The sequence below is a fragment of the Pseudomonas sp. 91RF genome (genome assembly GCF_003576265.1).
Classification (GTDB): Bacteria; Pseudomonadota; Gammaproteobacteria; order Pseudomonadales; family Pseudomonadaceae; genus Aquipseudomonas; species Aquipseudomonas kribbensis.
Genome location: NZ_QWFC01000013.1, coordinates 111,399 through 169,069 on the forward strand (window position 1 = coordinate 111,399; position 57,671 = coordinate 169,069).

Below are 57,671 nucleotides of genomic sequence, written 5' to 3' on the forward strand. Positions count from 1 at the left end.
CCGGCGTACCTGTTTGCGCTGGTGGCCGGTGACTTGTGGTGCGTTGAAGACTCCTTCACCACCATGACCAACCGCAACGTGGCGCTGCGCATTTATGTCGAGCCGGAAAACATCGACAAGTGCCAGCACGCCATGAACAGCCTGAAAAAGTCGATGCGCTGGGACGAGGAGGTCTACGGTCGCGAGTACGATCTGGACATCTTCATGATCGTCGCGGTGAACGACTTCAACATGGGCGCCATGGAGAACAAAGGCCTCAACATCTTCAACTCCAGTGCCGTGCTGGCCCGCGCCGAAACCGCCACCGACGCTGCGCACCAGCGCGTTGAAGCGATCGTCGCCCATGAATACTTCCACAACTGGTCGGGCAACCGTGTGACCTGCCGCGACTGGTTCCAGTTGTCGCTCAAGGAAGGCTTCACCGTTTTCCGCGATGCCGGTTTCTCTTCCGACATGAACTCGGCCACGGTCAAGCGCATTCAGGACGTGGCGTACCTGCGTACCCACCAGTTCGCCGAAGATGCAGGTCCCATGGCCCACGCCGTGCGCCCGGACAGCTTCATCGAGATTTCCAACTTCTACACCCTGACCGTGTACGAAAAGGGCTCGGAAGTGGTCGGCATGATCCACACCCTGTTGGGCGCCGAAGGCTTCCGCAAGGGCAGCGACCTGTACTTCGAGCGCCACGACGGCCAGGCCGTGACCTGCGACGACTTCATCAAGGCCATGGAAGATGCCAACGGCGTCGACCTGACCCAATTCAAGCGCTGGTACAGCCAGGCCGGTACGCCGCGTCTGGCGGTGAGCGAGTCTTACGACGCGGTCGCAAAAACCTACAGCCTGACCTTCCGCCAGAGCTGCCCGGAAACCCCGGACAAGGTTGAAAAACTGCCGTTCGTGATCCCGGTGGAACTGGGCCTGCTCGACAGCCAGGGCAACGAGATTGCCTTGCGTCTGGCCGGCGAAGCCTCGGCCCAAGGCACGAGCCGGGTGATCTCGGTGACCGAAGCCGAACAGACTTTCACCTTCGTCGACATCGCCGAACAACCGCTGCCGTCCCTGCTGCGTGGTTTCTCGGCACCGGTGAAACTGAGCTTCCCGTACAACCGTGATCAGCTGATGTTCCTGATGCAGCACGACAGCGACGGTTTCAACCGCTGGGATGCCGGCCAGCAACTGTCGGTGCAGGTGTTGCAGGAACTGATTGTTCAGCAGCAGAAGGGCGAAAGCCTGGTGCTCGACCCACGTCTGATTTCCGCTCTGCGCACCGTGCTGGCTGACCAGACGCTGGATCAGGCGATGGTCGCGGAAATGCTCTCGCTGCCGAGCGAAGCGTATCTGACCGAAATCAGCGAAGTCGCCGACGTGGATGCAATCCACACCGCCCGTGAATTTGCCCGCCAGCAACTGGCGGACAACCTGTTCGAGGCGCTGTGGCTGCGTTATCAGGCTAACCGCGACCTGTCGAAGAAAACCCCGTACGTGGCCGAAGCCGAGCATTTCGCCCGTCGCGCGTTGCAGAACATTGCGCTGTCGTACCTGATGCTCAGCGGCAAGCCTGAAGTGCTGGCGGCAACGCTGGAACAGTTCGACGCCTGTGACAACATGACCGAGCGCCTGACTGCGCTGGCGGTGCTGGTCAACTCGCCGTTCGACGCCGAGAAGGCCAAGGCCCTGGCCAGTTTCGCCGAACACTTCAAGGACAATCCGTTGGTCATGGATCAGTGGTTCAGCGTGCAGGCCGGCAGCACCTTGCCGGGCGGTCTGGCGCGTGTGAAAGCCCTGATGCAGCACCCGGCGTTCAACATCAAGAACCCGAACAAGGTGCGTGCGCTGGTCGGCGCTTTTGCCGGGCAGAACCTGATCAACTTCCACGCGGCGGACGGTTCGGGTTATCGCTTCCTCGCGGATCTGGTGATCGAGCTGAACGGCTTCAACCCGCAGATCGCTTCGCGCCAGCTGGCGCCGCTGACTCGCTGGCGTAAATACGACAGCGCTCGTCAGGCGCTGATGAAGGCAGAGCTGGAGCGGATTCTGGCATCCGGTCAGCTGTCCAGTGATGTGTATGAAGTGGTCAGCAAAAGCCTTGCCTGAAGCTGTTTCAGGGCAATAAAAACGCCGCTCAACGAGCGGCGTTTTTGTGGATGGATAAAAATCCCTTACTGGCGCAAATCAAACCGATCCAGATCCATCACCTTCACCCACGCGGCAACGAAGTCGTTGACGAACTGTTCCTTCGCATCGGAGCTGGCATACACCTCGGCCAGCGCCCGCAGTATCGCGTTGGAACCGAACACCAGATCGACCCGTGTGCCTGTCCATTTCACATTGCCGGTCTTGCGGTCGTGACCTTCGAACTCGTCCGCCGCCTTGGACGTCGGTTTCCATTCCACGCCCATGTCCAGCAGGTTGCGGAAGAAGTCGTTGGTCAGTACACCGGGCTTGTCGGTGAACACGCCGTGCTTCGTCTTGCCGACGTTGGTGTCCAGCACGCGCAGGCCACCGACCAGCACGGTCAACTCCGGTGCCGAGAGCGTCAGCAGCTGCGCCTTGTCGATCAGCAACGCTTCGGCCGGCACGCGATAGGTGCTGGCGGCGTAGTTGCGGAAGCCGTCGGTGTGCGGTTCAAGGAAACCGAACGATTCGACGTCGGTCTGCTCCTGAGTCGCATCGGTACGGCCGGGCGAGAAGGGCACGGTGACCGAATGGCCGGCGTTTTTCGCCGCCTGTTCGACCCCGGCATTGCCGGCCAGCACGATCAGGTCCGCCAGCGAGACTTTCTTGCCCGATGCGCCGGCGTTGAACTCGTTCTGAATGCTTTCGAGGGCTTTGAGCACCTTGTCCAGTTGCTCGGGCTGGTTGGCCTGCCAGAACCGTTGTGGTGCCAGACGCAGACGTCCGCCGTTGGCGCCGCCGCGTTTGTCCGAGCCGCGGAAGGTCGAAGCGGCCGCCCAGGCGGTGGAGACCAGTTCCGAAACCGACAGCCCCGACGCCAGTACTTTGCCTTTCAACGCCCTGATATCGCTGTCGTCGATCAGCGGATGGCTGGCCTCGGGAATCGGGTCTTGCCACAACAGTTCTTCCTGCGGCATTTCCGGGCCGAGATAGCGTGACAGCGGGCCCATGTCGCGGTGGATCAGTTTGTACCAGGCGCGGGCGAAGGCGTCGGCCAGTTGATCAGGATTGGCCAGGAAACGCCGCGAAATCTTCTCGTAGGCCGGATCGAAGCGCAGGGCCAGGTCAGAGGTGAGCATGGTCGGGTCGATGCGCTTGTTCGGGTCATGAGCATGGGGAATGGTGCCGGCCCCGGCGCCGTTTTTCGGTTTCCACTGGTGGGCGCCGGCCGGGCTCTTGGTCAGTTCCCACTCGAAGCCGAACAGGTTTTCCAGGTAGTTGTTGCTCCATTTGGTCGGGGTGGTGGTCCAGGTCACTTCCAGGCCGCTGGTGATGGTGTCCGCACCTTTGCCGCTGCCGAAGCTGTTTTTCCAGCCCAAGCCCTGAAGCTCAAGACCGGCGGCTTCCGGTTCCGGGCCGACGTTATCGGCAGGGCCGGCACCGTGGGTCTTGCCGAAGGCGTGGCCGCCAGCGATCAGGGCGACGGTTTCCTCGTCGTTCATGGCCATGCGGCCGAAGGTTTCGCGAATGTCCCGGGCCGAGGCCACCGGATCGGGATTGCCCTCGGGGCCTTCGGGGTTCACGTAGATCAGGCCCATCTGCACGGCGGCCAGCGGGTTTTCCAGATTGCGTTCGCCCTGGTTGGTGCGACTCTGTTCATGGCCGTGCTCGGCAGGTTCGGCCACCAGCGTGCCGTCGCCCGGTTCCTGCATGGCTTCGGGGTGTTTGCCGTAACGGGTGTCGCCACCCAGCCAGGTGTTTTCCGAACCCCAGTACACATCTTCATCCGGCTCCCACACATCCGGCCGGCCGCCGGAGAATCCGAAAGTCTTGAAGCCCATGGACTCCAGCGCGACGTTGCCGGTGAGGACGATCAGATCGGCCCAGGAAATGTTGCGGCCGTATTTCTGTTTGATTGGCCACAGCAGGCGCCGGGCTTTGTCGAGGCTGACGTTGTCCGGCCAGCTGTTGAGCGGGGCGAAGCGTTGCTGGCCGGATCCTGCGCCGCCACGGCCGTCAGCGGTGCGATAAGTGCCGGCGCTGTGCCAGGCCATGCGGATGAAGAGCGGGCCGTAGTGGCCGAAGTCGGCGGGCCACCAGTCCTGGGAGTCAGTCATCAGCGCCGTCAGATCGCGTTTCAGGGCCTGGAAATCCAGGTTTTTGAAAGCCTTGGCGTAGTCGAAGTCCTTGCCCAGCGGATCGGAGGCGGGCGAGTGCTGACTCAGGATTTTCAGGTTCAGTTGATTCGGCCACCAATCGCGGTTCGTCGTGCCACCGCCGGCGGCGTGATTGAACGGGCATTTCGATTCATTTGCCATGTTCGGGTCCTTATCAGGTCTTCTGCGGCCGGCTCGTGCCGACTTCGGATTAGTAAGGCTAGACCCGACTGGGCAGGTCAGCTAATAGGCCGACTATTGGTGGCTGATAGGCAAAGTCTTTTACCGCTGTCTGTTCAGGATTTTTTCGAAGAAACGCAGGACGTCCTTTCGCAAGCGGCGATGCTGCGTGCTGAAAGACCCGTCCTTGAGCGGTTGTTGTAAACATCGGGCAAGAATCATGATGGCCATTAGAAATGTTATTGTATAACATAAAAATGATTTCATCTGATCGATATCGCTGACATGTCCGTGTGGCAGTGGCATCGATCCCTTCCTTTCTGCCTTACGGAATACTAGAAATGTCTGCCCGTTTTCCCTCCTTCCAGCCAAGCCTGCTGGCCTCTGCGCTGCTGATCGCGTCCCCCGCATTCGCTGCCGAACCCCTTGAGCTGCAACCCCAAGTCATCACTGCCAATCCACTGGGCAGCCAGACCCTGGCTTCACCCTCGACCGTATTGAGCGGTGATGACCTGACGCTCCAGCAGAAGGGCAGCTTGGGCGAAACCCTGAACAAGCAGCCGGGTGTGTCGTCCTCCTACTTCGGCCCGGGTGCCAGTCGCCCGATCATTCGCGGGCAGGACGGCGATCGCATCCGCATTCTGCGTAACGGCGTCGGAGCGCTCGATGCCTCGTCGCTGTCCTATGACCACGCGGTGCCGTTGGACCCGATCAACGTTGACCGCATCGAAATCGTCCGTGGCCCGGCCGCGTTGCTCTACGGCGGCAGCGCCATCGGCGGGGTCGTGAATACCTTCGACAACCGCATCCCGACCGAAGCCATCGACGGCATCCATGGCGCCGGCGAGCTGCGCTACGGCGGCGCCGACACCACCCGCAGCAGCGCCGGTAAACTCGAAGCCGGCAACGGTCAGTTCGCCCTGCACCTGGACGCCAGCGCCCGCGAATTCAATGACCTGAAGATCCCCGGCTACGCCAAAAGCAGCCGCAAACGGGCGGGGGATGATGGCGATTCCAGCAAGCATCGCCTGGCCAACAGCGACGGTCGCCAGGACGGCGGCGCGGTGGGTGGTTCGTACACCTGGGATGACGGTTACGCGGGTCTGTCTTACAGCAATTACGACTCCAATTACGGCTCACCAGCCGAAGACGACGTGCGGATTCGCATGCAGCAGGAGCACTACGCGTTCGCCTCGGAAATCCGCAACCTCCAAGGGCCGTTCAGCTCGGTCAAGTTCGACGCCGGTTACACCGATTACCAGCACCGCGAAATCGAGGGCGGCGAGGTCGGCACCACTTTCAAGAACAAGGGTTACGAAGCGCGGGTCGAAGCCCGGCACCAGCCGTTGGGACCGTTCAACGGGGTGATCGGCGCGCAGGTCAGTCGCAATGAATTCTCGGCGCTGGGCGAAGAAGCCTTTGTGCCGCACACCGATACCAATGCCGGCGCACTGTTCATTCTGGAAGAGCTGCAAGCCACGGATCGCCTGCTGTTCACCCTCGGCGGACGCCTGGAACACACCACGGTCGACCCGGACGCCAAAGGCAACGAGCGCTTCGCCAATGCCGACCGCTCCAGCAGTTTCACCGCCGGCAGCCTGTCGTCCGGCGCGGTCTACACGCTGACGCCGGTCTGGTCGGTCGCCGCCACGCTGGGCTACACCGAGCGGGCACCGACGTTCTACGAGCTGTACGCCAACGGCGCCCACGTCGCCACCGGCACTTTCGAAGTCGGGGATGCGGGTCTGTCGAAAGAGAAAGCCGTCTCCAGCGATCTGGCCCTGCGTTTCGACAATGGCACGCACAAGGGCAGCGTCGGCGTGTTCTACAGCCACTTCTCCAATTACATCGGCCTGCTCGGCACCGGTCGCACGCTGAATGACGAAGGGGAAGAGGACGCAGGCGGCATTCCCGAATACGCCTATTCCGGTGTTCGTGCGCGCTTCAGCGGCATCGAAGCCCAGGATCGCTGGCAACTCGGCGAGAGCGCCTACGGCAAGTTCGCGCTGGAACTGTCGGGCGACTACACCCGGGCCAAGAACCTCGACAACGGTCAGGATCTGCCGCGCATTGCGCCGCTGCGCTTGAATACCGGTTTGTTGTGGGAGCTGGATCGCTGGCAGGCGCGGATCGATGTGGAGCACGCCAGTTCGCAGCATCGGGTGCCGGACAATGAAAGCAGCACCGATGGCTACACCACGCTGGGGGCGAATGTGGGGTATCACTTTGACGTCGGCCAGAGCAAATGGCTGGCCTTCGTCAATGCCGAGAACCTGACCAACCAGACCGTGCGCTATGCCAGCTCGATCCTGCGCGACATTGCGCCGGCAGAAGGGCGAAGCATTCAGGTGGGGTTGCGCACTACCTTCTGATCGTCCCTGCGCCAGCGTCACGCGAACCGCGTGACGCTGGCGTCGACATCAACTCGACTGAGCGGTGTCGTCTTCCGGGAGTTCCTCCCGCAGATCCTGTTGCCCCGGCAGCTCGGTGATCACGCTGAAATCCGTGACTTCCACCGCCCCCAGCCCATAACCCAGCAAGTGGAACGAGAAGGCCTTGCGCGGTTGCGGGTTGTCGAAGCTGAAATCCATTTCCAGCGGCTGGTCCGCCGTGGCGACCATTTCCGACGGCAGGCCCAGTTGCACGTCCTGTTCGAACTCCTTGGCCTTGAGCTGGATGTACGCCGCCTGCTGTGGGTCCATCGAGCGCACGGTCAGGCGCACGCGGGTGTGTGAACCCTTGGGCATTTCCAGGTACTGCGCGCCGATCAGGTTGTCGGCCCAGTCATCCTTGATCTGCGCTTGCAGCGGGATGACGTTGTCGCTGCCGAACTGGTAACGCTGATTCAGCGGAGTGCGCAGCAGCGACAGATCCAGAGCATCGGCGCGGGCCGCAATCTGCCGCGCATTCTGGCCGCTGGCATTGCCCTTGAACGTGGCGCTTTCGGCAATGAAACCTTCGCTGGCATAAGCGCGGCAACGTCGCGGCATGTCGCATTCGGTCAGAATGCCGTGGCCGTCGTGGTAGCGCAGTTTGCCGTTGGTGAACGACATGATTTCGCGCCCGGTGTCGTAGTCGCGAAACAGCGAGCGGCCGCTGAGTGCGGCGGGCACCGGCAGGTCAAAGTAATCGAGGATCGACGCGCTCAGATCGACATGCCCGTAGACCCCTGCGTTCAGATGTGGCAACTGTGCCTGCTCCGGTGCGAGGGTCAGGTTGAAACCCCAGGACGAGGCCAGCCGCACGCCATCGATGCCATGGGATTCGTCCGAGGTGATCACCACCAGCGTGTCTTTCAGTACACCCTGACGTTCGAGGCCGCTGAGGAACTGGTCCAATGCGTCGTCCAGATAGCCGACGGCGGCCTGTTTCGGCGTGTCGTAGCGTTGCAGGTAGTCTTCCGGCGCGGAGTAGGGCTGATGGGTGCCGACGGTCAGCAGGGTCAGCATCCAGGGTTTTTTCTGTTTCTTCAGTTGGCCGACATAACCCAGTGCGCCTTCGAAGAAGGCCTTGTCGTCCTTGCCCCACGGGAATTCCAGGTAGTTGGCGTTGGTGAACCACTCCAGGCCGTGGGTCGCATCGAAGCCGATGTGCGGCATGATCTTGTCTTTGGCCATGAAGCGCAGGCCGGCGCCTTGCAGGTAGTGAGTACTGAAACCGTGCTGGCGCAACTGAGCCGGCAGACAGGCCTGGTTGCGTTCGTTCTGGGTCAGCATTTCCACGCCTTTGGGCGTGCCGTTGTTCAACTTGTCGTAATCGCCGCAGAGCATGGCGTACAGGCCGCGAATGGTCTGGTGCGTGTGCAGCACGTAGTCCGGCGTGTTCATGCCGCGCTCGGCCCAGCGGCTGAGCTTGGGCATCAGGTCTTCCTGATAATGGCTGCCGATGGCCTCGCGATTGGCGCGGATGTAGGCGCCGGGAATGCCTTCGACGGCAACGATCAGCACGTTGCGCGCCTGACCTTTAGCGGCCAGTAACGAGTGGCCGTTCAAGTCGAGGTCGGTGAGCCCGGCCATCGATGGCGCGGGTACTTCGCTGCCACCTTCCAGCCATTCTTCGGCCTGCATCTGCGCGTCGGCCACCTGCGCGGCGAGCAACTGATGCGGCAGGTTGTACAGACGCCATGGGTCGGCGTCGCTTGGCGAAATATTCTGTGCGCCCCAATGGGCGGCGAACAGCAACACCGGTGCCGACCACACGGCGCGGGGCAGGGCCGGCGCCGGCGTTCCTCGGTTTGCCCACTGCGTCGCCAGCCACAGCAACAGGCCCAGCAGCAATGCACCGGCCACTCCCGGATGGGCGAAGCCGCCGCCGGTGGAGTTCTCGACGAATTGCGGGTCGATCAGGTAATGCAGGTCCTGAGGGTTGGGCAGGCGCCCGACCGCGCTGACCAGTTCTGCCGTCGCCACTGCCAGCAGACCCCAGAACACCAGCACCGGCAGGCCCAGCCACCACGGCCGGCGATGCAGCAGAACCACCAGCAGGCTGCCGATAGCCAGATCCGACAAATAGCCGAAAAGGCTCGACCAGCCGAGTGCCGCACGCAGGCACACCGGCACGATCAGTACCAGAAAAACCAGAGAAAGAAGACGGGCGTCGGGGTGCCGAAGCCGTTGAAAAAGAGCGCTCACAAAAAGACCTTCCAGCCATCAAACCGTCATAAAAGTGTGGGCGATGATACCAAGGGTGGGACGGAGGATCGTGTTTTTAAACGCTGAGCAAAACCCTCAGTGCATGAAGTGATTTGTGAGTGAAGTACGCCTGGAGCCTTGACCGGCTTCGGTCAGCAGGGATTGGCTGAAGGAGGGTGTTTGAAAAAAATTTTGTTTCCGACTGTTTAGCCGGGCCATGAACAATCGTTTGCTCTGTCGTGGCGTGAGTCCGGCCAGAATGGTTGTCGCGCCGGGTAGCGGAAGCGCTCAGCTACCCGGCAGAAGGATTATGCAATCACCTTTATGAGACCGAAAACGGTACCGGTTCCCATTGCGGTCAATATGCAATCCATACTTTTATTCACCGCATCCGATAGATATGAATGAGGGATGATGGTGTCCAGAGCCTGCGTCGACTGAGACTTGCGCACCATTCGCAGTGACTCCGGATTCACCAGGATATCTACGGTGAGTTCGTTTGTCGGGAGTTTTGCGGCAACTTGCGCCCCCATATTGGGCACTGCGCTCAATTTGATCGTCATGGCTTGAGAGTCGAAACCATCGATGACGAAGTCGTTGAAAGATGCGGTACTCACGCCTTGTCGCTGCTGGGGATTATTCATTCTTGAAACTCCTGCGTGGTAGGGAATAATGAAACGGTCCCGCAGAAGATAGCGAAAGAGTGCCTACTCAGAACCTGTCATTACTGACAGTCTTTCAGGTCAAATCAGTCTTTAAACCTTGCTTTATATAATTCCCTGCAAGCTTTGACCCTCAGACGCAAAAAAGGGCGGCATGATCGTCGATCATGCCGCCCCGTTTGTTTTTTGAAGCCGTAAATCCGTCAGCCGGCGATCAATGCATCTTGCTGTGATCGTGGCCTTCCATATTGGTCAGCGAGCGCACCGGCGCCTGCACTTCAATGGCCTGTTTTTCGCCCTTGGCGTTTTCCACGGTCAGGGTCAGTGGCACGGTTTCGCCTTCCTTCAGTTGACCGTTCAGGCCCATCAACATCACGTGGTAGCCGTTCGGATCGAGCTTCACAGCCTTGCCCGCCGGCAGGTCGACCGAGTTGACCGGACCCATGCTCATCACGTCGTTCTTCATGGTCATTTCGTGAATCTGCACGTTCTTGGCCACGGGCGATGCAACACTGAGCAGCTTGCTGTCGCTGTCGGCGGTGACGGTCATGAACGCGCCGCTGGCCGACTGGTTTGGCACGGTTGCACGGACCCAGGCGTCATCGACCGTGGTCTGCGCCGTAACCTGGAAGGCCAGGCCCAACAGGGACAGGCCCAGTGCGGCACGTTTGATGTTGTTCAGGAAAGGGTTCATCAGCAGACCTCCATGACGGTTTGCAAATCTTCCGTACACTCTTGTGCAGAAAGCGATTGGGACAGACCCACGCGCAGGTTGCCGCGGGTGTCGTAGACATAACTGGTAGACGTGTGCGACAGGGTGTAAGTGTCGCCGGCAGGGACTTTTTCGTAGAAGACGTCGAATTCCTTGGCGGTGGCCTTGGTTTCCTCGAGGGTGCCGTAGAGGGCGACGAAGCTCGGGTCGAAGGTCTTGACGTAGGCGTCGAGGATTTCGGGTGTGTCGCGCTCCGGGTCGAGGGTGATGAACACCACTTGCAGGATGTCGCCATCCTTGCCCATCAGCTTCTTGATTTTCGCCGCGCGGGCCAGGGTCGTCGGGCAGACGGCCGGGCATTGGGTGAAACCGAAGAAAATCATCGGCATCAGGCCGCGAAAGCTCGACAGCGTCACGGTGTTGCCTTCGGTGTCCTTGAGCTTGAAGGTGCGTCCGAGGATCTTGTCGCTCAGATCCTTGCCGTACTTGTACGACAGTTGGCCACGGGTGTCGCAGCCGGCGAGCAGGCCCAGACCGAGCACGCCCATTCCCGCAAGCACCTTGCGGCGAGTCAACAAAGCCGTCATCTAATACCGCCTTTTGCAGCCCGCCGGTCAGCAAGACAGGCGGGGGGTTAACCGTAAAAGCGGCGCATGATACCAAAATGAACCGGCAGGTCGGTTTTTGATCACCGACGGATGTCAGATCTGGCGACAAAAGGTGTAAGAAAACATGACCTGCGGTTATTGCGCCGACGCTTCGACCGGGCTCCAGCTACCGCCCAGTGCGGTGTACAGGTTCACTTGCGCCACCAGTTGCGCCAACCGGTCGGAGATCAGACCTTGCTGCGAACTGAACAGCGAACGCTGGGCATCGAGAAACGTCAGGCTGCTGTCGACACCGGTCCGGTAACGGTGCTGCGCCATGTCGTAATAGTCCTGAGTGGCCTGCACCAGATCGCGCTGGGCCTGTAGCTGTTGCTGATAGGTTTCCCGCGCGGCGAGACCATCGGACACTTCCTGAAATGCTGTCTGAATGGTCTTTTCGTATTCGGCGACCGTGATGTCCTTCTGCAGCTTCGCGTAATCGAGGCTGGCGCTCAGGCTGCCGGCGTTGAAGATCGGCAGGTTGATCTGCGGCTGGAAGGTCCAGGCGCCGGAGCCGCCCTTGAACAGTCCCGACAGGTCCCGACTCGATGTGCCGGCATTGGCCGTCAGGCTGACACTGGGGAAAAACGCCGCCCGGGCAGCGCCGATATTGGCGTTGGCAGCTTTCAGCTTGTATTCGGCCTGGAGAATGTCCGGCCGGCGTTGCAGCAGATCCGACGGCAACCCGGCCGGGACTTGCGCCACCAAATCACTGGCCAGTGGACGTGCCGGCAGAGTCTCCGGAACCGGCGCACCGACCAGCAAGGTCAGGCTGTTCAAGTCTTGGGCCACCTGGCGTTGATAGCGGGCGAGGCTGGCACGGGTGCTGTCGACGCTGGTCTGCGCCTGGATCTGGTCCAGCGCCGAAGATTTGCCGGCCTCGCGGTTGCGGGTGGTCAGGTGCAGGCTTTTCTCGTCAGCGGCCAGGGTTTCCTGGGCCAGGGCCAGCAACTCCTGGTCGGCGCGCCAGGTCAGGTAGGCATTGGCGACGTTCGCCACCAGGCTCAATTGCGCGCTGCGCCGGGCTTCTTCGGTGGCCAGCCAGCTCATCAAGGCCTGCTCGCTGAGGCTGCGGACCCGGCCAAAGAAATCCAGTTCGTAGGCGCTGATACCGAGGTTCACGGAATAGGTCGAAGTAATCGCCGCTTTGGTTTTGGTCACGCTCGCCGGCACCCGTTGGCGCAGCTCATTGGCATTGGCTGAAACTGCCGGCAGCAGATCGGCGCGCTGGATGCGGTACTGGGCCTGGAATGCTTCGACGTTCAGTGCCGCAACGCGCAGGTCGCGGTTATTGACCAGAGCGCTTTCAATCAATTGCTGCAACGCCGGGTCATTGAACAGCCCGCGCCAGTCCTCGACAGCGGTCGTGGTCCGGGTTGGCGCAGGGTAGGCGGGGCCTTTTGGATACTGCGCCGCGCTGGGTGACGCCGGACGCTGGTAATCGGGAATCAGCGAGCAACCGCCCATCAGCAACGCCATGGACAGCAGGGAGATCGGCAACCTGGACATCAAACAGCCTCGTTCACAAATAGGAGTGGGCGCGAAGGCCCGTGATGAGAAAACGCCGGATCAGGCCCCGGCCATCCATTTCGCCAGACCGTGACGCCCGCTGACCCCGAGTTTGGCCGCCGCGCGTTTGAGGTAGGTCTCGATCGAGCTGTTCTTGACCCGCAACCGTTCGGCCATCTGCGGCACGGTGCCGCCGGTCAACAAGCCCAGGCAGACTTCCTTCTCGCGTACTGACAGGGTGATGTCGCCCAGTGCCAGGCGCTCGTCGAACACCTGTTGCAACGGTGTCTGCTCCTGATCGGCCTGAACCGGGCGCGGTTGCCGGGCGATAATTTGCCGACGGATCTGCGCGTGACGCTCGATCAATGGCAACAAGGTGTCGGACAGGCTTTTGAGAAACGACAGCTCCGGCAGGGAAAACACCCGGTGCGTGTGAGGGCGACAGAACGAGATGACACAGCGGCGGTTTGAGGTGCGTGACACCAGATTGCACTGGTGGACGCTGTGGTGCGGGTGTCGTTGCTGCAGCGAGGCCTTGAGTTGAATCAACAGCGAGTCATTCATCTCGATCATCTTCTGCAACAGCGGATGATCGTCCTGACATTGCAGCGGGTCCGGGGGCGGGAAGGTATCCGGCAAACCGGCGCTGCCCAGGGCCTTGATCTCGACCACGCTGGCCTCGCGCTCGTCGAGTGTCCATTCGCTGAGATCCACCCGGTTGACCGGCACCAGGGTGTCGACCAACTGAAACATGTTGGAGGCGAATCGTTCGTTCCCCGTACTGGCGATCAACTCGCCCAGTTGCCAGTAGAAGTGCGGGTTTTCCATGTTGCGAAGACTGCCGGTCAGATTCATATCCTTGTCATCCCTGATTTAAAGCCATTGCCGAATCATCTGCCGTGCATACACCTGCGAAGCCGCCAACCAGCGTTTCTCCTTGAAATCGATCTGGAGCGGGATTTAAGCCTATGCATTTGTCCTACGTCTGTAGGGGAAAACGGGGACACAAAGTGCCACTAATTCCGAAAAAATGGCGTCACGTTTCTGTCAGATCAATGTGTAAGGACTCGTAGTCCGTGACTGTACGGTCTAGTGGGAACCCCGAAAACCGGGGCTCGGACCGCCGCGTCCCACATTTGCGAGGCGCTGGTCGGTAGTAGCGTGTGGCGATTGTCCTACAGGATTTTCAGCCATTTCTTTCCGAACTTTCGGGGGAATAACTGACTTGTCCGGGGCTGGGGACCCTCAGGGCGGGGTGAAGAGGGGGGAGTTGTCCGGGTTTCACGTGTCATGCGGTTTTCGGGGCCGATGCTTGAATACGCGCCAAATCACATGAGACGGATCTTATGAACCAATTTGCTGCCGATGCGGCGGACGGTCTGTCCGCGATTTCCGAAGCCTTCCCGCTGACCGCTGCCCAGCGTGACATCTGGCTCGATCAACTGCGTCAGGGGGATTCGCCGGTGTACAACATCGGTGGTTATGTCGAGATGAGCGGTGCCCTTGATCCTGCGTTGATGCACGCGTCCCTTGAAGGCCTCGTGGCCCGGCATGACGCCCTGCGTACCAGTCTGTTGCTGGGTGCCGGTGAGCACGGTCTGCCGTTGCAGCGTTTTGCGCCCTCGATGCCGGTGCCGATGCCGTTCCATGACTTCAGTGCCCATCCCGAGCCCGAGGCTGCGGCGCGCCGCTTGACTCAGGAGCGCATCGAGCAGCCATTCACACTGGACGGCGGGCCGCTGTTCCGTTTCTGCCTCATTCGCCTCGATGACCGCTGCCATTGGTTTTCGCTCCAGGCCCATCACCTGATTGTCGATGGCTGGGGCTTTGGCGAAATGCTCAAATCCCTCGACGAAATCTACAACGCCCTGGCGCTCGGGCAACAGCCGCCGGATTCGGCGCCGTCCTATGTCGACTTCATTCATGACGACGCGCGCTATTACGAGTCTGCCCGCTACGCGCGTGACCGTGCGTACTGGCTGGAAAAATACCGGCATCTTCCCGAACCGCTGTTGTTGCCGCGCTATCAGGAACGCTTTGCCGGCGCGACGGCACCGACGCGGATTTTTTCGCAGGTCTTTCCGGCACGCCTTCACGACCGTATGAAGCAGGTGGCCGCAGAATACGGGGCTTCGGCGCTGCACTTCCTGCTGGCGGCGATGCATGTGTACTTCAGCCGCATTGGCCAGCGTGATGAGTGGGTAGTGGGCTTGCCGTTGCTCAATCGATCCGGCGCCCGTTTCAAGTCGACCCTGGGGCTGTTCACCCAGGTCAGCGCCGTGCGCATGGGGTTCGGGCGCGAGCTGGCGTTCGGTGCGCTGGTCAAGGCCGTTCGCGATGAGCTGAAACAGGATTTCCGCCATCAGCGTTTTCCTCTGAGTGAGATGAACCGTGCACTGGGTCTGCTGCGCGAGGATCGTTCACAGCTGTTCGAAGTGACCGTCTCCTACGAGCGGGACGCCCATGAATACCGGTACGGAGAGGCCCGGGGGCGGGTGGTCAAAGTATCGAACCACGAAGAGGGCACGCCGCTGTCCGTGCACCTGTTGAGCAGCCGAGGCGACGAAGAGGACAGTTTGTACCTGGTGTACAACGAGGCCTACTTTGACGCGGATGAAATCGCGGCACTGTGCGGTCGATTGCTGTGGGTGCTGGAGCAGGGGCTTGAAGACACCTCGCTGGCGGTGGGGGATTTCAGTCTGAACCTGCCGGCCGAGTCGATCTTGCTGCAAGAGTGGAATGACACCCGCGCTGATTACCCCGACGGGCTGACCCTCCATCAGCGAATCGAAGCGCAGGCGGCGATGCGGCCGGATGCAGTGGCGGCAGAGTTCCAGGGGCAACGGTTGACCTATGCCGAGCTGAACCGAAAAGCCAACGCCCTGGCCCATCATTTGATCGGGCTGGGTGTGCAACCCGATGACCGCGTGGCGCTGGTCGCCCGCCGAGGGCTGGACACCCTGGTCGCGTTGCTGGCAATCCTCAAGTCCGGCGCCGGTTATGTGCCGGTCGATCCGGCCCATCCTGCGGAACGTTTGAGCTATTTATTGAGCGACAGCGCGCCGGTCGTGGTCCTGACCCAGAGCAATCTGCGCGAACGTCTGCCGGTGCTGAATGTGCCGGTGATCGACATCGACTCGCGCATCTGGCCGGTCAACGATCTCAACCCCGAAGTCGCGGGCCTGACCACCGCACATCTGGCCTACGTGATCTACACCTCCGGTTCCACCGGCCAGCCCAAAGGCGTGATGGTCGAACACCACACGTTGTCGAACCTGGTGGACTGGCACTGTGAGGCTTTTGACCTGAGTGCTGGAGGTCACACGTCAAGCCTGGCCGGCTTCGGTTTCGACGCCATGGCCTGGGAAGTCTGGCCCGCACTGTGTGCCGGCGCGACCCTGCACCTGGCGCCGTCCCGTGACGGTGGCGAAGACATCGACGCGCTGCTCGACTGGTGGCGTGCACAACCGCTGGACGTGAGTTTCCTGCCGACGCCGATTGCCGAGTATGCCTTCAGCCGCCACCTCGAACATCCGACGTTGCGCACGCTGCTGATCGGCGGTGATCGCCTGCGTCAGTTCAATCGCGAGCAGACGTTCGAGGTGATCAACAACTACGGCCCGACCGAGGCCACCGTGGTCGCCACCTCAGGGCTGATCGAACCGGGCCGGACGCTGCATATCGGCAAGCCCGTGAGCAATGCCACGACCTATCTGCTGGATGACCGACAGCGACCGGTGCCGATTGGTGTGGCCGGTGAGCTCTACGTCGGTGGTGCCGGAGTGGCGCGGGGTTACTTCAACCGCCCGGAACTGACCGCCGAACGCTTTCTCGACGACCCGTTCAGCTCCCGCCCCAACGCGCGCATGTACCGTACCGGCGACCTCGCACGCTGGCGCCCGGACGGCACCATCGAATATCTGGGCCGCAACGACGATCAGGTGAAAATCCGTGGTGTGCGCATCGAGCCCGGCGAAATCGAAGCGGCGTTGAGCAGTCATGAATCCGTGCGTGATGCGGTGGTGCAGGTACGCGACGGGCAGTTGCTGGCCTGGTTCACCGAACGCCAGCCGCTGGACATCACGCAATTGCATGCCCATCTGCAAACCCGTCTGCCGAGCGCAATGCTGCCGTCGGCTTACGTGCGCTTGACGGCGTTGCCCCTGACCGCCAACGGCAAACTGGATCGCCAGGCGTTGCCGGCGCCGGGGCCGGAAGCGTTGATCCGCCGCGAATATGAAGCCCCGCAAGGCGACGTTGAAATTCTCCTGGCGCAGATCTGGGCCGAGGTGCTGCAAGTCGAAAAGGTCGGGCGTCACGATCACTTCTTCGAGCTGGGCGGGCATTCGTTGCTGGCGGTCAACCTGATCGAGCGCATGCGCCAGCTCGGCATGAGCAGCGACGTGCGCGTGCTGTTCGGCCAGCCGACCCTGGCGGCACTGGCCGCGTCTGTGGGCAGTGGCCGCGAAGTCGAAGTGCCGGCCAACCGCATCCCGCCAGGTTGCACGCAGATCACCCCGGACTTGTTGCCATTGGTAGAACTGGATCAGGCCACCCTCGACCGGATCATCGCTTCGGTACCGGGTGGGGCAGCCAACGTGCAGGACATTTATCCGCTGGCGCCATTGCAGGAAGGCATCCTTTATCACCACATCACCGCCGCCCAGGGCGATCCGTACCTGCTGCAATCGCAACTGGCGTTCGACAGCGTCGAGCGGGTCGAGGCTTATGCGACCGCGTTGCGTCAGGTGATGGCGCGTCACGATATTCTGCGCACTGCGGTGGTCTGGGAGGGCCGGACCACGCCGGTGCAGGTGGTCTTGCGCCAGGCTGAATTGCCGGTGCAGGAAATCATGCTCGATCCGGCCGAGGGCGATGTCCTCGCGCAGCTGCACGAGCGCTTCGATGCCCGGCGTTATCGCATCGACGTCAGTCAGGCGCCGCTGATCCGGCTGATGTATGCCCGCGATCCGGCCCACGGGCGGATCGTGGCGATTCTGTTGTTCCATCACCTGGCGCTGGATCACATCGCCCTGGAAGTCTTGCGTCATGAAATGCGCGCCAACCTGTTGGGGCAGGGTGAGCCGTTGCCGCCAGCGGTGCCGTATCGCAATTACGTAGCCCAGACCCGGCTCGGTGTCAGCGAGCAGGAACATGAAGCGTTTTTCCGCGAAATGCTCGCCGACATCGACGAACCGACCCTGCCGTTCGGTTTGCAGGACGTGCAGGGCGACGGTCGCGGCATCGACGAAGCCGTGCGCACGCTTGCGCCTGAACTGGACCGCCGCTTGCGCCTGCAAGCGCGGCAGGCAGGCGTCAGCGTGGCCAGCCTGATTCACCTGGCCTGGGCGCAAGTGCTGGCAGCGACCTCGGGGCAGGAGCGTGTGGTGTTCGGCAGCGTGTTCATGGGGCGCATGCAGGGTGGCGAGGGCGCGGACCGGGCGCTGGGGGTGTTCATCAACACCCTGCCATTGCGGGTGGATATGGACCGAGGCGCGCGTGATGCCGTGTTGCTTACCCACGCCCGACTGACCGACCTGCTCGGGCACGAGCATGCATCGCTGGCACTGGCCCAGCGTTGCAGCGGCGTTGCGTCGCCGGCACCGCTGTTCAGTGCGCTGCTCAACTATCGGCACACCGATCTTGAGGTGCAGGAATCGACGGCGGATCCGGCCTGGCAAGGTATCCAGACCCTGGAGAACGAAGAACGCACCAACTACCCGCTGACCTTGAGCGTCGATGATCTGGGCAGCGTCTTGCAGATCACCACGCGAACCCTGATCAGCATCGGCGCCCGGCGCATCGGCGACTACGTGCAAACCGCGTTGCAGGCGCTGGTCGATGCGCTGGAGCAAGCGCCGCAACAGCCGCTCAATCGCTTGCCGATCCTGCCGGCAGCGGAGCTTGAACAACTGCTGGTCGAGTTCAATGCCAGCGAAGTCGATTGCCCGATGGATCAACCGCTGCAGACCTTGTTCGAACAGCAGGTGCAACGCCGTCCCGACGCCATCGCCTTACAGGCCGGTGAACAACAGCTGACGTATCGCCAGTTGAATGAGCAGGCCAACCGCTTGGCGCATCACCTAAGCGAGCAAGGCGTGCGGCCCGACTCCCGGGTGGCGATCTGCGTCGAGCGCAGCCTGGATCTGATAGTCGGTCTGCTCGGCATTCTCAAGGCGGGCGGCGCGTATGTGCCACTGGATCCCGACTATCCGCTGGAACGCCTGCACTACATGTTGCAAGACAGCGCCCCGGTGGTGGTGCTGGTGCACGAGGCCACCCGCAATCTGCTGGCTGATCCGGGTGTGCCGGTCATCGATTTCGACCGTTGCACCTGGCAGGAAGCGTCGGCCGATAACCTGCAAGTTCCGGGTTTGAGCGCTGCGAACCTGGCCTACATGATCTACACCTCCGGCTCCACCGGCACGCCGAAGGGCGTGATGATCGAGCATCGCAGTGCCTGCAACATGGTGCACTGGGGTTCGCAGATCAGCCCGCCGACCGGGCACGGTGCGCTGTTGCAGAAGGCGCCGTTCAGCTTCGACAGTTCGGTGTGGGAGATCTTCTGGCCGCTGTGTTCAGGCCTGCGGCTGGTGCTGGCGCGTCCCGACGGCAACCGCGATTCGGCCTATGTGACCCAGGTGATTCGTGAACGGCAGATCACCGTGGTCAAGTTCGTGCCGGCGCTGCTGCAACAGTTCATCGAGCAGGACGATGTCAGCCAGTGCACCAGCCTGACCGACGTGCTCAACGGTGGCGGTGAACTGACGGCCGCACTGGCCCGGCGCGTCCGCGAGCGCCTGCCATGGGTACGTCTGCATAACGTTTACGGCCCGACCGAAACCACGGTCGACAGCACCGGCTGGACGCTGGAGCCGGATCAGCCGGTGCCGGAAGCAGTGGTGCCAATCGGCAAGGCACTGAGCAACACCCGGCTCTACGTGCTGGACGCCCATGACCAACCGGTACCGTTCGGGGTGAGCGGTCACTTGCACATCGGCGGGGTCGGAGTCGCGCGGGGTTACCTGGGACTGCCGGACATGCAGGCCGAGCGCTTCATCGACAGCCCGTTCGTGGCCGGTGATCGCCTGTACCGCACCGGCGATCTGGTGCGCTACCGGGCGGATAGCAACCTTGAGTTCCTCGGTCGCAACGACTTCCAGGTCAAGTTGCGTGGCCTGCGTCTGGAGCCGGGGGAAATCGAGGCGCGGCTGATCGAGCATCCGGCCGTTCGTGAAGCCGTGGTGCTGGTGCGCGACGAGCGACTGGTGGCGTATTTCACCGTGCGCGAAGGCTTCGACGCGCCACGTATCGAAAGCTTGCGCGCCCACGTGCTGGAGCGCTTGCCGGAGTACATGGCGCCGGGCGCCTACGTGAAGCTCGATGCGTTGCCCCTGACCCCCAACGACAAGGTCGATCGCAAGGCCTTGCCGGCACCGGGGGCGGAGGCGGTGCTCAGTCGTCGCTACGAGGCGCCCGAGGGCGACGTCGAAATCCGGCTGGCGCAGATCTGGGCCGAGGTGCTGCAACTGGAGCAGGTCGGACGCAACGACCACTTCTTCGAACTCGGCGGGCATTCGTTGCTGGCGGTCAGTCTGGTGGCGCGCATGCGTCAGGCCGGGCTGCACGTCGATGCCCGCACGCTGTTCAGCCAACCGACCCTGGCCGCGCTGGCGGCCCAGACTTCGGCGCAGGCCAGACAGGTTGAAGTCCCGCAAACCACCATACCGACGCTCAACCGCAAACGCCGGCTCTGAGCCGACATCGGCGTCGATTCGCGGTTCCCGCGGATCGACGCCATGACTGGCCGGTCACGGGGCTTGTCCCCGCTTCCCATGTCAGACACCCAAGCCCCGATGTTTTAGCTTTTCCGGGCTGCGCGTGGCCGCACGGATTCGCTTCTGCGCGCTCCTTTTTTCCCGAATTTACAGCAGGTTACCCCCATGCAATTTCGCGAGCTGATGGCTGTTATTTCCACCCATGCGATCCGCCTTCAACAGGACGATGAAGACCTGGTCATTCTGGGCGACGACGAGGCGCTGGACGACGCGCTTTGGGACAGCCTCGCCAAACACAAGGCGCAGTTGCTGGAGCTGGTGGCGAGCCATGGCGGCGACTGGTCGAGCCCGGCGCTGCGCATCACCCCGGACATGCTGCCGCTGGTGCAACTGGATCAACCGGCCATCGACCGCATCGTCGCCACCGTGCCGGATGGCGTGGCGAATGTGCAGGACATCTATCCGCTGGCGCCGTTGCAGGAGGGCATGCTGTATCTGCACCTCGCCGCCGGTGAAGGTGATCTGTATGTGCAACAGGCGCAGTTCACGTTCGACAGTCACGAGCGCCTCGACGCGTTTGCCCAGGCCTTGCAATGGGTGATCGACCGTCACGACATTCTGCGCACCTCGTTTGTCTGGGAGCGCCTGGACGAACCGGTGCAGGTGGTCTGGCGCCAGGCGCCGCTGGTCTGCGAAGAGGTGCAGCTCGACACGTCCACTGACGTGTTCAGCCAGTTGCAGGCGCGTTACGACGCCCGTCACTTGCGCCTCGATCTGCAGCAGGCGCCGCTGCTGCGCCTGGTCTATGCACGGGATCCGGCGCAGGGGCGGATCGTCGCGCTGCTGCTGTTCCATCACATGATCATCGACCACGTGGCGCTGGATGTGGTGCGCCGGGAAATCCAGGCCTGGCTGCAAGGGCAAAGCGAACACGTCGCGCCGGCGGTACCGTTTCGCAATCACCTGGCGCGGGCGCGCATGGCGCTCGATGAGCAGGCCCACGAGCATTTCTTCCGAGAGATGCTCGGCGATATCGACGAGCCGACACTGCCGTGGGGCCTGCAGGATGTTCAGGGCGGCGGGCAGGATTTCGAAGATGCGCAGCTGACGCTCAGCGACGCATTGAACCTGCGACTGCGCACGCAGGCGCGGCAACTCGGCGTGAGCGTGGCGAGCCTGATGCACCTGGCGCTGGCGCGGGTGTTGGGCCAGTTGTCCGGGCGCACCTCGGTGGTGTTCGGCACCGTGTTGCTGGGGCGCATGGAGGCGGGCGACGGAGGCGAGCAGGCGCTGGGCATGTTCATCAACACCTTGCCGCTGCGGGTCGATGTCGGCGCGCAAAGCGTTCACGACGGCGTGCTCGCCACACACCGACGGCTGAGCGCCTTGCTCGCCCATGAACAGGCCTCACTGGCACTGGCCCAGCGGTGCAGTGCGTTGAATGCGCAGACGCCGTTGTTCAGCGCCATGCTCAACTATCGCCACAGCGCTGTCGGTGATGTTGCCGCGGTGATCGACCTGGCCCCCGGCGTCCAGGTCCTGAGTGGCAAGGAGCCGACCAACTATCCGTTGACCCTGAGCGTCGATGACCTGGGCAGTGGTTTCCGGCTGTCCGCCATCGCCCCGACCGGCATCGGTGCCGAACGGGTCTGCGCCTATGTGCAAACCGCACTCGACGCCTTGCTCGATGCCCTGGAGCAATCGCCCGAGACGCTGATCAACCAGTTACCGGTTTTGCCGGAGCAGGAGCGGCAGCAATTGCTGGTGGGCTTCAACGACAGTCACGTCGATCTCGATCTGCAACAGACCGTTCATGGCCTGTTCGAGGCTCAGGTCGAGCGCACGCCGCAGGCCATTGCATTGCAGTCCGGTGAGCAGTCACTGACGTATGTTGAACTCAATGCCCGGGCCAATCGCCTGGCTCACCGGTTGCGTGAGCTGGGTGTCGGGCCGGATACACCGGTGGCGATCTGTGTCGAACGCGGGCCTGAACTGGTGATCGGCCTGCTGGGCATTCTCAAGGCCGGTGGCGCCTATGTGCCGCTGGACCCGGCTTACCCGGCGGAACGCCTGAACTACATGCTCAAGGACAGCGCCCCGGTGGCGTTGCTGGCGCACGGCGCGACCCGGGCGCTGTTTGAGGCGGGTGGAGTGCCGCTGCTCGATTTCGATCAGGATCACTGGCAGGACTACCCCGATCAAAATCCTCAGGTGCCGGGCCTGAACGCTTCGAACCTGGCCTACGTGATCTACACCTCGGGCTCCACCGGCACGCCGAAAGGGGTGATGGTCGAGCACCGTGGCCTGGGTAATCTGCTGCATTGGAGCTCGCAGGTGTGCCCGCCCGTGGTGGACGGCGCCCTGTTGCAGAAAACCCCTTACAGTTTCGACGCCTCGGTCTGGGAGCTCTTCTGGCCGCTGACGACTGGTCTGCGCCTGGTACTGGCGCGCCCCGACGCGCACTTCGAACCGGCGTATCTGACGCAAGTGGTGCGCGAGCAGCGCATCAGCGTGATCCAGTTCGTCCCGGCGCTGTTGCAACAGTTCCTTGACGTGGAAGATGTCAGCCAGTGCACCAGTCTCACGGATGTGTTCTGTGGCGGTGGCGAGCTGACGCCGGCGTTGGCCCGTCAGGTACGCGAGCGTCTGCCGCAGGTGCGCTTGCATAACGTCTACGGCCCGACCGAAACCACTGTGGACAGCACGGTGTGGACGCTGGAACCGTCGATGCCGGTGCCAGAGGCGCAGTTGCCCATCGGCCGCCCCGTCAGCAACACCCGCTTGTACATTCTCGACGACCAACTGCAACCGCCGCCGCTGGGCGTGGCCGGCGAGCTGTACATCGGTGGCGTGCAGGTGGCGCGTGGATACCTGAATCTTGCGTCGCTCACCGCCGAGCGTTTCCTCGACGATCCGTTCAGCGATCAGCCGAACGCGCGGCTGTACCGCACCGGTGACCTGTGCCGCTATCGGGCCGACGGCAACCTCGAATACCTCGGTCGCAACGACGATCAGGTGAAGATTCGCGGCTTGCGTATCGAACTCGGGGAAATCCAGGCGCGGCTGATGCAACTCGACGCTGTACTCGCCGCCGAAGTGCTGGTGCGCGAAGACGTGACCGGCGATCCACGGCTGGTGGCGTACTACAGCGGTGAACCGCTGGACATCGGCGAACTGCGCAGCCACCTGCTGGAGCAGTTACCGGACTACATGGTGCCGACGGCATTCGTCCATCTCGACGCCATGCCCCTGAGCCCCAACGGCAAACTCGACCGCAAGGCCTTGCCGGCGCCGGATCAAAGCGGCCAGTTGCTGCGCGGCTATGAGGCGCCGGTCGGCGATGTGGAATGCCGAATCGCCGGGATCTGGCAGACCCTGCTTAACGTCGAGCAGGTCGGGCGGCATGACAATTTCTTCGAACTGGGCGGCCATTCCTTGCTGGCGGTGAAACTGGTCGAGCGCATGCGCCAGCAGGAACTGAGCTGCGATGTGCGGGTCCTGTTCGGTCGGCCAACCGTGGCGGGACTGGCGGCAACCCTGGGCGTGTCGTCCGGCGTTCAAGTACCGGTCAATCGCATCACCCCTGACTGCCACTACATCACGCCAGACATGCTGCCTCTGGCCTCACTCGATCAGGCCGGCATCGACCGGATCGTGGAAAGTGTCCCCGGTGGCGTCGCCAACGTGCAGGACATCTACGCCCTGGCGCCGTTGCAGGCGGGGATTCTGTATCACCACATGGCAGCGACTGCGGGCGATCCTTACGTGTTGCAGGCGCAATTCGTGTTTGACGGGATTCAGTCGATCAAGGCGTTCGTCCGCGCCGTCAACGTGGTGATCGCGCGCCACGACATCCTGCGTTCCAGCGTGGTCTGGGAAGGCCTCGAAGAGCCGGTGCAAGTGGTCTGGCGTGCGGCACCGCTGGCGCTTGAACGGGTGGATGACGAAGCACTCGAAGGCGACGTGCTGCAACAGATGCAGGCACGTTTCGACCCGCGTCACTATCGTCTGAACCTGGGTCGCGCACCGATGATGCGCTTCGCCTACACCGAGGATCCGCAGCACAAGCGCTGGGTCGGCATCCTGCTGATGCATCACCTGATGCTCGACCACACCGCGCTGGAAGTGCTGGTGAGCGAGATGAACAGCGTGCTGCACGGTCACGCCGCCGAACTGGCGACCCCGGTGCAGTACCGCAACTACGTCGCACAGGCCCGATTCGGCGCGGATGCCGAGGTGCATGAAGAGTTTTTCCGCGACATGCTCGGCGACATCGACGAGCCGACCCTGGCGTTCGGCGTGCAGGACGTGCACGGCGACGGCAGCGCGGTGCTCGACAGCCAACTTACGCTGAACACCGCGCTGGCCTTGCGTCTGCGCGAGCAGGCGCGGCGGCTCGGCATCAGCGTGGCGAGTCTGGCGCACCAGGCCTGGGCGCAGGTCCTGGCGCAGATCAGCGGCCGGGACGAAGTGGTGTTCGGCACCGTACTGCTGGGCCGGATGCAGGGCGGCGAGGGCGCGGACCGGGCGTTGGGCCTGTTCATCAACACCTTGCCGCTGCGCGTCAGCGTGACCGCCACCGCGGTGCGCGACAGCGTGCTCGCCACCCATGAACGGCTGGCGCAATTGCTCGCCCATGAACAGGCGTCGCTGGCGCTGGCCCAGCGTTGCAGCGGGGTTTCCGGCTCGTTGCCGCTGTTCGGCACGTTGCTCAACTATCGCCACAGCGCACCGCAGGCTGCGGGGCTGACGCTGGATGGCATTGAACTGCTCAGCTCCCGCGAGCGCAGCAACTATCCGCTGGTGGTCAGCGTCGATGACCTTGGCGAAGGCTTGCGTCTGAGTGTGCAGGCGGTGCCGGGCATCGATGGGGCGCGTGTCTGCGAGTACATCAATGTTGCCTTCGACAGTCTGGTGCAGGCGCTGGAGCAGACGCCGCAACGGGGTGTCGATCAGTTGTCGATTTTGCCTCCGCATGAGCGTCGAGAGTTGCTGGCTGAGTTCAATGCCACTGAGCGGGAATACCCGTCAGGTTCGACGGTTCACAGTCTGTTTGAACAGCAAGTGAAACGGCATCCGCAAGCCGTGGCAGCGGTGCATGGCGACACCGCGTTGACTTATGAAGAGCTGAATCAACGGGCCAATTGCCTGGCCCATCATCTCATCGGGCAGGGTGTGCAACCGGGCGACCATGTGGCGATCCTGCTGCCGCGGTCGCTGGATCTGCTGGTCGCGCAACTGGGCATCGGCAAATGTGCGGCGGCTTATGTGCCGCTGGACATCAACGCCCCGGCCGAACGTCAGGCGTTCATGGTTGAGGATTGTCGGGCGAAAGCGCTGCTGACCTTGAGCACCGAGTCAGTCGGCTACAGCGTGCGTCGGATCGACCTCGATGCGCTGAAACTCGACGTGCAACCGACACACAACCCGGACCTGCCGCAGTCCTCGGAATCCGTGGCCTACATCATGTACACCTCCGGCTCCACCGGTACGCCGAAAGGGGTAATGGTGCCGCACCGGGCCATCGGGCGGCTGGTGATCAACAACGGTTATGCCGATTTCAATCCGCAGGATCGTGTGGCGTTCGCTTCCAACCCGGCATTCGACGCCAGCACCATGGACGTCTGGGGGCCGCTGCTCAACGGCGGGCGCGTGGTTGTGATCGATCACGACACCTTGCTTGATCCAGACGTGTTCGGGCAGGTATTGGCCGCTTCGGGCGTCACGATCCTGTTCGTCACCACCGCGCTGTTCAACCAGTACGTGCAGTTGATCCCGGAAGCGCTGAAGGGCCTGCGCATGGTGCTGTGCGGTGGCGAACGTGCCGATCCGGCTGCCTTCCGCCGCTTGCTGGCCGAGGCGCCAGACCTGCGCATCGTCCACTGTTACGGCCCGACCGAGACCACTACCTACGCCACAACCTTCGAAGTGCGCGAAGTGGCAGAAGATGCTGACAGCGTGCCGATTGGAGGCCCGATCTCCAACACCCAGGTCTACGTACTCGACGCCCGTCAGCAACCGGTGCCGATGGGCGTGACCGGCGAGCTGTACATCGGCGGCCAGGGCGTGGCGTTGGGCTATCTGAATCGCCCGGACCTGACCGCCGAGAAATTCCTGCAAGACCCGTTCGGCGATCAACCGGGGGCGTTGCTGTACCGCACCGGCGACCTCGCACGCTGGCTCGCACCGGGGCAACTGGAATGCATCGGCCGCAACGACGATCAGGTGAAAATCCGTGGTTTCCGCATCGAACTGGGAGAAATCGAAAACCGCCTGCTGAACTGCGGAGGGGTCAAGGAAGCCATCGTGCTGGCCCGTCAGGACGGCCAGGAACCGCTGCGTCTGGTGGCGTATTTCACGGCCGATGAAGGCGTCGACAGCGCGATTTTGCGCAGTCAATTGCAGGCGCGTTTGCCGGAATACATGGTGCCGTCGGCTTGGGTGCAACTCGACGCATTGCCGTTGAACAACAACGGCAAGGTCGACCGCAAAGCCTTGCCGCTGCCGGATCCGGGCGCATGGCTCAGTCAGGCATACGAAGCCCCGCAAGGCCCGGTGGAAACTGCGCTGGCGCAGATCTGGGCCGATGTCCTGAAGCTGGAAAAGGTTGGTCGCCACGACAACTTCTTCGAGCTGGGCGGCCATTCATTGCTGGCAGTGAGCCTGATCGAACGCCTGCGCCGGATCGGCCTGAGCACCGACGTGCGCGTGCTGTTCAGCCAGCCAACGCTCGCAGCGCTGGCGGCAGCGGTGGGCAGTAGTCGCGAAATCGAAGTGCCAGCCAACCGCATTCCTGCTGATTGCACGCGCATCACCCCGGACCTGCTGAGTCTGACCGCACTGGACCAGGCCGGCATCGACCGGATCGTCGTCACGGTGCCGGGCGGCGCCGCCAACGTGCAGGACATCTATCCGCTGGCGCCGTTGCAGGAAGGTATCCTTTATCACCACTTGAGCGCGGAGCAGGGCGACCCGTACCTGCTGCAATCGCGGCTGGCCTTCGACACTGTCGAGCGCCTGCGCACCTTCACCGACACCTTGCAGCAGGTCATCGCACGCCACGACATCCTGCGTACCAGCGTTGTCCACGAAGGCCTGGCGACGCCTCATCAAGTGGTGTGGCGCCACGCCGAACTGGTGGTTCAGCACGTCGCGCTGGATTCAGCAAACGGCGACATCCTTGAACAATTGCACGAGCGCTTCGATGCCCGTCACTACCGCCTCGACATCAGCCAGGGGCCGCTGCTGCGCATGGTGTATGCCGAAGATCCGAAGCAGCAGCGTGTGGTGGCGATCCTGCTGTCCCACCACCTGATTCTCGATCACACCGCGCTGGAAGTGATCGTCGATGAAATGCGCGGTGTGATGTTCGGTGAGATCGACCACCTTTCAGCGCCGATTCCCTATCGCAACTATGTGGCCCAGGCGCGCCTGGGGCTCAGCGAGCAGGAACACGAAGCGTTTTTCCGCGAGATGCTCGGCGACATCGACGAGCCGACCCTGCCGCTGGGGCTGCGGGATGTGCAGGGCGACGGTCACGGCATCGAGGAAGCGCTGCAACCGGTAGCGGCCGAGCTCAATGTGCGTCTGCGTGAACAGGCGCGGCAACTGGGCGTGAGTGCCGCCAGCCTGATGCACCTGGCCTGGGCGCAAGTGCTGGGCGTGCTGTCGAACCGCCGCGATGTGGTGTTCGGCACGGTGATGATGGGACGGATGCAGGGCGGCGATGGTGCCGACCGGGCGCTGGGGGTGTTCATCAATACCTTGCCGCTGCGCATCGATGTCGGTGCCGGCGCGCGGGACGGGGTCAAGGCGACTCACGCAAGACTGACCGCGTTGCTGGGGCATGAACATGCCTCGCTGGCGCTGGCCCAGCGTTGCAGCGGTGTCGCGGCATCGTCGCCGCTGTTCAGTGCCTTGTTCAACTACCGTCACAGCGCCCCCGCGCAGCCGTCGCAGAACGGCCAGGGTATCTGGGAGGGCGTGCAGAAACTCGGCGGTGAAGAGCGCACCAACTACCCGCTGACCCTGAGCGTTGACGATCTGGGCGAAGGGTTCGCCTTGTCGGTTCTGGCGGTGAGCCAGATCGGTGCGCAACGGATTTGCAGTTACATGCACACCGCGCTGGAACAACTGGTGCAGGCGCTGGAACAGACGCCGCAAAAACCGTTGAACCGCTTGCCGATCCTTTCGACTGCGGAACTGGAACGTCTGGTCGAGGGCTTCAATCCCCCGGTCACGGCCTATCCCCGTGGTGCAACGATTAACGCACTGGTCGAGGCGCAGGCCCAGCGCAATCCGCATGCCCTCGCCGTGATTCAGGGCGCACAACAGCTGACCTACGGGCAGCTCAATCAGCGCGCCAACCAACTGGCCCATCACTTGATCGGCCTCGGTGTGCAACCGGACGACCGCGTCGCCATTTGCGTGCGTCGTGGCCCGCAGATGCTGGTGGGGTTGCTGGCGATTATCAAGGCCGGTGCCGGTTATGTGCCGGTGGATCCGGCGCACCCGGCGGAGCGCATTGCCTACCTGTTGCAGGACAGCGATCCGGTGGCCGTGCTGGTCCAGGCCTCGACCCGGGACCTGCCGGGCATGATGCCGGTGATCGATCTGGACAGCGACGCCTGGCAGCACCTGCCCGACAGCAACCCGCAACTGCCGTACCTGACCCCGGCAAATCTTGCGTACGTCATCTACACCTCGGGCTCCACCGGCCAGCCGAAAGGGGTGATGGTCGAACACGCGACTTTGGAAAACCTCGTGCACTGGCACGCTGAAGCCTTCGACCTGCACGCCGGCAGCCACACCGCCAGCGTTGCCGGGTTCGGTTTCGATGCGATGGCCTGGGAAGTCTGGCCGGCTCTGTGCGTCGGCGCGACCCTGCACCTGCCGCCGGAATCGGTGAGCAATGAACACCTGGACGAATTGCTCGACTGGTGGCGGGCGCAGCCATTGCAGGTGAGTTTCCTGCCAACGCCAGTGGCCGAATACGCCTTCAGCCGCGAGTTGCAACACCCGACCCTGCGCACCTTGCTGATTGGTGGCGACAAACTGCGTCAGTTCAACCGTGCGCAGCGCTTTGCGGTGATCAACAACTATGGCCCGACCGAAGCCACGGTGGTCGCGACCTCCGGCCCGGTGGAGGTCGGTCAGCCGCTGCACATCGGCCGTCCGATGGCCAACGCCCGCATCTATCTGCTGGATGACCAGCAACGTCCGGTGCCGGTGGGGGTGACGGGCGAGTTGTACGTGGCCGGCGCCGGTGTGGCGCGGGGTTACCTGAATCGTCCGGAAATGACCGCCGAACGCTTCCTCGCCGACCCGTTCAGCGACCAGCCGCAGGCGCGGATGTACCGCACCGGCGACCTCGCGCGCTGGCGGGCGGACGGCAATATCGAATACCTGGGCCGCAACGACGATCAGGTGAAACTGCGCGGCGTGCGGGTCGAGCTGGGGGAAATCGAAGCCGCGCTGGCCAGCCATCCGACGGTGCAGGACGCCGTGGCGCTGGTGCGCGACGGGCAGTTGCTGGTGTGGTTCACCGAGCGTGCGCCGGCCGATATCGAAGCCCTGCGCAATCATCTGCAAGGGCTTCTGCCGCAAGCCTTGATCCCGGCGGCTTACGTACGACTCGACGCCTTGCCGCTGACCGCCAACGGCAAACTCGACCGCAAGGCCTTGCCGGAACCGGATCAGAACGCCTGGCTCAGCCGTGAATACGAAGCCCCGCAAGGCCCGGTGGAAACTGCACTGGCGCAGATTTGGGCGGATGTCCTGAAACTGGAAAAGGTCGGTCGTCACGACAACTTCTTCGAACTGGGTGGCCATTCGTTGCTGGCCGTCAGCCTGATCGAACGTCTGCGCCAGATCGGCCTGAACACCGACGTGCGCGTGCTGTTCAGCCAGCCAACGCTGGCTGCACTGGCCGCTGCGGTGGGCAGCGGTCGTGAGATCGAAGTACCGGCCAACCGCATTCCTGCTGATTGCACCCATATCACCCCGGACCTGTTGAGCCTGGCCGAACTGGATCAGCCGAGCATCGACCGCATCGTTGCCACGGTGCCCGGCGGCGCCGTGAACGTGCAGGACATTTATCCGCTGGCGCCGTTGCAGGAAGGCATCCTTTATCACCACTTGAGCGCCGAACAGGGCGACCCGTACCTGCTGCAATCGCGGCTGGCCTTCGACAACGTCGAACGTGTGGACGCGTTTGCGGCGGCGCTGCGTCAGGTCATTGCCCGCCACGACATCCTGCGCACGGCGGTGATCTGGCAGGAACTGGCCGCGCCGATGCAGGTGGTGTGGCGTCACGCCGGACTGGCGGTGCAGGAAATCGTGCTCGACCCTGCACAGGGCGACATCCTCGAGCAATTGCACGGGCGTTTCGATGCCCGTCATTACCGCCTCGACATCAGCCAGGCACCGTTGCTGCGTCTGGTGTATGCCCGTGATCCGGCTCACGACCGGGTGGTCGCGATGTTGCTGTTCCACCATGTGGTGATGGATCACACCGCGCTGGACGTGGTGCAGCACGAAATGCTCGCCTGCCTGCAAGGGCGCGAAGCCTCGTTGGGCGCGGCGGTGCCTTATCGTAATTACGTGGCGCAGGCGCGGCTGGGTGTCAGCGAGCAGGACCACGAAGCATTCTTCCGCGACATGCTCGGCGACATCGACGAGCCGACCTTGCCGTTCGGCTTGCAGGATGTGCAAGGCGACGGTCGCGACATCGAGGAAACGCGACAGGCCCTGACGGCTGCCACCGGTCAGCGTCTGCGCAGCCTGGCCCGGCAACTGGGCATCAGCGTGGCCAGCCTGTTCCACCTTGCCTGGGCGCAGGTGCTGGCGGCGACATCCGGGCAGGATCGTGTGGTATTCGGCACGGTGCTGATGGGCCGGATGCAGGGCGGCGAGGGTGCCGACCGGGCGTTGGGGATGTTCATCAACACCTTGCCGCTGCGGGTCGATCTCGGTGAAACCCCGGTGCGCGAAGGGGCTCGGGCGACGCATGCGCGCCTGAGCGCATTGCTCGGCCATGAGCATGCGTCACTGGCGTTGGCCCAGCGTTGCAGCGGGGTGGCCGCGCCGTCGCCGCTGTTCAGTTCGATGCTCAACTACCGGCACAGCGCCGACGAAGCGCAGCAGCAAAACCTGCGTCAGGCCTGGCAAGGCATCGAGACCCTGAGCAGCGAAGAACGCACCAACTACCCGCTGAGCCTGGGCGTCGATGATCTGGGCAACGGTTTTGTGCTCACCGCCATGACCCCGGAGAACATCGGTTCACAGCGCATCTGCGATTACATGCAGACCGCGCTGGAGAAACTGGCGGATGCCCTGGAACAGGCACCGGATCAGCCGCTGAATCGCTTGCCGATCCTCGACGGTGCAGAGCGTCAGCAGGTGCTGTACGACCTTAACGACACCGGCACCGCAGACAATCTGGAGCAAACCGTTCACGGGTTGTTCGAAGCGCAAGTCCAACGTACACCGCAAGCCATCGCGTTGCAGGCCGGTGAACAGCGGCTGACCTACGCCGAACTCAACGCTCAGGCCAACCGTCTGGCCCATCACCTGCGCGAACTGGGCGTGGGGCCGGATTCGCGGGTGGCGATCTGCGTCGAGCGCGGGCTGGAACTGATGGTCGGTCTGCTCGGCATCCTCAAGGCGGGCGGTGCCTATGTGCCGCTTGACCCGGCGTATCCGGCGGAGCGTCTGGATTACATGCTCAAGGACAGCGCGCCGGTAGCGGTGCTGGTGCACGGGGCGACTCGCGCATTGCTCGACGAAAGCACCGCGCTGGTGATCGATCTGGATCAGGACCACTGGACATTCAACCCGCAGGACAATCCGCAAGTGCCGGGCCTCAACGCTTCGAACCTGGCCTACGTGATCTACACCTCCGGTTCGACCGGGGCGCCGAAAGGCGTGATGGTCGAGCATCGCGGCGTCGGCAATCTGCTGCACTGGAGTTCGCAGCTGTGTCCCGCCGTGACGGATGGTGCGCTGTTGCAGAAAACCCCGTTCAGTTTCGATGCCTCGGTCTGGGAGCTGTTCTGGCCGTTGAGCGCCGGGCTGCGGCTGGTGCTGGCGCGTCCTGACGGACACCGCGAGCCGGCGTATCTGGCGCAGGTGATTCGTGAGCAGCGGATCAGCGTGATCCAGTTCGTGCCGGTGCTGTTGCAACAGTTTCTCGAGCAGGACGACGTCAGCCAGTGCAGCAGCCTCACCGATGTGTTCTGTGGTGGCGGCGACCTGACACCGGCACTGGCGAGCCTTGTGCGCGAGCGCCTGCCGCAGGTGCGCTTGCACAATGTTTACGGCCCGACCGAAGCGACGGTCGACAGCACGGTGTGGACGCTGGAACCGTCGATGCCGGTACCGGACGGCGCCTTGCCGATCGGACGGCCGATCAACAACACCCGTCTGTATGTACTGGATGCCGCCGAGCGGCCGGTGCCGATGGGCGTCATTGGTCAGTTGTTCATCGGCGGTGCCGGGGTTGCGCGGGGCTATCTGGGCCTGCCGCAGTTGATGGCCGAACGGTTTATCCCGAGCCCGTTCGTGGCCGGCGATCGGCTGTACGCCACGGGCGATCTGGTGCGCTACCGCGCCGATGGTCAGCTCGAGTTCATCGGGCGCAACGACTTCCAGGTCAAGCTGCGCGGCCTGCGCCTTGAACCGGGTGAAATCGAAGCGCAACTGCTCAGCCATCCGGCCCTGCGTGAAGCCGTGGTGCTGGTGCGTGAAGAACGTCTGGTGGCGTACTTCACCTGGCACGCCGAGGCCGGGCAACCGGGGATCGAGGCGTTGCGCGAACACTTGCTTGCACGCCTGCCGGACTACATGGTGCCGTCGGCCTTCGTGGCGCTCGACAGCCTGCCACTGAGCCCCAACGGCAAGGTGGAGCGCAAGGCGCTGCCGGCTCCCGGCGCCGAGTCGGTGCTGGTGCGCGAGTATGAGGCTCCGCTCGGCGAGACCGAAATCGCCCTGGCCCGATTGTGGGGCGAGGTGCTGAACGTCGAACGGGTGGGGCGCCACGATCACTTCTTCGAACTGGGCGGGCACTCGCTGCTGGCGGTGAGCCTGATCGAGCGTATGCGCCAGATCGGCCTGAGCACCGATGTGCGGGTGCTGTTCAGTCAACCGACCCTGGCCGCGCTGGCTGCGGCCGTGGGCAGCGGTCGTGAAATCGAAGTGCCGGCCAATCGCATCGTAGCCGGTTGCACCCGCATCACTCCGGAGATGCTGACGCTGGTTTCGCTGGATCAGGCCGCCATCGACCGCGTGGTGTCCAGCGTGCCGGGCGGCGCCGCCAACGTGCAGGACATCTATCCGCTGGCACCGTTGCAGGAAGGCATTCTTTACCACCACTTGAGCGCGGGAGAGGGCGACCCGTACCTGCTGCAATCGCGTATCGCGTTCGACAGTCTTGAACGTGTGCAGCGTTTCACTGCGGCACTGCAGCACGTCATCGACCGCCATGACGTGCTGCGCACGGGCGTGGTGTGGGAAGGTTTGAGCGTGCCGGTGCAGGTCGTGTGGCGTCGGGCTGAACTGGTGGTGCAGGAGGTCGTGCTGGATCCTGCGGCCGGCGACATTCTTGAGCAACTGCACGCCCGATTCGATGCGCGGCATTACCGCCTCGACATCGCCCAGGCGCCGTTGCTGCGTCTGGTGTATGCCCGGGATCCGGCCCGTGGCCGGGTGGTGGCGATGCTGCTGTTCCATCACATCGTGCTTGACCACACCGCGCTGGAAGTGGTGCGCCACGAAATGCAGGCGTACCTGCGCGGGGTCGATGAGCCGTTGCCGGCAGCGGTGCCGTATCGCAATTACGTGGCGCAGGCGCGGTTGGGCGTTACGGAGTCGGAGCATGAAGCGTTTTTCCGCGACATGCTCGGTGACATAGACGAGCCGACCCTGCCGTTCAGTCTGCGCGATGTGCGCGGCGACGGACGCGGCATCGAGGAAGTGCAGCAGGTACTCGACAGCGGCCTGAATCTGCGCCTGCGCAGTCAGGCACGGCAGATGGGCATCAGCGTGGCCAGCCTGTTCCACCTTGCCTGGGCCCAGGTACTGGCGGCGACCTCCGGGCAGGACAACGTGGTGTTCGGCACCGTGCTGATGGGCCGGATGCAAGGCGGCCAGGGCGCCGACCGTGCACTGGGCATGTTCATCAACACCTTGCCGTTGCGGGTCGATCTGGGTGACAGCCCGGTGCGCGAGGCGGTCAAGGCGACGCATCAGCGTCTCACCGCACTGTTGGGGCATGAGCATGCTTCACTGGCACTGGCCCAGCGTTGCAGCGGGATCGCGGCGCCGTCGCCGTTGTTCAGCGCGATGCTCAACTATCGGCACAGCCACGGTGCAGAGCATGCGGACAGCGTGGTTCAGGCCTGGCAGGGCATCGAGACCCTGAGCAGCGAAGAGCGCACCAACTACCCGCTGAGCCTGAACGTCGATGACCTGGGCAGCGGCTTCTCGCTGATTGCCATGGTGCCGGCGGACATCGGCGCGCAGCGGATTTGCGGTTACATGCAGACGGCGTTGCTGGCGTTGGTGGAGGCGCTGGAACAGGCACCGACGCGGGCGATGAATCGTTTGCCGGTTCTTGAGGGGGCAGAGCGGCAGCGGCTGTTGTTCGACTTCAACGCGACCGATGTCGGTTATGACCTTCAGCAAAGCATCCACGGCTTGTTCGAGGCGCAGGTCTTGCGGTCGCCGCAGGCTGTGGCGGTACTTTCCGGTGAGCAGCGACTGAGTTATGCCGAGCTGAATGCTCGGGCCAATCGCTTGGCCCATCACTTGCGCGGACTGGGCGTTGGCCCGGATGCGCGGGTGGCGATCTGCGTCGAGCGCGGGCTGGAGATGGTGGTCGGGCTGCTGGCCATTCTGAAGGCCGGCGGTGGATATGTGCCGCTGGATCCGGCGTATCCGCTGGAGCGTCTGGCTTACATGCTGGAAGACAGCGCGCCGTCGGCGGTGCTGGTGCAGGGGTCGACCCGCGCGTTGCTGGGTGAGGTCGCGGTACCAGTGGTCGATCTGGATCACGACACTTGGCAATCATTGTCGGCTGATAACCCTTCGGTCGATGGGTTGACTCCGCAGCACACGGCCTACGTGATCTATACCTCCGGCTCGACCGGGCAGCCGAAAGGCGTGATCAACGAGCACAGCGGGGTGGTCAACCGCTTGCTGTGGATGCAGGACGCTTATCGCCTGACGGCTGAAGATTCAGTGCTGCAGAAAACCCCGTTCAGCTTCGACGTGTCGGTGTGGGAATTTTTCTGGCCGTTGATGACCGGTGCGCGACTGGTCATGGCCCGTCCCGGCGGTCACAAGGATCCGCTGTACCTGAGTGAAGTGATCGAAGCCGAACGCATCACCACGCTGCACTTCGTGCCGTCGATGCTCGACGTGTTCCTCGCCCATGGCGCCACCGCACGTTGCCACGGTTTGCGCCAGGTGATGTGCAGCGGTGAAGCGTTGCCGGGCAGTCTGGTGCGGCGCTTCAAGCAGCAATTGCCGAACAGTGGCTTGCACAATCTCTATGGCCCGACCGAAGCGGCAGTGGACGTTACCGCCTGGGATTGCTCTGGTCCGTTGGAGCAAACGCCAGACAACACCCCCATCGGCAAACCGATCGCCAACACCCGCATGTACATCCTCGATGCCCAGCAACAACCGGTGCCGCAAGGCGTGGTCGGCGAGCTGTACATCGGCGGCGTGCAGGTTGCTCGCGGTTACCTGAATCGTCCAGAACTCAGCGCCGAGCGGTTCCTCAACGACCCGTTCCAGCCCAACGGCCGCCTGTACCGCACCGGCGACGTCGCCCGCTACCTGGCCGACGGCAACATCGAATACCTGGGTCGCAACGACGATCAGGTGAAGATCCGTGGCCTGCGCATCGAACTGGGTGAAATCCAGTCGCGCCTGACCGACATCGGCGGCGTGCAGGAGGCCGCGGTGCTGGCCCGCGAGGACGTGCCGGGGGACAAACGTCTGGTCGCCTATTACACCGGCGCCCGGCTGGAAATCGACTTGCTGCGCGGTCATCTGCTGGAACACCTGCCGGATTACATGGTGCCGGCGGTGTTCGTGCATCTCGATGCGCTGCCGCTGAGTCCCAACGGCAAGCTCGACCGCAAGGCTCTACCGGTGCCGGATCAGGCGTCGGTCATCACTCGCGAGTACGAAGCGCCAGTCGGCGAGGTGGAAATCCTGCTGGCCGGGCTCTGGGCCGAGCTGCTCAACGTGGAGCGGGTAGGGCGCCACGACAACTTTTTTGAACTGGGCGGGCACTCATTGCTGGCGGTCAGTCTGATCGGCCGGTTACGTCAGGAAGGCATGGAAGCCGAGGTCAGGGCGTTGTTCGAACAACCGACCCTGGCCGGTTACGCCGCAATTACGGAAAGAATGGAGATCGTCCTGTGAACGTGATCGAACTGTTGGCAACACTTAAAGCGAAAGACATCCAGTTGGCGGTCACCGACGACCAGTTGCGCGTACAGGGCAACAAACAGGCGCTGAGCGATCCTGCGGTGCTGGCGCTGTTGCGCGAGCACAAACCGGCGCTGATCGAGCTGATCAAGGCCGGGCAATATTCGGCGACCAAGAGCGGTCAGGTCGAGGTGCCGGCCAATGGCATTGCACCCGGCACCACGCGCATCACTCCGGCGATGCTGACCCTGGCCGACCTCGATCAGGCGACCATCGACCGTCTGGTGGACGACGTGCCGGGCGGCGCGGCCAACGTGCAGGACATCTATCCGCTGGCGCCGTTGCAGGAAGGCATTCTTTACCACCACGTCAGCGCCACCCAGGGTGATCCCTATGTGATGCAGGCGCATTTCGCTTTCGCTGATCGTGATCGGTTGAACGCGTTCATTCAGGCATTGCAGGCCGTCATCGATCGCCACGACATCCTCCGTACAGCGGTGGTCTGGGAGGGGCTGGATACACCGCAGCAAGTGGTCTGGCGTGAGGCCGGATTGCCGGTGGAAGAGATCGATGCCGAAGGCGATGCGCTGGACTATTTGCACGAACGTTTCGATGCCCGGGAATTCCGCATGGATGTAAGCCGGGCGCCGATGATGCGTCTGGCCCATGCCTGGGACGAAGCCGGGAAACGGGTGGTCGCGACATTGCTGTTCCATCACATGGCGCTGGATCACTCGGCGCTCGATGTGGTGCGCCATGAGATGCGTGCGTTTCTCACGGGGCAGGGCAATCTGCTGGGGCGGCCGGTTGCGTTTCGGGATTACGTGGCGCAGGCACGGCTGGGTGTCAGCGAGAGCGAGCACGAATCGTTCTTCCGCGACATGCTCGGTGACATCGACGAGCCGACCTTGCCGTTCGGCCTGCAGGATGTGCAGGGCGACGGGCACGGCATCACCGAACTGAGCGTGCCGGTCGAGCCGGCCTTGGGCCAACGCCTGCGGGGGCAGGCACGGCAGCTCGGGGTGAGTGCGGCCAGTCTGTTCCATCTGGCCTGGGCGCAGGTGCTGGCCACGCTTGCCGGCAAGCAACGCGTGGTGTTCGGCACGGTACTGATGGGCCGTCTGCAAGGCGCCGAAGCCACCGACCGGGCGCTGGGCATTTTCATCAACACCTTGCCGGTGCGAGTAGACGTCGATGCTCAGAGCGTGCGCAGCGCCGTGCAGGCGACCCACGCACGCCTGACCACCCTGATGCGCCATGAACACGCGCCGCTGGCGCTGGCCCAGCGCTGCAGCAGCGTGGCCGCGCCGACGCCGCTGTTCAGCGCCTTGCTCAATTACCGCCACAGCCATGGCGCCGCGTCGGCCAGCGCACAAACCCTGTCGGCATGGGAAGGCATCACTACCCTGCACTCGGAAGAGCGCACCAACTATCCGCTGACCCTGAGTATCGACGACCTGGGCGACGCCTTCAGCCTGACCCTGCTCGCCACCACTGAAGTCGATCCGCAACGGGTGTGCGATTACATGCTCGGCGCCCTGAACGGTCTGGTGTCCGCGCTGGAGCAGGCGCCGGATTCACCGGTCAGCCAGGTGCCGATCCTCCCGGAGGTGGAGCGCGAGCAGATCCTGCGCGGCTTCAACGCCACCCTGGCCGACTATCCGCAAGGGTTGACGATTCATCAGCGTTTCGAAGCGCAAGTCGTCGAACGGCCGGAAGCGGTGGCGGCGGTGTTCCTCGGTGAGCAAGTGACCTATGCCGAGCTGAACCTGCACGCCAACGCCCTGGCCCATCATCTGATCAGCCTGGGTGTCCGCCCTGATGACCGCGTGGCCATCGTCGCCCGCCGCGGGCTCGATACGCTGGCGGGGCTGCTGGCGATTCTCAAGGCGGGGGCCGGCTACGTACCGGTCGACCCGGCGCATCCGCCCGAGCGCCTGAGCTACCTGCTCAGCGACAGTGCACCGGCGGTGGTGCTGACCCAGAGCGATCTGCGTGACCGGTTGCCAACGCTCGATGTCCCGGTGATCGACCTTGACCGCCGCACCTGGCCACTGAGCCTGGCCCACGATCCGCAGGTGCCGGGCCTGACCGCCGGACATCTGGCCTATGTGATCTACACCTCGGGCTCGACCGGTCTGCCCAAGGGCGTGATGGTCGAACACCGCACCCTGTCCAACCTCGTCGACTGGCATTGCGGCGCGTTCGATCTGTGCGCCGGTCGCCACACGTCAAGCCTTGCCGGGTTCGGTTTCGATGCCATGGCCTGGGAAGTCTGGCCGGCCCTGTGTGCCGGCGCGACCCTGCACCTGGCCCCGACCCGCGACGGCAACGAAGACATCGACGCCTTGCTCGACTGGTGGCGCGCGCAACCGCTGGACGTGAGCTTCCTGCCGACCCCGGTGGCCGAATACGCCTTCAGTCAAAACCTCGAACACCCGACCTTGCGCACACTGCTGATCGGCGGAGATCGCCTGCGGCAGTTCAGCCGTCACCGGCATTTCGATGTGATCAACAATTACGGCCCGACCGAAACCACGGTGGTGGCGACCTCGGGCAAGGTCGAAGCCGGGCAGGCTTTGCACATCGGTCGTCCGGTGAGCAATGCCACGGTCTATCTGCTGGATGAGCAGCAACGTCCGGTGCCCATCGGCGTGGCGGGGGAGTTGTATGTCGGGGGCGCCGGGGTTGCCCGGGGTTATCTGAATCGTCCGGACCTGACGGCCGAGCGCTTTCTCGACGATCCGTTCAACGGCGGGCGCATGTACCGCACCGGTGACCTGGCGCGCTGGCAGGACGACGGCACCCTCGAATACCTGGGACGCAACGACGACCAGGTGAAGATTCGCGGCGTGCGCATCGAGCTGGGCGAGATTGAAACCCGTCTCAACCAGCTCCCCGGCATTCAGGAAGCGGTATTGCTGGCCCGTGAAGACGAACCTGGCCAGCCGCGTCTCGTCGCCTATTACACGGAACAGGCACAGGTCGAACCGCAACCGGTGGCCGAGCTGCGTGCTTGCCTGCTGGCGCAGTTGCCCGAGTACATGGTGCCGACAGCGTTCGTCCGGCTGGATGCGTTGCCGTTGACCGCCAACGGCAAGGTCGACCGCAAGGCCCTGCCGGCGCCGGATCGCGCGGCATTGTTCACCCGCCATTACGAAGCACCGCACGGTGAGCTGGAAATCGCGCTGGCACGGATCTGGGGCGACGTGCTGCAAGTCGGGCAGGTCGGGCGCTGGGATCACTTTTTCGAGCTGGGTGGCCACTCGTTGCTGGCGATGCGCATGGTGTCCCAGGTCCGCCAACGCTTGGGCGTCGAACTGGCCCTGAGCGATTTGTTTGCCAATGCCGAACTGGCAGCGGTTGCCGAGGTGCTGGCCCAGGCCGGGCGCAGCTCGCAGCCGGCCATGTTGCCGGTGCCACGGGACGGCGCGCTGCCGCTGTCGTTCGCCCAGCAGCGGCTGTGGTTCCTGGCGCGCATGGAAGGGGTCAACACCGCCTACAACATCCCGCTGGGCCTGCGTTTGCGCGGTCATCTCGACGAGGCGGCGCTGCAACGGTCACTGGCGCGGATCATCGACCGCCACGAAACCCTGCGCAGCCGTTTTGTCCCGCACGACGATGATGTGCAGGTGATGATTGCGCCGGTCGACAGCGGCCTGCTGCTGCGGGTCGAGGATCTGCGCCAGCATCCACACGCCGACGACGCCCTGCAGGCGTTGATCCGGGAACAGGCCTCGACACCGTTCGACTTGCAGAACGATCCGTTGATCCGCGGATGTCTGGTCCGGTTGGCCGACGATCACCATGTGTTGCTGTTGACCCTGCACCACATCATTTCCGATGGCTGGTCGATGGGCGTGCTGACCCGCGAGCTGATGGCGCTGTATCAAGCGTTCAGCCTGGGTGAGGCCGATCCGTTGCCGCCACTGGCGCTGCAATATGCCGACTACGCGATCTGGCAACGCCGCTGGTTGAGCGGCGAAGTGCTGCAGCAGCAGAGCGATTACTGGCAGCAAACCCTCGCCGGGGCCCCGACCTTGTTGGTGCTGCCGACCGACCGTCCGCGTCCGGCGCAGCAGGATTACACCGGCAGCAGCGTCGAGTTCCGGCTCGACGAACCGCTGAGCGCCGGGCTCAAGGCACTGAGCCAGCGCCATGGCGTGACGATGTACATGACGATGGTGAGCGCCTGGGCGTTGTTGCTCAGTCGCTTGTCCGGTCAGTCGGACGTTGTGATCGGCTCGCCGGTTGCCAACCGTGGTCGTGCGGAAATCGAAGGGCTGATCGGCTTGTTCATCAATACCCTGGCCCTGCGCATCGACACGTCCGGCGGGCTTAGCGTCGAAGCGCTGCTGGCCCGGGTCAAGACGCTGACATTGCAGGCCCAGGCTCATCAGGACTTGCCGTTCGAGCAGGTGGTGGAGGTCACCCGGCCGGCGCGCAGCCTGTCCCACAGTCCGTTGTTCCAGACCACCCTGAGCTGGGAAAGCAGCTCAGGGCCGGCGCTGGAACTGGGGGCGATGGCGCTGGAAAACGTGGCCGGTACGACCCGCTTCGCCAAGTTCGACCTGTCGCTGACGTTGGGCGAAACCCGCGATGGCATTCGCGGCGTGCTGGAATACGCCACGGCGCTGTTCGATGAATCGACGATCCAGCGTTATGTCGGCTACTTCGAGCAGTTGCTGCATGCGATGGTCGCCAACGATCAGGCGCAGCTGGAACAGCTCGATATGGTGCAGGCTCACGAGCGTGAACAGTTGTTGGTGGCATTCAACGACACGCACGCGGAGTTTGTGTCGGGGCTGACTATTGCGCAGCGATTCGAAGCGCAAGTGATCGAGCGGCCCGAAGCGGTCGCGGCGGTCTGTCAGGGGCAGGCGTTGACCTTTGCCGAGCTGAACCGGCAGGCCAACACCTTGGCTCATCACCTGATCGGGCTGGGCGTTCGCCCTGATGATCGCGTGGCCATCGTCGCCCGGCGTGGGCTGGATACGCTGGTGGGGCTGGTGGCCATTCTCAAGGCCGGCGCCGGTTATGTGCCGGTGGATCCGGCGCACCCGGCGGAGCGTTTGAACTATCTGCTGAGCGACAGCGCCCCGGTGGCGGTGCTGTGCCTGAGTGATTTGCGTGAACGACTGCCGGCGCTGGACGTGCCGGTGATCGACCTCGATTTGCAGGCCTGGCCGGACACCGAGACCGGCAATCCGCAGGTGCCGGACCTGACTGCCGAACACCTGGCCTATGTCATCTACACCTCGGGTTCCACCGGTTTGCCCAAGGGCGTGATGGTCGAACACCACACTTTGAGCAACCTCGTCGACTGGCACTGCAAGGCATTCGATCTGTGCGCCGGTCGCCACACCTCGAGCCTTGCCGGTTTCGGTTTCGACGCCATGGCCTGGGAAGTCTGGCCGGCCCTGTGCGCCGGCGCGACCCTGCACCTGGCGCCGGCCCGCGACGGCAGCGAAGACGTGGACGCGTTGCTCGACTGGTGGCGCGCGCAGCCGCTGGACGTGAGCTTCCTGCCGACCCCGGTGGCCGAATACGCGTTCAGCCAGAACCTCGAACACCCGACCCTGCGCACACTGCTGATCGGTGGCGACCGTCTCCGTCAGTTCAATCGTCAGCAGTCGTTCGATGTGGTCAACAACTACGGCCCGACCGAGGCGACGGTGGTTGCCACCTCGGGCATCGTCGAGGCGGGGCAGGCGCTGCACATCGGCAAACCGATCGCCAACGCGACGGTGTACCTGCTCGATGAACAGCAGCGCCCGGTGCCGGTTGGCGTGGCCGGAGAGCTGTATGTGGGCGGTGCCGGTGTAGCCCGGGGTTACCTCAATCGACCTGATCTGACCGAAGAACGCTTCCTGCGCGACCCGTTCAACCACGGCCGGATGTATCGCACCGGCGACCTGGCGCGCTGGCGCGCCGACGGTTCCATCGAGTACCTGGGGCGCAACGACGATCAAGTGAAAATTCGTGGCGTGCGCGTCGAGCTGGGGGAAATCGAAACTCGCCTGAATCAGTTGCCCGGCATCCAGGAAGCGGTGCTGGTGGCCCGCGAAGACGAACCCGGGCAGGTTCGGCTGGTGGCGTATTTCACTGAACAGGCGCAGGGCGAAGCGCTGGCGGTGTCCGACCTGAGGGCGCATCTGCTCGGTCAACTGCCGGAATACATGGTGCCGGCAGCCTTCGTCCGGCTCGACGCGCTGCCGCTGACCGCCAACGGCAAGGTTGATCGCAAGGCCTTGCCGGTGCCGGATCGCAGCGCCTTGTTCACCCGCGACTATCAGGCGCCGCAAGGTGAACTGGAAATCACCTTGGCGCAGATCTGGGCCGAGGTGCTGCAGGTCGAGCAGGTCGGGCGTCAGGACCATTTCTTTGAACTGGGCGGCCACTCGTTGCTGGCGATGCGCATGCTGTCTCAGGTGCGCCAGCGGCTGGGGGTGGAGCTGACCCTCGCCGAACTGTTTGCCAACGCCGAACTCGCCGCTGTCGCCGAGGTGCTGGCCCAGGCCGGACGCTGCACGCAACCGGCGATCATGCCGGCGCCGCGTGACGGCACGCTGCCGTTGTCGTTTGCCCAGCAACGGTTGTGGTTCATGGCGCAACTGGAAGGCGCAAACACCGCCTACAACATTCCCCTCGGCCTGCGCCTGCGCGGTCGCCTCGACGAAACGGCCCTGCAACGGGCATTGGCGCGGATCCTCGAGCGTCACGAAACCCTGCGCAGCCGCTTTGCCCAGTTCAACGATGAAGCCCAGGTGCTGATCGCGCCCCTCGACAGTGGAGTGCTGCTGAGGGTCGAGGACTTGCGCCGGCACCCGCAGGCCGACGACGCCTTGCTCGCGCTGATTCAGGGCGAAGCCTCGGGGCCGTTCGATTTGCAGGACGATCCGCTGATTCGCGGGCGTCTGGTGCGACTGGCCGATGATCATCATGTGTTGCTGCTGACCCTGCACCACATCGTCTCCGATGGCTGGTCGATGGGCGTGTTGACCCGCGAACTGATGGCGCTGTACCAGGCGTTCAGCCACGGCGAGGCCGATCCGCTGCCGCCGCTGGCGTTGCAGTACAGCGACTACGCCGTGTGGCAGCGCCGCTGGTTGAGTGGCGAAGTCTTGCAGCGTCAGAGCGATTACTGGCAGCAGACCCTGGCCGGTGCGCCGGCCTTGCTGATGCTGCCGACCGACCGTCCACGCCCGGCCTTGCAGGATTACGCCGGCAGCAGTGTCGACATCCGGCTGGACGAAGGCTTGAGCGCAGGTCTCAAGGCACTGTGCCAACGCCACGGCGTGACGCCGTACATGGCGGTGATGAGCGCCTGGGCGATGTTGCTCGGTCGCTTGTCCGGGCAGTCGGATGTGGTGATCGGCTCGCCGGTCGCCAACCGTAACCGGGCGGAAATCGAAGGGCTGATCGGACTGTTCGTCAACACGCTTGCCGTGCGCATCGACACGTCGGGCGCGCTCACCGTCGAGGCGTTGCTCGCCCGGGTCAAGGCTCGCACCCTTGAGGCGCAGGCCCATCAGGATCTGCCGTTCGAACAAGTGGTGGAAATCACCCGGCCGGTGCGCAGCCTGTCCCACAGCCCGTTGTTCCAGACGCTGTTGAGCTGGGACAGCGGCAGTGGCGCGACCCTGGCTCTCGGTGATCTGACACTGGAGGGCGTGGCCGAGCCGAGCCACTTTGCCAAGTTCGACCTGTCGCTGACATTGGGCGAGGCCCAGGGTGTGATCCGGGGGTCGCTGGAATACGCCACGGCGTTGTTCGATGAGTCGACGGTTCAGCGTTACGCCGGTTACTTGCAGCAATTGCTGCAGGCCATGGTCAGCAATGATCAGGCGTTGCTGGAGCAGGTCGATGTGCTGGCGGAGGACGAGCGTCGGCATTTGCTGCACGGCTTCAATGCCACGGACGTTGATTACAACCTTCAGCAAAGCATTCACGGTCTGTTCGAGGCGCAGGTCTTACGGTCGCCGCAGGCTGTGGCGGTGCTTTCCGGCGAGCAGCAACTGAGCTACATCGAGCTGAATGCTCGGGCCAACCGTTTGGCCCATCACTTGCGCGGGCTGGGCGTTGGCCCGGATGCGCGGGTGGCGATCTGCGTCGAGCGCGGGCTGGAAATGGTGGTCGGGTTGCTGGCCATTTTGAAGGCTGGCGGCGGTTATGTGCCGCTGGATCCGGCGTATCCGCTGGAGCGTCTGGCCTACATGCTGGAGGACAGCGCGCCGTCGGCGGTGCTGGTGCAGGGTTCGACCCGCGCGTTGCTGGGTGAGGTCGCGGTACCAGTGGTCGATCTGGATCACGACACTTGGCAATCATTGTCGGCTGATAACCCTTCGGTCGATGGGTTGACTCCGCAGCACACGGCCTACGTGATCTATACCTCCGGCTCGACCGGGCAGCCGAAAGGCGTGATCAACGAGCACAGCGGGGTGGTCAACCGCTTGCTGTGGATGCAGGACGCTTATCGCCTGACGGCTGAAGATTCAGTGCTGCAGAAAACCCCGTTCAGCTTCGACGTGTCGGTGTGGGAATTCTTCTGGCCGTTGATGACCGGTGCGCGACTGGTCATGGCCCGTCCCGGCGGTCACAAGGATCCGCTGTATCTGAGCGATGTGATCGAACGCGAACGCATCAGCACGCTGCACTTCGTGCCGTCGATGCTCGACGTTTTCCTCGCTCATGGCGACACCGCACGTTGCCACGGTTTGCGTCAGGTGATGTGCAGCGGCGAGGCGTTGCCGGGCAGTCTGGTGCGGCGCTTCAAGCAGCAATTGCCGAACAGTGGCTTGCACAATCTCTATGGCCCGACCGAAGCGGCAGTGGACGTTACCGCGTGGGATTGCGCCGGACCTGTCGACACCACGCCAGACAACACGCCGATCGGCAAACCAATCGCCAACACCCGGATGTACATCCTCGATGCCCAGCAACAACCGGTGCCGCAAGGCGTGGTCGGCGAGCTGTACATCGGCGGCGTGCAGGTTGCTCGCGGTTACCTGAACCGTCCAGAACTCAGCGCCGAGCGGTTCCTCAACGACCCGTTCCAGCCCAACGGCCGCCTGTACCGCACCGGCGACGTCGCCCGTTATCTGGCCGACGGCAACATCGAATACCTGGGCCGCAACGACGATCAGGTGAAGATCCGTGGCCTGCGCATCGAACTGGGCGAAATCCAGTCCCGCCTGACCGACATCCGCGGCGTGCAGGAAGCCGCGGTGCTGGCCCGTGAAGACGTGCCGGGGGACAAGCGTTTGGTGGCGTACTACACGGGTTTGCGTCTGGAAATCGAGGTGCTGCGCGGTCATCTGCTGGAACACCTGCCGGATTACATGGTGCCGGCGGTGTTCGTGCATCTCGATGCATTGCCACTGAGTCCCAACGGCAAGCTCGACCGCAAGGCTCTACCGGTGCCGGATCAGGCGTCGGTCATCACTCGCGAATACGAAGCCCCGGTCGGCGAGGTGGAAATCCTGCTGGCGGGGCTCTGGGCCGAGTTGCTCAACGCGGAGCGGGTAGGGCGCCACGACAACTTCTTCGAACTGGGCGGACACTCGCTGATGGCGGTCAATCTGGTGGCGCGGATGCGTCATGTCGGGCTGACGGCCGATGTGCGTGTGCTGTTCAGCCAGCCGACGCTCGCCGCGCTGGCGGCTGCTGTCGGTGATGAGGTGGAGATCGCTATCCCGGCCAACGGGATTGCACCGGACTGCAAACACATCACCCCTGACATGCTGCCACTGGTTGCACTGGATCAGCCCGCCATCGACCGCATCGTCGCCAGCATTCCCGGTGGCGCCGCGAACGTGCAGGACATTTATCCGTTGGCACCGTTGCAGGCCGGCATCCTGTTCCATCACTTGTCGGCACCTCAGGGCGATCCGTATGTGTTGCAGGCGCAATTCGCGTTTGCCGATGAGTCCCGTATGCGGGTGTTCGCCGAAGCCTTGCAGGCCGTGATCGAGCGCCATGACATCCTGCGCACGTCGCTGTTCTGGGACGGGCTGGAGGAACCGGTGCAGGTGGTCTGGCGTCAGGCGTCGCTGGTGTGTGAAACGGTGGAGCTGGACGAGAGTGAAACGGATGCATTGAGCCAGCTGCGCAGCCGGTTCGATACCCGGCACTACCGCATGGCCGTCACTCAGGCGCCGCTGATGCGCGTGGTGCACAGCTGGGACGCGGTCAATCGGCGCGTAGTGGCGCTGCTGCTGTTCCATCACCTGGTCATGGACCACATTGCGCTGGAGGTGCTGCGCCACGAGATGCAGTCGGTCCTGCTCGGCCAGGTGCGGCAACTGGCCGAACCGGTGCCGTATCGCACCTATGTCGCCCGCACTCGCTCGGGGCTGAGCGAGGAGGAGCATGAGACGTTCTTCCGCGACATGCTCGGCGATATCGACGAGCCGACCCTGCCGTATGGCCAGGGCACTGTCGCGGACGGTGGCAACGGGCATGCGCAGCGGCTGCTGAACACCGCGCTGAGCCAGCGGGTCAGGGCCAAGGCCAGGCGTCTGGGCATCAGCGCTGCCAGCCTGATGCACCTGGCCTGGGCCAGCGTGCTGGGGCAACTGTCGGGGCGTGAAAACGTGGTGTTCGGCACCGTGATGCTCGGCCGCTTGCACGGTGGTGAAGGTGCCGAGCGGGCGCTGGGCGTGTTCATCAACACGCTGCCGCTGCGCATCGATCTGGACGGGCAAACGGTGAAAGAAGCCGTGTTGGCGACCCATCAGCGCTTGAACCGATTGCTGCATCACGAACACGCGCCACTGGCGCTGGTACAACGTTGCAGCGCCATGGCGCCGGGGGTGCCGCTGTTCAATGCCTTGTTCAATTACCGTCACAGTGGTGGCGGGGGCACGCCGTCCGACGAAGTCGTGGCGGCATGGCAGGGCATGCAGTTGCTCGATGCCGAAGAACACAGCAACTACCGCCTGAGCCTGAGCGTCGATGACCTGGGCGAAGACTTCAGCCTGACCGCGTTGACCATGGCCGGGATCGACGCCGGTCGGATCTGCGACTACATGGATCTTGCGGTCGAGAGCCTGTTGCAGGCGCTGGAGCGGACGCCGCAACTGGGCATCGATCAGTTGTCGATTTTGCCGCGGGATGAGCGGCGGCAATTGCTGGTCGAGTTCAACGCCACACAGCGGGATTACCCGGCGACGTTGACGGTTCATCGTCTGTTCGAGCTGCAGGTGACGAAGCATCCGCAAGCCGTGGCGGTGGTGCATGGCCGCGCGGCGTTGACTTATGAAGAGTTGAATCAACGGGCCAATCGCCTGGCCCATTACTTGATCGGACAGGGCGTGCAACCGGGCGACCACGTGGCGATCCTGTTGCCGCGCTCGCTGGATCTGTTGATCGCACAACTGGCCATCGGCAAATGTGCGGCGGCCTATGTGCCGCTGGACATCAATGCGCCGGCCGAGCGTCAGGCGTTCTTGGTCGAGGATTGCGGGGCGAAAGCGCTGTTGACCTTGAGCACCGAGTCAGTCGGCTACAGCGTGCGTCGGATCGACCTCGATGCGCTGAAAGTCGACGCGCAACCGACGCACAACCCGGACCTGCCACAGTCTTCTGAATCCGTGGCCTACATCATGTACACCTCCGGTTCCACCGGCACACCGAAGGGTGTGATGGTGCCGCACCGGGCGATTGGCCGGTTGGTGATCAACAACGGCTATGCGGATTTCAACCCGCAGGATCGCGTGGCATTCGCTTCCAATCCGGCGTTCGACGCCAGCACCATGGACGTCTGGGGCCCGCTACTCAACGGTGGGCGAGTGGTGGTGATCGATCACGCGACCTTGCTTGATCCGCAAGCCTTCGGACGTGAACTGGCCAACACCGGTGCCACGATCCTGTTCGTCACCACCGCGCTGTTCAACCAGTACGTGCAACTGATTCCCGAGGCCCTCAAAGGCCTGCGCATGGTGCTGTGCGGCGGTGAACGCGCTGACCCGGCCGCTTTCCGCCGCTTGTTGGCCGAGGCGCCAGACCTGCGCATCGTCCACTGCTATGGCCCGACCGAGACCACCACCTACGCGACTACTTTTGAAGTGCGCGAAGTGGCGGACGATGCCGACAGCGTGCCGATTGGCGGCCCGATCTCCAACACCCAGGTCTATGTGCTCGACGCCCGTCAGCAACCGGTGCCGATGGGCGTGACCGGCGAGCTGTACATCGGCGGCCAGGGCGTGGCGCTGGGCTATCTGAATCGCCCGGACCTGACCGCCGAAAAATTCCTGCAAGACCCGTTCGGTGATCAACCGGGCGCGTTGCTTTACCGCACCGGCGACCTCGCACGCTGGCTGGCACCGGGACAACTGGAATGCATCGGTCGCAACGACGATCAGGTGAAGATCCGTGGTTTCCGCATCGAACTGGGGGAAATCGAAAACCGCCTGCTGAACTGCGAAGGGGTCAGGGAAGCCATCGTGCTGGCCCGTCAGGACGGCCAGGAACCGCTGCGCCTCGTGGCCTATTTCACGGCCGAGGAGGGTGTCGACAGCGCCAGCCTGCGCAGCCAATTGCACGCACGCCTGCCGGAATACATGGTGCCCTCGGCCTGGGTGCAACTCGACGCCTTGCCGCTGAACAACAACGGCAAGGTGGACCGCAAAGCCTTGCCGATCCCGGCGCAGGACGCGCTGCTCAGTCGTGCCTATGAGACTCCGGCCAATCCGCTGGAGGAAACCCTCGCTCAGTTGTGGGCCGAGGTGTTGCAGGTCGAACAGGTCGGTCGTCACGACAACTTCTTCGAACTCGGCGGCCACTCGCTATTGGCTATTCGTCTGGTCAACCTGATGCAACAGAACGGCCTGGAAGTGACGTTGGCCGAGCTGTTCCAGCACGCCAGCATCGAGTCGCTCGGCACGTTGCTCAGCCAGCGCACCGGCGCAGAGCAACAGGATGACGAACTGGTCGTGGTGCGGTCCGGTGGTGCAGGCACGCCGCTGTTCCTGATACATGAGTTCAGCGGGATGGACGCGTACTTCCCGGCGCTGGGCCTGCACATCGAGGGCGATTTCCCGATCTACGGCCTGCCGGGCATCCCGTTCGGCCAGGCACCGCTGCGCACCATGGAATGCCTGGCGGCGCGCATGGTGGAGATCATCCGTTCGGTGCAGCCGCTGGGGCCGTATCGTCTGGCCGGCTGGTCGTTCGGCGGGGTGCTGGCCTATGAAGTGGCGATGCAGTTGCTCGGTATGGATGAGACGGTGGCGTTCGTTGGCCTGATCGACAGTTTCGTGCCGCGCCTGACCGATCAGGGCAAGGCGCGCTGGAGCGACGAGCATGCGCACAAGCGCCAGTTGCTGCAGCACTGCACGATGTACCGGGCCTCTCTTGGCGACGCGGGGCAAGCCGCCCTGGCGCATCTGGCGCTGTTGCAGACCGAACTGGAACAGATCGACTTCCAGCCGCTGTTGCAACGCTGCCGGGACGAGCAATTGCTGCATCCGGAGATGGCCGCCGCTGCACCGCAAGACCTTTGGCATTACCTCGACCGCGAGGTCGCCCATGGGCATGCGCTGGCGCATTACCGGATCAATCCATTGGGCTTGCCGCTTTACCTGTTCCGGGCTCAGGAACATCCGACGGAGCTGTCTCGTCGTCATCCGACCCTGGGCTGGTCGGATGAAGTGCCGGCCACGCTGTTGCACTGCATCGACGTGCCGGGCGATCACCAGAGCATGATGCAGGCGCCGCATGTGCAGGTGCTTGGTCAGGCGCTCGGTCAGGCAGTTCAGGCCTCGGCAGTGATCGAATCCCGGGCGTATCAGCCGCTGTTGACGATCCAGACCGGTCACGCCGGGCATGCGCCGATTTTCTGTGTGCCGGGGGCCGGTGACAGTGTCACCGGGTTCATCCATCTGACCGAGGCGCTGGGGCCGGAGTGGCCGATTTACGGCCTGCAACCCCGGGGCCTCGACGGCGCGACCGTGCCCCACAGCCGGGTCGAAAGTGCGGCCACGTTCTACCTGCGGGCACTTGAGCAGTTGTATCCGCAAGGGCCGGTGCATCTGATCGGGCATTCGTTCGGTGGCTGGGTGGCCTACGCCATGGCGGCGCAGTTGCAGGCGGCGGGGCGCGAGGTGGCGTCCCTGACCCTGATCGACAGCGAATCGCCGGGTGGCAACAGCGTCGTGGGCAAACCGTACACCACGACGGCGGCGTTGTTGCGGCTGATCGAGTCGCTGCAACTGTCCAGCGGCAAGTCTTTGGGCATCGATGCGCTGGCCTTCGCTGAAGCCGATGACGCCACGCAAATGCATCTGCTGCATGACGGCATGGTGCATGCCGGTGTGCTGTCCGAACGCTCGTCAGCTGACGCGATGCAGGGCCCGGTGCGTACCTTCGCCACGGCACTGCGCACGGTCTATCAGCCGGCGCTGGCCTACACCGGACCGGTGCGTCTGGCACTGGTGGACGACCCGACGCTGGACGCAACGGGCAACCAGCGCGAACAGGCCGCGATGCTCGAAGGCTGGCAGCGCGAGGCCAGGGATCTGGCGGTGTGGTACGGCCCCGGCAACCACTTCACGATCCTCAAGGCGCCCAACGTCTTCAGTCTCGCGGCGTGGTGGCATGACGGGCTGACGGTGGCGGCGGGTCAAGTGTTGTCCTGATTGAAGTTTTTATCCTGGAACCCGGCCGCTGGCCGGGCTCAACCCTGAACGGAATTGTGGTCATTTATGGAACAGTCGAAGTTGCGCAAAGTCGGTCTGGGAATCGCGTTGACGCTGGTGGCCGGGTTGGTGTTCTACACGGTGCAGGCACCGGCCGAAGCACCGCAGTACCTGACCGCCACGGTTGAACGCGGTGACATTGAAAACGCGGTGCTGGCCACCGGATTGCTGGAAGGTATCAAGCAGGTGGACGTCGGTGCCCAGGTCTCGGGGCAGTTAAAGTCGCTGAAGGTCAAGGTCGGCGACAAGGTCAAGAAAGGCCAGTGGCTGGCGGAAATCGACCCGCTGGTGTTGCAGAACACGCTGCGTCAGGCGCAGGTCGACGAGGAAAACCTGCAAGCCCAGCGCCGGGCGACTCAGGCTCAATTGCGCCAGACCAAGGCAATCTACGAGCGCTATCAGAATCTGCAGGAAGACGCGTCGATCTCGCGGCAGGATTTCGAAACTGCGCAATCCAACTACGAGGTGCAACAGGCCAATCTGTTGTCGCTGGATGCGCAGATCAAGAGCGCGCATATCCAGATCGACACGGCCAAGGTCAATCTGGCTTACACGCGGATCGTCGCCCCCATCGACGGCGACGTGGTGGGCATCGTCACCCAGGAAGGCCAGACCGTGATCGCCAACCAACTGGCGCCGATCCTGTTGAAGCTGGCGGACCTGGACACCATGACCGTCAAGGCTCAGGTGTCGGAGGCCGATGTCATTCACATCGCGCCGGGGCAGGAGGTGTATTTCACCATTCTGGGGGAGGACAAACGTTATTACGGCAAGCTGCGCGGCACCGAGCCGGCGCCGCAGAACTTCCTCGAAACCCCGCCCGCCGGCACGCCGAAACAGAACACGGCGGTGTTCTACAACGCGCTGTTCGAAGTGCCGAACCCGGATCATCGCCTGCGTATTTCCATGACGGCGCAGGTGCGCGTGGTGCTCGACACGGCCAAATCGGTGCTGACGATTCCGGTGGCGGCACTCGGTCCGCGCAACAACGATGGCAGCTTCCCGGTGCGGGTGCTGGACGCCAAGGGTCAGGCGCAGTCGCGCAATGTGCAGACCGGGATCAACAACAACGTCAAGGTGCAGGTCAACGACGGTCTGGCCGAAGGCGACCGGGTGGTGATCGGTGATCCGGTGGCGAAAGTGGCAGGGGCATGAGCATGACCGAACCTCTGCTGCAACTGAGCGGCATCAGCCGCAGTTTCACCGCGGGCGACCGTGAATTTCTGGCGCTGAAGAATATCGACCTGACGATCCATGCCGGGGAAATGGTAGCGATCATCGGCGCTTCGGGCTCCGGCAAATCGACCCTGATGAACATCCTCGGCTGTCTCGACTACGCCACGGCCGGCAGCTACAAGATCAACGGCCGGGAAACCCGGGATCTGGACAATCAGGCGCTGGCCGAACTGCGTCGCGACTATTTCGGCTTCATCTTCCAGCGCTATCACTTGCTGCCGCACCTGAGCGCGATGCATAACGTCGAGATGCCGGCGATCTACGCCGGCACACCGGAGCCGCAGCGCCACGCCCGGGCCCGTGAGCTGTTGGCACGGCTGGGGCTGGAAGGGCACCTGACGCATCGCCCCAGCCAGCTGTCGGGCGGTCAGCAGCAGCGAGTGAGTATCGCCCGGGCCTTGATGAACGGCGGTGAAGTGATCCTCGCCGACGAGCCCACCGGCGCCCTCGACACCACCAGCGGCAAGGAGGTGATGCGGATTCTGCTGGAGCTGCACGCCGCCGGGCACACGGTGATTCTGGTGACTCACGACCCCAAGGTCGCCGCCAACGCCGAGCGCATCATCGAAGTCAGCGACGGCGAAATCCTCAGCGACCGCCGCAACGAGCGCGACACCACGGCACTGACCAACGAAGACGCCGTGTCGCGTAAATCCGGTGCGGCACGACGTCTGGTGGCCAGCTTCGGCTTGTTCAAGGAAGCGTTCAACATGGCCTGGGTCGCACTGATCTCCCATCGCATGCGCACCTTGCTGACCATGCTCGGGATCGTTATCGGTATCACCTCGGTGGTATCGATCTCGGCCATCGGCGAAGGGGCCAAGCGCTACGTACTCAAGGACATTCAGGCCATCGGCAGCAACACCATCGATATTTATTCCGGCACCAGTTTCGGCGACAGTCGCTCGGCGGCCATTGAAACCTTGGTGCCGGCGGATGTGACGGCACTCAATCAGCTCTACTACGTCGACAGCGCCACGCCGGTGGTCGGGCGCAATCTGTTGCTGCGCTATCGCAATATCGACCTCGATGCGCAGGTCAACGGCGTCAGCGATCTGTATTTCCAGGTGCGCGGAATCAAGATGGAGTCAGGCATCCCGTTCAGTGAAAGCGATGCCCGGCGTCAGGCACAGGTGGTGGTGATCGATCACAACACTCGCCATCGGTTGTTCGGCGAGGGCGTCGATCCATTGGGACAGGTGATCCTGATCGGCAATCTGCCGTGCACCGTGATCGGTGTGGCGGCGGAGAACAAGAACATCTTCTCGTCGAGCAAGTCGCTCAACGTGTGGGTGCCTTATGAAACCGCAGCCGGGCGGCTGTTGGGCCAGCGTTATCTGGACAGCATCAGTGTGCGGATCAAGGACGGTCAGCCGAGCAAAGTGGTGGAAGACAACGTCAACAAACTGATGCTGCAGCGCCACGGCACCAAGGACTTCTTCACCAACAACCTCGACAGCGTGATGCAGACCGTGCAGAAAACCAGCCGCTCACTGGCGCTGTTGCTGTCGCTGATCGCCGTGATTTCGCTGGTGGTGGGCGGTATCGGCGTGATGAACATCATGCTGGTGTCGGTCACCGAGCGTACCCGTGAGATCGGCATCCGCATGGCGGTCGGGGCGCGGCAGTCGGACATCCGCCAGCAGTTTCTGGTGGAGGCGGTGATGGTCTGCCTGCTCGGTGGCGCCATCGGCATTTCCCTGTCCTACGCCATCGGCCACCTGTTCTCGCTGTTCATCAAGGAATGGGAAATGGTGTTTTCGCTCACCTCGGTACTGACTGCCGTGATTTGCTCGACCCTGATCGGTATCGTGTTCGGCTTCGTGCCGGCACGCAATGCGTCACGGCTCGATCCGATCGAGGCGCTGGCCCGGGATTGAAGCGGGCAAGAAAAAACCGCCGTCCTTTGCAGGAGGGCGGTTTCATCAGAGGCGTGTGAGCCTTCAGGCCGCGTTCGAAGGGCCGCAGGCTGCCGGGCAGTCCTTCGGCGAATACATCCAGCGCATCAGCGAGTGACGTCCGCTGATGCCCAGTTTGATGGCTGCGCGTTTGAGGTAGCTTTCCACGGTATTGACCTTCAGTTGCAACTGTTCGGCCAGTTCAGGCGCGGTGCGCCCGGCCAGCAGACCGACACACACTTCCATTTCGCGGTTCGACAGGCTCAGCCCCAGTTGCTCCACTCGTTCGCAAAAGCGCAGGCGCAGGGTTTCCAGGCCCAGCAGGGTGGAATCCGATTGCTCCTGAGATTGCCCCTGGGCATCAGTGTTCGCCGGTTGCAGGGCGTTGATGTGTTTTTCCACCATCGGCAGCAGCACTGGGGAAATGTCCTGCAACAAACTGCGCTCGTGAGCGGAGAAGCGTTTTGCCGGGCCGCAACGGTAGACCGAGATCACATAGCGGTAACCGTCCTTGCGTCGGGTCAGGTGCAATTGCGAGGCGTCGGTGACCGTCGAGGGCTCGGGGGCGGGCAAATCATTGGCACTCGGCAGGGTGCTCAGTTCGGAATACACCGTTTCAGCCGGCAGTGGCGCTTCCTTGATGCATTCGGGTTCGCCGCGCGGTTGCGCGCGTCCGACCGGTTCCACGCGCATCTGCCGGATATGCGTGGCGTCCACCGCCAGTTGGGTCAGGATCAGGTCATGCAGCATCCGTGGGAAATGTCGGCTGCCAGTGCTGGCGATGACCTTGCCAATGTGAGGAAACAGCTGTGAGTTCATGTCGTTCATCCATGAGTTGCAGTGTGGTACTCGTGTTCCTGAACCACCGGAAAACAGCTCCATGCCCGGCGACAGCGAATCAGGAAATTGGATCCTATCCTAGTACAACGTTTCAGCGACGGTTTAATGAAGGTGCTATTAGCTCATAACTGACGGTGAGGAGGATGTCGGGATGACAGCTGTCAGAGAAATGCCTTACAGCTGAACAGGAATAATTTTATAAAAAATCCTACAAATGACAGTTTTAAAGAGCAAAAAAAGCCCGTTTCAGCCGAAGCCAAAACGGGCTTTTTCCCGCATCGACAACCGTTACCTCAGGTTGTCAAAGTGGTCTCGCAGGAACTCGTAAAAGCGAAACGCTTGAAACGATCTCCATACGAGGCTCAGCGTACGCAGCAAAAGCTTCATACGTTTTGGCCTCCAGGTCGGGGGCCAATCCTCCAGCGCACTTACCGGATCATGTGTGCCTTCGGACATAAACGTCAGTTCTGTCCATGAGGCGGCCGGTTGTGATCCCTCCGAGCCATCATTCCGGCACGGGTGCAAAACCGTGTCGAAGGGCATGAAACCGTTATGGTTCCAGCCAAACCTTATGGACATACTGGCGAATGAGCGCTGGCATATTAACCTGTCTTGTGGCGGGATTTTGAGGATCATGGATAAAGGTTTTATATGTTTTGTAATTCGTTATTTCTGTCAGCATGTTTTTGGGTGGTTCACGTCCGTCAGCATCTTCCTTGTCTTCGTGTAGCACGCAAAATAACGTTGCAACGAAGACCAAAGATTAATAGTATTCCGGCACGTCAGTTCTGTCCGTGAGACAAAACAGGCCCCAGCCGCAAACTGAGGCCTACCGAAAAACCGCCCCGCAAAGGCGGTTTTTTTTCGCCCGTCGTTTGACCACCGCCAGCAATCCTACGCGTAGCTCACCAAGGGCAGCGTGGCATCCACCAACTCGATCCAGTGCCTGACCGGCGTGCGTCCCGCGCCGTCGAGGTGGGCCTGGCAGCCGATATTGGCGGTAGCGATGACATCCGGATGACCGCTTTCCAGTGCATTGAGCTTCTGGTCGCGCAGTTGCCGGGCCAGTGCGGGCTGGGTTATCGAATAAGTGCCCGCCGAGCCGCAGCACAGATGGGCGTCCGGCACGGTCGTGAGGTTGAAGCCCAGCCGGGTCAGCACCGACTCCACCGCACCTCCGAGTTTCTGTGCGTGTTGCAAGGTGCAGGGGCAGTGGAAAGCCAGGCGTTGATCGGCATGAATGCCAAGGGATTCGAGCGGTTCCTCGCGCAGCACTTCCACCAGGTCTTTCGCCAGCGCACTGACGGTTTTCGCCTTTTCGGCATACGTCGGGTCGGTGCACAGCAAATGTCCGTAATCCTTGATGAACGCGCCACAACCGCTGGCGGTCTGCACGATCGCTTCGGCGCCTTGCTCGATGGCCGGCCACCAGGCGTCGATGTTCTTGCGGGCCCGCTCAAGTCCTTTGGCCTGGGCATCGAGGTGATAGTCCACGGCGCCGCAGCAGCCGGCATTCTGCGCCGGTGTAATGCCGATCCCCAATCGATCCAGCACCCGTGCCGCCGCCGCGTTGGTGTTGGGCGACAGACCCGGTTGCACGCAGCCTTCAAGCATCAACACCTGGCGGGCATGCCGGGTTACCGGTCGGCGCTCGTTTGCAGAGGTGCTGCGCGGCAGTTTGGTTTGCAGAGTCTCGGGCAACAGCGCGCGGAAGAACCGGCCAGCACCGAGCAGTCCCTTGAACAGAGAGGCATCGGGCGCCACTGCGCGCAAACCTCCGCGCAACAAGCGTTGGCCGATGGGCCGCGGTACGGCGGCATCCACCACGGCGCGGCCGATATCGAGCAGGTTGTGGTAATCCACCCCCGAGGGGCAGGTGGTTTCGCAATTGCGGCAAGACAGGCAACGATCCAGATGCAGTTGGGTCTTGCGGGTGACCTCGTTGCCTTCCAGCACTTGCTTGATCAGGTAGATGCGACCCCGTGGGCCGTCGAGTTCATCGCCGAGCAACTGATAGGTCGGGCAGGTCGCGTTGCAGAAGCCGCAGTGCACGCAGGTGCGCAGGATGCTTTCGGCTTCTTCGGCGCGGGGCAGTTGTCGGGCTTCTTCGCTGAGAGTGGTCTGCATGGCTCAAAGCTCCGCGTACAGGCGACCGGGGTTGAAGATAC

General features: G+C 63.2%; 17 protein-coding genes (2 of these 17 cut by a window edge). 7 read left to right on the forward strand and 10 right to left on the reverse strand.

All coding sequences use genetic code 11. The features are described from left to right. A protein-coding gene (gene pepN / locus DXT77_RS03185) for an aminopeptidase N (RefSeq protein WP_119426595.1) crosses the window boundary here: on the forward strand, positions 1–2,094 show its 3' portion. The gene continues 564 nt to the left of window position 1, outside the view; 2,094 of the gene's 2,658 nt are visible here — the last part of the coding sequence; its start codon lies beyond the left edge, outside the window; the stop codon is at positions 2,092–2,094. Between the two features lie 65 nt (positions 2,095–2,159). Here pepN and katG read toward each other — a convergent pair whose 3' ends face one another. Continuing rightward, positions 2,160–4,433, reverse strand: a complete 2,274-nt coding sequence (katG, locus tag DXT77_RS03190; protein ID WP_119426596.1) for a catalase/peroxidase HPI — start codon at positions 4,431–4,433, stop codon at positions 2,160–2,162. 359 nt (positions 4,434–4,792) lie between these two features. On the opposite strand from katG, the gene DXT77_RS03200 reads away from it, so the two are divergent. Then, positions 4,793–6,823: a TonB-dependent receptor gene (locus DXT77_RS03200; protein WP_119426598.1), complete on the forward strand. Its 2,031-nt coding sequence runs from the start codon at positions 4,793–4,795 to the stop codon at positions 6,821–6,823. A gap of 48 nt (positions 6,824–6,871) precedes the next feature. Here the strand turns inward: DXT77_RS03200 and DXT77_RS03205 are convergent, their stop codons facing one another. The 6 genes from DXT77_RS03205 to DXT77_RS03230 form a co-directional block, all read right to left on the reverse strand. Next, positions 6,872–9,082 carry an LTA synthase family protein gene (locus tag DXT77_RS03205; RefSeq protein WP_119426599.1) on the reverse strand — a complete coding sequence of 737 codons (2,211 nt, stop codon included), beginning with the start codon at positions 9,080–9,082 and terminating at the stop codon, positions 6,872–6,874. A 308-nt stretch (positions 9,083–9,390) separates the two neighbouring features. After that, positions 9,391–9,726 carry a hypothetical protein gene (locus DXT77_RS03210; RefSeq protein WP_119426600.1) on the reverse strand — a complete coding sequence of 112 codons (336 nt, stop codon included), beginning with the start codon at positions 9,724–9,726 and terminating at the stop codon, positions 9,391–9,393. A gap of 232 nt (positions 9,727–9,958) precedes the next feature. After that, positions 9,959–10,438: a copper chaperone PCu(A)C gene (locus tag DXT77_RS03215; RefSeq protein WP_119426601.1), complete on the reverse strand. Its 480-nt coding sequence runs from the start codon at positions 10,436–10,438 to the stop codon at positions 9,959–9,961. Continuing rightward, positions 10,438–11,043, reverse strand: coding sequence for an SCO family protein (locus DXT77_RS03220; protein WP_119426602.1), 606 nt, complete (start codon positions 11,041–11,043; stop codon positions 10,438–10,440). Before DXT77_RS03220 ends, DXT77_RS03215 begins: the two co-directional genes overlap by 1 nt. A gap of 156 nt (positions 11,044–11,199) precedes the next feature. Next, positions 11,200–12,612 carry an efflux transporter outer membrane subunit gene (locus DXT77_RS03225; protein WP_119426603.1) on the reverse strand — a complete coding sequence of 471 codons (1,413 nt, stop codon included), beginning with the start codon at positions 12,610–12,612 and terminating at the stop codon, positions 11,200–11,202. Between the two features lie 60 nt (positions 12,613–12,672). Beyond that, positions 12,673–13,467: a helix-turn-helix transcriptional regulator gene (locus tag DXT77_RS03230; RefSeq protein ID WP_119426604.1), complete on the reverse strand. Its 795-nt coding sequence runs from the start codon at positions 13,465–13,467 to the stop codon at positions 12,673–12,675. Between the two features lie 491 nt (positions 13,468–13,958). On the opposite strand from DXT77_RS03230, the gene DXT77_RS03235 reads away from it, so the two are divergent. The 5 genes from DXT77_RS03235 (at position 13,959) to DXT77_RS03255 (ending at position 54,645) form a co-directional block, all read left to right on the forward strand. Next, positions 13,959–20,369, forward strand: a complete 6,411-nt coding sequence (locus DXT77_RS03235; protein WP_119426605.1) for a non-ribosomal peptide synthetase — start codon at positions 13,959–13,961, stop codon at positions 20,367–20,369. 186 nt (positions 20,370–20,555) lie between these two features. After that, on the forward strand, positions 20,556–36,824 hold the full coding sequence (locus DXT77_RS03240) for a non-ribosomal peptide synthetase (RefSeq protein ID WP_119426606.1): 16,269 nt from the start codon (positions 20,556–20,558) through the stop codon (positions 36,822–36,824). Further along, positions 36,821–51,469 carry a non-ribosomal peptide synthetase gene (locus DXT77_RS03245; protein ID WP_119426607.1) on the forward strand — a complete coding sequence of 4,883 codons (14,649 nt, stop codon included), beginning with the start codon at positions 36,821–36,823 and terminating at the stop codon, positions 51,467–51,469. The genes DXT77_RS03240 and DXT77_RS03245 overlap by 4 nt, the downstream gene beginning before the upstream one ends. Positions 51,470–51,535: 66 nt before the next feature. Continuing rightward, positions 51,536–52,684 carry a macrolide transporter subunit MacA gene (macA, locus tag DXT77_RS03250; RefSeq protein ID WP_119426608.1) on the forward strand — a complete coding sequence of 383 codons (1,149 nt, stop codon included), beginning with the start codon at positions 51,536–51,538 and terminating at the stop codon, positions 52,682–52,684. Positions 52,685–52,686: 2 nt separating this feature from the next. Continuing rightward, a complete protein-coding gene (locus tag DXT77_RS03255) occupies positions 52,687–54,645 on the forward strand; it encodes a MacB family efflux pump subunit (RefSeq protein WP_119426609.1) in 1,959 nt (652 codons plus the stop codon). Between the two features lie 63 nt (positions 54,646–54,708). Here DXT77_RS03255 and DXT77_RS03260 read toward each other — a convergent pair whose 3' ends face one another. The 3 genes from DXT77_RS03260 to glcE form a co-directional block, all read right to left on the reverse strand. Further along, positions 54,709–55,482 (reverse strand): helix-turn-helix transcriptional regulator, encoded by a 774-nt coding sequence (locus tag DXT77_RS03260; RefSeq protein WP_119426630.1) that lies wholly within the window; start codon positions 55,480–55,482, stop codon positions 54,709–54,711. A 915-nt stretch (positions 55,483–56,397) separates the two neighbouring features. Continuing rightward, entirely contained in the window at positions 56,398–57,630 is a 1,233-nt protein-coding gene (gene glcF / locus DXT77_RS03265) for a glycolate oxidase subunit GlcF (RefSeq protein ID WP_119426610.1), read from the reverse strand. Positions 57,631–57,633: 3 nt separating this feature from the next. Then, positions 57,634–57,671, reverse strand: partial view of a glycolate oxidase subunit GlcE gene (glcE, locus tag DXT77_RS03270; protein ID WP_119426611.1) — the final stretch only. 1,027 nt of this gene lie beyond the right edge of the window; the window shows 38 of its 1,065 coding nt (coding positions 1,028–1,065); its start codon lies beyond the right edge, outside the window — the gene reads right to left on this strand; the stop codon is at positions 57,634–57,636.

Coding starts and splice junctions, on each gene's coding strand:
- glcF (WP_119426610.1), bottom strand. CDS start 57,630: ATGCAGACCACTCTCAGCGAAGAAGCCCGACAACTGCCCCGCGCCGAA.
- katG (WP_119426596.1), bottom strand. CDS start 4,433: ATGGCAAATGAATCGAAATGCCCGTTCAATCACGCCGCCGGCGGTGGC.
- DXT77_RS03210 (WP_119426600.1), bottom strand. CDS start 9,726: ATGAATAATCCCCAGCAGCGACAAGGCGTGAGTACCGCATCTTTCAAC.
- DXT77_RS03200 (WP_119426598.1), top strand. CDS start 4,793: ATGTCTGCCCGTTTTCCCTCCTTCCAGCCAAGCCTGCTGGCCTCTGCG.
- DXT77_RS03260 (WP_119426630.1), bottom strand. CDS start 55,482: ATGAACTCACAGCTGTTTCCTCACATTGGCAAGGTCATCGCCAGCACT.
- macA (WP_119426608.1), top strand. CDS start 51,536: ATGGAACAGTCGAAGTTGCGCAAAGTCGGTCTGGGAATCGCGTTGACG.
- DXT77_RS03220 (WP_119426602.1), bottom strand. CDS start 11,043: ATGACGGCTTTGTTGACTCGCCGCAAGGTGCTTGCGGGAATGGGCGTG.
- DXT77_RS03240 (WP_119426606.1), top strand. CDS start 20,556: ATGCAATTTCGCGAGCTGATGGCTGTTATTTCCACCCATGCGATCCGC.
- DXT77_RS03230 (WP_119426604.1), bottom strand. CDS start 13,467: ATGAATCTGACCGGCAGTCTTCGCAACATGGAAAACCCGCACTTCTAC.
- DXT77_RS03225 (WP_119426603.1), bottom strand. CDS start 12,612: ATGTCCAGGTTGCCGATCTCCCTGCTGTCCATGGCGTTGCTGATGGGC.
- DXT77_RS03255 (WP_119426609.1), top strand. CDS start 52,687: ATGACCGAACCTCTGCTGCAACTGAGCGGCATCAGCCGCAGTTTCACC.
- DXT77_RS03215 (WP_119426601.1), bottom strand. CDS start 10,438: ATGAACCCTTTCCTGAACAACATCAAACGTGCCGCACTGGGCCTGTCC.
- DXT77_RS03235 (WP_119426605.1), top strand. CDS start 13,959: ATGAACCAATTTGCTGCCGATGCGGCGGACGGTCTGTCCGCGATTTCC.